This is a genomic window from Flavobacterium tegetincola DSM 22377, assembly GCF_000425485.1.
Classification (GTDB): Bacteria; Bacteroidota; Bacteroidia; order Flavobacteriales; family Flavobacteriaceae; genus Flavobacterium; species Flavobacterium tegetincola.
The window spans coordinates 1-57,671 of sequence record NZ_AUDN01000027.1; the positions used below are offsets into that span (position 1 = coordinate 1).

The 57,671-nt window shown below is 35.4% G+C and carries 55 protein-coding genes; 31 read left to right on the forward strand and 24 right to left on the reverse strand.

The genetic code is table 11. The features are described from left to right. Positions 1-792: 792 nt before the first annotated feature. Both H602_RS0107960 and H602_RS20205 read right to left on the reverse strand, forming a co-directional pair. Positions 793-1,494, reverse strand: a complete 702-nt coding sequence (locus H602_RS0107960) for a hypothetical protein (protein WP_026977538.1) — start codon at positions 1,492-1,494, stop codon at positions 793-795. 213 nt (positions 1,495-1,707) lie between these two features. Continuing rightward, positions 1,708-1,899, reverse strand: a complete 192-nt coding sequence (locus H602_RS20205) for a hypothetical protein (protein ID WP_026977539.1) — start codon at positions 1,897-1,899, stop codon at positions 1,708-1,710. Between the two features lie 290 nt (positions 1,900-2,189). Between H602_RS20205 and H602_RS0107970 the strand changes: the two genes are divergently transcribed. Continuing rightward, positions 2,190-2,864: a peroxiredoxin-like family protein gene (locus H602_RS0107970; protein ID WP_026977540.1), complete on the forward strand. Its 675-nt coding sequence runs from the start codon at positions 2,190-2,192 to the stop codon at positions 2,862-2,864. A 219-nt stretch (positions 2,865-3,083) separates the two neighbouring features. On the opposite strand, the gene H602_RS0107975 is transcribed toward H602_RS0107970, so the two are convergent. Next, a complete protein-coding gene (locus H602_RS0107975) occupies positions 3,084-5,060 on the reverse strand; it encodes an endonuclease (RefSeq protein ID WP_026977541.1) in 1,977 nt (658 codons plus the stop codon). Between the two features lie 213 nt (positions 5,061-5,273). On the opposite strand from H602_RS0107975, the gene udk reads away from it, so the two are divergent. From udk to scpA, 7 genes are all read left to right on the forward strand, one after another. Continuing rightward, positions 5,274-5,882, forward strand: coding sequence for a uridine kinase (udk, locus tag H602_RS0107980; protein WP_026977542.1), 609 nt, complete (start codon positions 5,274-5,276; stop codon positions 5,880-5,882). Between the two features lie 129 nt (positions 5,883-6,011). Further along, positions 6,012-6,341, forward strand: a complete 330-nt coding sequence (locus H602_RS0107985; protein WP_026977543.1) for an FtsB family cell division protein — start codon at positions 6,012-6,014, stop codon at positions 6,339-6,341. Positions 6,342-6,406: 65 nt separating this feature from the next. Continuing rightward, positions 6,407-7,768 (forward strand): methylmalonyl-CoA mutase subunit beta, encoded by a 1,362-nt coding sequence (locus H602_RS0107990; RefSeq protein WP_026977544.1) that lies wholly within the window; start codon positions 6,407-6,409, stop codon positions 7,766-7,768. A 25-nt stretch (positions 7,769-7,793) separates the two neighbouring features. Further along, positions 7,794-8,030 (forward strand): hypothetical protein, encoded by a 237-nt coding sequence (locus tag H602_RS0107995; protein WP_026977545.1) that lies wholly within the window; start codon positions 7,794-7,796, stop codon positions 8,028-8,030. Further along, complete coding sequence (locus H602_RS0108000; RefSeq protein WP_026977546.1) at positions 8,020-8,310, forward strand: type II toxin-antitoxin system RelE/ParE family toxin; 291 nt, start codon at positions 8,020-8,022, stop codon at positions 8,308-8,310. The genes H602_RS0107995 and H602_RS0108000 overlap by 11 nt, the downstream gene beginning before the upstream one ends. A 145-nt stretch (positions 8,311-8,455) precedes the next feature. Further along, positions 8,456-8,833: a DUF1016 N-terminal domain-containing protein gene (locus H602_RS0108005; protein ID WP_026977547.1), complete on the forward strand. Its 378-nt coding sequence runs from the start codon at positions 8,456-8,458 to the stop codon at positions 8,831-8,833. A gap of 10 nt (positions 8,834-8,843) precedes the next feature. Further along, positions 8,844-10,979: a methylmalonyl-CoA mutase gene (gene scpA / locus H602_RS0108010; RefSeq protein WP_026977548.1), complete on the forward strand. Its 2,136-nt coding sequence runs from the start codon at positions 8,844-8,846 to the stop codon at positions 10,977-10,979. Between the two features lie 281 nt (positions 10,980-11,260). Here the strand turns inward: scpA and H602_RS0108015 are convergent, their stop codons facing one another. From H602_RS0108015 to H602_RS18405, 3 genes are all read right to left on the reverse strand, one after another. After that, on the reverse strand, positions 11,261-11,758 hold the full coding sequence (locus H602_RS0108015; RefSeq protein WP_026977549.1) for a DUF6646 family protein: 498 nt from the start codon (positions 11,756-11,758) through the stop codon (positions 11,261-11,263). Positions 11,759-12,066: 308 nt separating this feature from the next. Continuing rightward, positions 12,067-14,163 carry a tetratricopeptide repeat-containing sensor histidine kinase gene (locus tag H602_RS0108020; protein WP_026977550.1) on the reverse strand — a complete coding sequence of 699 codons (2,097 nt, stop codon included), beginning with the start codon at positions 14,161-14,163 and terminating at the stop codon, positions 12,067-12,069. A 142-nt stretch (positions 14,164-14,305) separates the two neighbouring features. Beyond that, complete coding sequence (locus tag H602_RS18405; protein ID WP_157504978.1) at positions 14,306-14,785, reverse strand: hypothetical protein; 480 nt, start codon at positions 14,783-14,785, stop codon at positions 14,306-14,308. Between the two features lie 223 nt (positions 14,786-15,008). On the opposite strand from H602_RS18405, the gene H602_RS0108030 reads away from it, so the two are divergent. The 7 genes from H602_RS0108030 to H602_RS0108060 all read left to right on the forward strand — a co-directional run bounded on the left by H602_RS0108030 (position 15,009) and on the right by H602_RS0108060 (position 21,463). Further along, positions 15,009-15,890, forward strand: coding sequence for an SDR family oxidoreductase (locus tag H602_RS0108030; protein ID WP_026977551.1), 882 nt, complete (start codon positions 15,009-15,011; stop codon positions 15,888-15,890). Between the two features lie 144 nt (positions 15,891-16,034). Continuing rightward, complete coding sequence (locus H602_RS0108035; RefSeq protein WP_026977552.1) at positions 16,035-16,799, forward strand: ParA family protein; 765 nt, start codon at positions 16,035-16,037, stop codon at positions 16,797-16,799. Between the two features lie 8 nt (positions 16,800-16,807). After that, a complete protein-coding gene (locus tag H602_RS0108040; protein WP_026977553.1) occupies positions 16,808-17,707 on the forward strand; it encodes a ParB/RepB/Spo0J family partition protein in 900 nt (299 codons plus the stop codon). After that, entirely contained in the window at positions 17,707-18,267 is a 561-nt protein-coding gene (locus tag H602_RS0108045; protein ID WP_084404225.1) for a DUF5683 domain-containing protein, read from the forward strand. The genes H602_RS0108040 and H602_RS0108045 overlap by 1 nt, the downstream gene beginning before the upstream one ends. A 19-nt stretch (positions 18,268-18,286) precedes the next feature. Then, positions 18,287-18,991, forward strand: coding sequence for a 4-hydroxy-tetrahydrodipicolinate reductase (gene dapB, locus H602_RS0108050; protein ID WP_026977555.1), 705 nt, complete (start codon positions 18,287-18,289; stop codon positions 18,989-18,991). A gap of 82 nt (positions 18,992-19,073) precedes the next feature. Next, the gene (lepB, locus tag H602_RS0108055; RefSeq protein ID WP_026977556.1) at positions 19,074-20,774 is read left to right on the forward strand and encodes a signal peptidase I; all 1,701 of its coding nucleotides are present in this window, start codon (positions 19,074-19,076) and stop codon (positions 20,772-20,774) included. Positions 20,775-20,845: 71 nt separating this feature from the next. Further along, positions 20,846-21,463, forward strand: coding sequence for a WbqC family protein (locus H602_RS0108060; protein ID WP_026977557.1), 618 nt, complete (start codon positions 20,846-20,848; stop codon positions 21,461-21,463). On the opposite strand, the gene H602_RS0108065 is transcribed toward H602_RS0108060, so the two are convergent. The 6 genes from H602_RS0108065 to H602_RS0108090 form a co-directional block, all read right to left on the reverse strand. After that, positions 21,455-22,510, reverse strand: coding sequence for an endonuclease/exonuclease/phosphatase family protein (locus H602_RS0108065; protein ID WP_026977558.1), 1,056 nt, complete (start codon positions 22,508-22,510; stop codon positions 21,455-21,457). The genes H602_RS0108060 and H602_RS0108065 overlap by 9 nt on opposite strands. 18 nt (positions 22,511-22,528) lie before the next feature. Then, positions 22,529-23,413 carry a rhomboid family intramembrane serine protease gene (locus tag H602_RS0108070; RefSeq protein ID WP_026977559.1) on the reverse strand — a complete coding sequence of 295 codons (885 nt, stop codon included), beginning with the start codon at positions 23,411-23,413 and terminating at the stop codon, positions 22,529-22,531. A 12-nt stretch (positions 23,414-23,425) separates the two neighbouring features. Further along, a complete protein-coding gene (locus H602_RS0108075) occupies positions 23,426-24,181 on the reverse strand; it encodes a rhomboid family intramembrane serine protease (protein ID WP_026977560.1) in 756 nt (251 codons plus the stop codon). After that, entirely contained in the window at positions 24,181-26,040 is a 1,860-nt protein-coding gene (gene mutL / locus H602_RS0108080; protein WP_026977561.1) for a DNA mismatch repair endonuclease MutL, read from the reverse strand. Before mutL ends, H602_RS0108075 begins: the two co-directional genes overlap by 1 nt. Positions 26,041-26,192: 152 nt before the next feature. Then, the gene (ribH, locus tag H602_RS0108085; RefSeq protein WP_026977562.1) at positions 26,193-26,768 is read right to left on the reverse strand and encodes a 6,7-dimethyl-8-ribityllumazine synthase; all 576 of its coding nucleotides are present in this window, start codon (positions 26,766-26,768) and stop codon (positions 26,193-26,195) included. Between the two features lie 59 nt (positions 26,769-26,827). Continuing rightward, the gene (locus H602_RS0108090; protein ID WP_026977563.1) at positions 26,828-27,613 is read right to left on the reverse strand and encodes a tetratricopeptide repeat protein; all 786 of its coding nucleotides are present in this window, start codon (positions 27,611-27,613) and stop codon (positions 26,828-26,830) included. Positions 27,614-27,769: 156 nt separating this feature from the next. On the opposite strand from H602_RS0108090, the gene recF reads away from it, so the two are divergent. From recF to gap, 9 genes are all read left to right on the forward strand, one after another. Continuing rightward, the gene (gene recF, locus H602_RS0108095) at positions 27,770-28,849 is read left to right on the forward strand and encodes a DNA replication/repair protein RecF (protein WP_026977564.1); all 1,080 of its coding nucleotides are present in this window, start codon (positions 27,770-27,772) and stop codon (positions 28,847-28,849) included. 176 nt (positions 28,850-29,025) lie between these two features. Further along, a complete protein-coding gene (locus H602_RS0108100; protein ID WP_026977565.1) occupies positions 29,026-29,694 on the forward strand; it encodes a DUF2461 domain-containing protein in 669 nt (222 codons plus the stop codon). Between the two features lie 2 nt (positions 29,695-29,696). Further along, positions 29,697-30,770: a glycosyltransferase family 4 protein gene (locus tag H602_RS0108105; protein ID WP_026977566.1), complete on the forward strand. Its 1,074-nt coding sequence runs from the start codon at positions 29,697-29,699 to the stop codon at positions 30,768-30,770. Between the two features lie 67 nt (positions 30,771-30,837). Beyond that, on the forward strand, positions 30,838-31,851 hold the full coding sequence (murB, locus tag H602_RS0108110; RefSeq protein ID WP_026977567.1) for a UDP-N-acetylmuramate dehydrogenase: 1,014 nt from the start codon (positions 30,838-30,840) through the stop codon (positions 31,849-31,851). Positions 31,852-31,987: 136 nt separating this feature from the next. Beyond that, entirely contained in the window at positions 31,988-33,094 is a 1,107-nt protein-coding gene (locus H602_RS0108115) for a glycosyltransferase (protein ID WP_026977568.1), read from the forward strand. Then, a complete protein-coding gene (locus tag H602_RS0108120) occupies positions 33,085-33,636 on the forward strand; it encodes an RNA polymerase sigma factor (RefSeq protein WP_026977569.1) in 552 nt (183 codons plus the stop codon). Before H602_RS0108115 ends, H602_RS0108120 begins: the two co-directional genes overlap by 10 nt. Before the next feature lie 350 nt (positions 33,637-33,986). Then, on the forward strand, positions 33,987-34,823 hold the full coding sequence (locus H602_RS0108125; protein WP_026977570.1) for an energy transducer TonB: 837 nt from the start codon (positions 33,987-33,989) through the stop codon (positions 34,821-34,823). 137 nt (positions 34,824-34,960) lie between these two features. Further along, positions 34,961-35,833 carry a lipoyl synthase gene (gene lipA, locus H602_RS0108130; RefSeq protein ID WP_026977571.1) on the forward strand — a complete coding sequence of 291 codons (873 nt, stop codon included), beginning with the start codon at positions 34,961-34,963 and terminating at the stop codon, positions 35,831-35,833. A 26-nt stretch (positions 35,834-35,859) separates the two neighbouring features. Further along, positions 35,860-36,870: a type I glyceraldehyde-3-phosphate dehydrogenase gene (gene gap, locus H602_RS0108135; RefSeq protein WP_026977572.1), complete on the forward strand. Its 1,011-nt coding sequence runs from the start codon at positions 35,860-35,862 to the stop codon at positions 36,868-36,870. Between the two features lie 50 nt (positions 36,871-36,920). On the opposite strand, the gene H602_RS0108140 is transcribed toward gap, so the two are convergent. Beyond that, positions 36,921-37,733, reverse strand: coding sequence for a purine-nucleoside phosphorylase (locus tag H602_RS0108140; RefSeq protein WP_026977573.1), 813 nt, complete (start codon positions 37,731-37,733; stop codon positions 36,921-36,923). Positions 37,734-38,032: 299 nt separating this feature from the next. Between H602_RS0108140 and H602_RS0108145 the strand changes: the two genes are divergently transcribed. Both H602_RS0108145 and alr read left to right on the forward strand, forming a co-directional pair. Beyond that, the gene (locus H602_RS0108145) at positions 38,033-39,181 is read left to right on the forward strand and encodes an amidohydrolase (protein WP_026977574.1); all 1,149 of its coding nucleotides are present in this window, start codon (positions 38,033-38,035) and stop codon (positions 39,179-39,181) included. Beyond that, positions 39,171-40,319: an alanine racemase gene (alr, locus tag H602_RS0108150; protein WP_026977575.1), complete on the forward strand. Its 1,149-nt coding sequence runs from the start codon at positions 39,171-39,173 to the stop codon at positions 40,317-40,319. Before H602_RS0108145 ends, alr begins: the two co-directional genes overlap by 11 nt. Here the strand turns inward: alr and lpxK are convergent. Genes lpxK through H602_RS0108165 form a run of 3 tightly spaced genes read right to left on the reverse strand, consistent with a single transcriptional unit; the run spans position 40,312 to position 41,936 of the window. Next, positions 40,312-41,334 carry a tetraacyldisaccharide 4'-kinase gene (gene lpxK / locus H602_RS0108155; RefSeq protein ID WP_026977576.1) on the reverse strand — a complete coding sequence of 341 codons (1,023 nt, stop codon included), beginning with the start codon at positions 41,332-41,334 and terminating at the stop codon, positions 40,312-40,314. The two genes, alr and lpxK, sit on opposite strands and share 8 nt — an antisense overlap. A 3-nt stretch (positions 41,335-41,337) precedes the next feature. Further along, complete coding sequence (locus H602_RS0108160) at positions 41,338-41,619, reverse strand: Txe/YoeB family addiction module toxin (RefSeq protein WP_026977577.1); 282 nt, start codon at positions 41,617-41,619, stop codon at positions 41,338-41,340. After that, positions 41,595-41,936: a DUF2683 family protein gene (locus H602_RS0108165; protein WP_026977578.1), complete on the reverse strand. Its 342-nt coding sequence runs from the start codon at positions 41,934-41,936 to the stop codon at positions 41,595-41,597. The genes H602_RS0108160 and H602_RS0108165 overlap by 25 nt, the downstream gene beginning before the upstream one ends. Positions 41,937-42,056: 120 nt before the next feature. On the opposite strand from H602_RS0108165, the gene H602_RS0108170 reads away from it, so the two are divergent. The 4 genes from H602_RS0108170 to rluF all read left to right on the forward strand — a co-directional run bounded on the left by H602_RS0108170 (position 42,057) and on the right by rluF (position 45,711). Then, the gene (locus H602_RS0108170; RefSeq protein WP_026977579.1) at positions 42,057-43,151 is read left to right on the forward strand and encodes a Nif3-like dinuclear metal center hexameric protein; all 1,095 of its coding nucleotides are present in this window, start codon (positions 42,057-42,059) and stop codon (positions 43,149-43,151) included. A 3-nt stretch (positions 43,152-43,154) separates the two neighbouring features. Beyond that, a complete protein-coding gene (locus H602_RS0108175) occupies positions 43,155-43,934 on the forward strand; it encodes a zinc ribbon domain-containing protein (protein WP_026977580.1) in 780 nt (259 codons plus the stop codon). A gap of 35 nt (positions 43,935-43,969) precedes the next feature. Then, positions 43,970-44,812 carry an alpha/beta hydrolase gene (locus H602_RS0108180; protein ID WP_026977581.1) on the forward strand — a complete coding sequence of 281 codons (843 nt, stop codon included), beginning with the start codon at positions 43,970-43,972 and terminating at the stop codon, positions 44,810-44,812. Positions 44,813-44,877: 65 nt separating this feature from the next. Further along, complete coding sequence (gene rluF, locus H602_RS18410) at positions 44,878-45,711, forward strand: 23S rRNA pseudouridine(2604) synthase RluF (protein ID WP_051224283.1); 834 nt, start codon at positions 44,878-44,880, stop codon at positions 45,709-45,711. 63 nt (positions 45,712-45,774) lie between these two features. Here rluF and H602_RS0108190 read toward each other — a convergent pair whose 3' ends face one another. The 7 genes from H602_RS0108190 to argS form a co-directional block, all read right to left on the reverse strand. Next, on the reverse strand, positions 45,775-46,659 hold the full coding sequence (locus tag H602_RS0108190) for a bifunctional 5,10-methylenetetrahydrofolate dehydrogenase/5,10-methenyltetrahydrofolate cyclohydrolase (RefSeq protein ID WP_026977582.1): 885 nt from the start codon (positions 46,657-46,659) through the stop codon (positions 45,775-45,777). A 248-nt stretch (positions 46,660-46,907) separates the two neighbouring features. Continuing rightward, positions 46,908-48,257: a signal recognition particle protein gene (ffh, locus tag H602_RS0108195; RefSeq protein ID WP_026977583.1), complete on the reverse strand. Its 1,350-nt coding sequence runs from the start codon at positions 48,255-48,257 to the stop codon at positions 46,908-46,910. Positions 48,258-48,404: 147 nt separating this feature from the next. Then, the gene (locus H602_RS0108200; protein WP_026977584.1) at positions 48,405-48,863 is read right to left on the reverse strand and encodes a hypothetical protein; all 459 of its coding nucleotides are present in this window, start codon (positions 48,861-48,863) and stop codon (positions 48,405-48,407) included. Between the two features lie 51 nt (positions 48,864-48,914). After that, positions 48,915-50,423 (reverse strand): MBOAT family O-acyltransferase, encoded by a 1,509-nt coding sequence (locus H602_RS0108205; protein WP_026977585.1) that lies wholly within the window; start codon positions 50,421-50,423, stop codon positions 48,915-48,917. Continuing rightward, entirely contained in the window at positions 50,416-51,849 is a 1,434-nt protein-coding gene (locus H602_RS0108210) for a LysM peptidoglycan-binding domain-containing protein (RefSeq protein ID WP_026977586.1), read from the reverse strand. The genes H602_RS0108205 and H602_RS0108210 overlap by 8 nt, the downstream gene beginning before the upstream one ends. Continuing rightward, complete coding sequence (locus tag H602_RS0108215) at positions 51,842-53,326, reverse strand: SGNH/GDSL hydrolase family protein (RefSeq protein WP_157504984.1); 1,485 nt, start codon at positions 53,324-53,326, stop codon at positions 51,842-51,844. Before H602_RS0108215 ends, H602_RS0108210 begins: the two co-directional genes overlap by 8 nt. 25 nt (positions 53,327-53,351) lie before the next feature. Next, positions 53,352-55,139 carry an arginine--tRNA ligase gene (argS, locus tag H602_RS0108220; RefSeq protein WP_026977588.1) on the reverse strand — a complete coding sequence of 596 codons (1,788 nt, stop codon included), beginning with the start codon at positions 55,137-55,139 and terminating at the stop codon, positions 53,352-53,354. Positions 55,140-55,244: 105 nt separating this feature from the next. Here argS and H602_RS0108225 point away from each other — a divergent pair, with 105 nt between their 5' ends. Then, a complete protein-coding gene (locus H602_RS0108225) occupies positions 55,245-56,219 on the forward strand; it encodes a YeiH family protein (RefSeq protein ID WP_026977589.1) in 975 nt (324 codons plus the stop codon). Between the two features lie 347 nt (positions 56,220-56,566). Here the strand turns inward: H602_RS0108225 and H602_RS0108230 are convergent, their stop codons facing one another. After that, the gene (locus tag H602_RS0108230; RefSeq protein ID WP_026977590.1) at positions 56,567-57,577 is read right to left on the reverse strand and encodes a 3-oxoacyl-ACP synthase III family protein; all 1,011 of its coding nucleotides are present in this window, start codon (positions 57,575-57,577) and stop codon (positions 56,567-56,569) included. Between the last annotated feature and the right edge of the window lie 94 nt (positions 57,578-57,671).

Consider the following 57,671-nt stretch of genomic DNA (forward strand, 5'->3'; position numbering starts at 1 on the left):
TTTACCTTACTCTTTTTTTCTTTGTCTTATCTTGCGATAAGACGGCTGTCAATTCAATATGTCTATGAACGTGTCATTCTTGTTTCTCGTCTCGTGTCTCACTTTTAGTGTTTCTCGAAGCGGGTGCAAAAGTACATCCTTTGTTTTAATCTGGCAAGCTTTTTTTGAAGTTTTTTTAAAAACTTTCGTTCCTAATTTCTCTTCTCATAACCTACTCAATCTCTCAATGAACTTATTCTCTTGCGGAGTGCAAAGATAACTTCTTTTTTAACTCTGACAAGCTTTTTTGAAAATATTTTTTAAGCTTATTTTCTCCAAACCTTAATCCTCATTATTCTTATGAACTTAGCCTCTTAGCGGGTGCAAAACTAATACTTATTTTCTTATCCCGCAAATTTATTTTAGATTATTTCTAACCCTCTTCGCTTTGATAAAAACCAGTATTTCATATGAACTTCGCCGTTGTTGCGGGTGCAAAAGTAACACTTCTTTTCACTTAAACAAGCAGCTTTGTAAAGTAATTGTAAAGTATTTTTTAAGTCGCTTTATTTGTGCGGGTTGCATTTCGTTTTTTTTTCGTAATGCACGAACATTTGAAATGAATGTTTGGATTTAGTATCCCTTATCACAGCTAGACATGCAAATTACAGTCTGAAACTATTTAAAATTAACCTTAAAATGCCAGAAGAGCATCTGACCGCTCATCATCTCTACTACACCTTTACATGTACCGCCAATTGTCTTGTCGATATTCATTACCACCTTGTCACCTTTTGCCGCTGCAACAATAATTCAACAGATAAGTAACAAACGTTTTTCGCCGGACTTTTCTTTGGGTGCACGGTGGATGCAGGGCAGCACAGGACATTCTGGATAATCTATCGCTAATTTCCAAATTTGTCCTACATCAAACTGCATCACACAAGCATCATCAATCAATTTGTAATGCAAATCAAAAAAGTATTCACTCAGAAAGCCTTCAAATTCTTGGCCTTCCTCCTCCTGATAAAGACTTTTTAGCTCGGAACGAATCTCGGGAATTAAAATTTTTTGCTTTGCTTGTTCATTTGACACTATTTCGCTCGTTGCTCCATAATAAGTACATAGATACGTATCGGTGGGTACTGTTGCACGGTCTACATGAAAAGAATATACATCCGTTGTAAAAAAAGTATCTTCTTTATCACGCTCGTAATTTTGTATTATATTAAGGACTGGAGCTGCTCCATACTCTTCAAACATTTTCAAGTCGTTTAAAAGCACTTGTCGCGCCACTATACCTTTTTCACTTAGTTCCAGATCTAAAAGTTCTTCGACTTGAATGATTTTAATAGTATCATTACACTCAATCTTATTTACAATTTCAGCAAAATCACCCTCTAATATTCGATCCCAACACATCGCATTAATAGTACCAGCAAATTTATTGCTCACTAATTCTTCAAAACTAGCAACTTGTTGAATTTGCCTCTCCAAATGAACACTGTTTTTCATAGTATATATAATAGGTATGTATTTTACATTCAAAAGTAACTAATGCCATCAAATAAAAAAATAACAATGCATCTTAATTCATCACTCATTGAACGGCACTAAACAATTTCCCATTCAAATCTTAAAAGACTGAAACTTAAAACGGGATATATTCTTAATACCTTACAACCAACTACTTAAATCAACCTCTATTCCACAATTCCAAATCACAAGCTACAACAAGATGACATTAGCCAAATCACACCCGACTTCCAGCAAACTAATATCAACCTCTAAAAGATCTATTTTAAAGTATAAAACTTTAGTTGAACCTAAATAGGTATCGAAGCCATAAATTTTACTGTAGGATACTTTATCATTATTTCTTGTACAACCTTCAATAGAGACGACCTCATCAGCTTTCATATCTATCACGAAAAATTTAAGTTTCAGATAAAACTTCAAAAATCTATTTTAATAAGTAATTGATTCTTGACAAGCACCTCTATTTACGCTAAAGAAAGAAAGCATTTAAATACCTTCAATTCTTCCTAAAGTTAAATAAACCAAAAACATTCTACTAAGTATATTAACATCTTTAATTTTGCTGATCTCAACGTGATTAAACATCTGAGTTTGCTTGGCAAATCAACTTAAATTGCGCATTTCACGTTATAAAAATATAACTAATAGAAACCAATAAAACAGCAACCACTATGAAGACAGAACACACAGATCAGGCTCAACGGCCACTGCAGGAAGAATTAAACAATCGTAAAACGGATTTTGAAAAGAAAGCTCCTGAAGACAAGAAGAAAATTTATGCAGAAGGACTTCAAGCTTTAGCAGAAAGTGACCTCATTAAAAACGCATTGCAGGTAGGCGATATTGCCGTTAATTTTACGCTTAAAAATGCAGCCGGGAAAAACATCACATTATATGATGCATTAAAAAATGGTACCGTAATCCTAATGTGGTACCGCGGCGGATGGTGTCCTTATTGCAACATGACGCTCCATCATATGCAAAAGGCATTGCCCGATTTTAAAAAAAATGGTGCAAGTTTATTAGCACTAACGCCCGAAGTTCCGGATAATTCGATTTCAACAAAGGAAAAGAACGAACTTGAATTTGAAGTACTGAGCGATTTGGACAATACAGTTGCCAGAAAATACAATGTGGTTTTTAAATTAACAGACGATGTAGCGGCAAGCTATGAAGCTTCTTTTGGTTTGAGTTCATACAATGGCAATAAAAATGCAGAACTTCCTCTGGCTGCTACTTATATTATAGGTCAAGACAAAATTATTAAATATGCTTTTTTAGATATAGATTATCGCAATAGAGCGGAACCAAAAGATTTAATTCGTTTTCTTAAGGAAATGAAATAATAGTAGTTATACATAAATACTGATGATATAGCTTTTTAAAAAACTATCGACATAAAAAATGGGGCACTAAGCCCCATTTTCTTTACAATTAAGTTATCAATATTATAACCTTTGAATATCATCTGAATGTCCTTGCAAACACATTATATTATTTCATGGTAATTTTAGTTCAACTTTAAGTACTAAAGTATAAATTACGCACCTACTCTAGCGTCTGTACTACTTCACCATCAATTTCTTTACTACAACGCTTTCGCTACTACTGATTTTAGCAAAATAAATTCCCGTAGGCAAATCAATGTTGATTTTTTGATTCGTACCAAATTCCGTTTGCAAAACCACTTGGCCTGCCATATTAACCAATTCTAAGTTCCCGTTCATCTCTTTCCCAGAAATGATAAAATAGTTGGACGCTGGATTGGGATAAACCACAAGTTCTAAAGCTACATTACTTGCATTTGAAAGACTCGAAAACCAAGTCTGACCTGAATTTGCACCCCAAATATAACTGGCCAATTCCGGATAATCAATAAATGGGTTCCGATTGACTTGCCAAGTGTAAATATAATTATTGCGATTCATTTCAAAATCATCTGCTGGATCTTGCGTATTCCAAGTTAGTAAAGTCGCTAAATCTCCCAACTGTCCCACCGTGGAATCTGCCGGATTGCCATTGACTACGTCCAAACCATTATAACGAATACTCATATAGAAAACTGCTCGAGCTACATCACCTTTCCAACTTCCTGCATTTCCTGTAAAACCATTGTAATCATCCAATCCAAAATCCCTGTTGTTACGCGAACTATTTTCGGTAGCATCTTCAGCACGTAAATGATGTGCATCCGCATGACCGTGCACCAAAACGTCGGCACTTGTAGCTTCCCAAATATTAATTCCGTCCGGCACTTCCGAAGTTCCATTGGCATATCCGCCTCGAGATTGAGGATAAATATGTTCTCTGTTCCACTTCCCTACTCCATTACCTGTAGTTTGAATAAGCAATTTTGAACGAGGAATTTCTTTATACATCAACCATACTTCATTTCCGTTGAGTGGATTTTGATCTGCCGTTTGCAAAATCGTATTGATATCACCATAATTATGTGCATGAACTACCGCCGGATTTGCAATAATATCTTGGATAGCTTGTCTTAAAATCGTGCCTGACTTTCCCTCCAAAGAAGCATAATATCCAGATGGAGCCGTAGAGTTTACTATGCCAAACGTCGGATTTAATGGTGTTCCATAAGCTGCAACAAAATAATCATTGTCAATAATTTCAACCTTTAAATTGTCGTTCATACGAACAAAACCGCTTGGCAAGGTGCCAAATTTGATCTTCATTACCTCATCTCCTTCATCAATCGCATCGTCTAATATTGTGATAGCTGTAGTAAATGTAGTTTGTCCTTGCGCTATAAACACAGACAAATTCCCAGTAAAATCAGCTGTATTAAAACTCCCGTTATTTAAGGAAAAGGAAAAGTTTAAATCTGTAGCAACTGGATTCTGAGTTGTAAAAGTTATCGGAATTACTGCTCCTTCATCATACTGCGATGCTGGAACAGAAATGGTAATACCGTTAAATACAATTCCAGTTCCATCATTTGGCACACCTGGGGTTGGAAATTTGGTTTCATACGTTCCATCATTCTTTCTCTGAATCGATTCCGTTGTTTGCAGACCATTTTCATTTTCATTGTATTGCACCGTTAATCCTAGAAGCGCCATCAGTTCAACAGCATCTGCATCAGAAGTATCATACGCTAGTGCATGCACTAAATTTGTAGTTGTAGCCAGTGTTCCATCCGGAAAATCTTCAAATGTACCGGAATAAATAGCAACAGCATCAGCACCATTTTGTAGTAAATTATCGCCAAAAGTCCGTGCAGGATAAGGAGACACATCATTGGAACCAATTAACACTATTCCATTAGCATCCGTAATCAAACCATCTAAACTCATGGTGTAGTAACTCTTTAAAGATGTAGCAAAACCTGAATTGGGATTTCCATTAAAGCAAACCAAAACATAACCGTCTAACGAAACGTATGGTGCTTGCGTTTTTAACTCTACAAATTCTAAATTATCAATCGATGGCGTATCCGAGTCTATTTCATTAATTACAATAACTTGACTCCATCCTGCAAAACTGCATAAGATGCTCCATATCAATAAGTACTTTTTTATCATTTTATTTAATTTTGGACAAATTTACGTTTTAATTTTACTTTTCAATGTTAAAATAAAAGCACCAAATTGTATCATTAAAAATTTCAATGGAGTAAAATACAGCTTTAGATCATGATGCTATCAATCTGAATCTCCTGAAAACTTTTAATTAGAAACAAAAAATCGTCCCTATAAATTTTCTATTTTTGCACCGTAAAACTTAATGAAAAAATTATGCTGATTATCGGAATTGCTGGAGGAACAGGAAGCGGAAAAACAACCGTCGTACAACAAATCATGAACGAACTTCCACAAGCCGAGGTAGGAATTATTTCGCAAGACTCCTATTATAAGGAAAACAATAACCTATCCTTTGATGAACGTGCATTGATCAATTTTGATCATCCAAGAGCCATAGATTTTGATTTATTACGCGTACATTTAAAAGATTTAAAGGAGGGAAACACCATCAATCAACCCGTTTATTCTTTTGTAACACACAACAGAACCGAAGATACCATCAGCACACATCCGCGAAAAGTAATGATTGTGGAAGGTATTTTAATTCTTGCCAATCCCGAATTACGCGATATGTTTGACATAAAAATTTACGTGCACGCCGACTCAGACGAACGTTTGATCAGACGTTTAAAACGTGATATTGCTGAACGTGGACGCGATATGACTGAGGTTTTAAACCGTTATCAACATACGCTGAAACCCATGCACGAGCAATTTATTGAGCCTACAAAAGCATTTGCCGATATCATTATCCCAAATGACAAATACAATACAGTTGCAATTGATGTAGTTAGAGCGGTAATAAACCAACGTATTTTATAAAAAAATCCCTATTTTTATACTCAAATTTATTTGGAGCTATTTCCAGCTATCCGTTTCAATCTTTACGTCCCGAACACCGGGACATAAAGGATTTCCACTTTTATCTGGGCTATGCAATTCCGTTACACTATGAAAAATCCGCTTAAAAAACTGACCGATAAAAGCCCTGTTCTCAAGTTCTTGAGCAACAAGTATTTTTTAGTTTTAGTGTTTTTCATTATTTGGATGGTTTTCTTAGATACCTATTCCTATCTGGATCACCGCTTTTTAGATAAAGAAATTGACGAACTAGAAACCAATAAAGAATACTATCAAAACGAAATTGACAAGGATAAAAAAAATATTAAAACACTCAAAAATCCACACCAGATTGAGAAATATGCCCGAGAAAAGTACTACATGAAGAAGGACAATGAAGACATTTACATTATAGAATACGAAGGAGATACGCTGAAATAGGGTGGACAGATTAGAAGATTAAGAGATAGAAATTGATATTAATTCCGCATTAAAAGAAATATAAAATGGCAGAACAACTTTTTAACGATTTTGAACAAGTAAGTTCTAAACAGTGGAAACAACAAATTCAGTACGACCTTAAAGGTGCCGACTATAACGAAACTTTGGTGTGGGAAAGTCCAGAAGGAATTAAAATCAAACCTTTTTATCATGCCGACGAAACACCCACTCCTTTGTACTCAAGCAATAAGAACGAGTCGTTCAAGATTTGTCAAAACATCTTTGTCTTTGATGTAGAAAAATCAGTAAAACGGAGTTTAGAAACTTTACAACGTGGTGCCGAAAGTTTGCGTTTTACCATTCAAGACAAAACTATTAATATAAATAGTCTGTTAGATTCTTTACCTTTAGAAACTACCGTTGTTTATTTCAACCTTGAGTTTTTAGATTTAAAATTTGTGCAACAACTGAATGAAATTGCCCAAAAAAGAAATGCTACTTTTTATATTCAATTAGACCCAATCCATCAATTGGCAAAAGACGGAAATTGGTTCACCGATTTAAACACCGATTTTGAATTATTAAATGAAATCAAATCTACTTGTACGTCGGTGAGTTTCTTATCCATTGACGGAACTTTATATCAAAATGCTGGTGCTACAATGGTGCAGCAAATTGCTTATATCGCTTCACACGCCACGGAATATTTCAACCGTATTCCTGAATTATCAGGTACTGTTGTTTTAGAAGTAGCCGTAGGTTCGCATTACTTTTTTGAAATTGCAAAAATACGTGCGTTGAGATTGGTACTTGAATCTATTGCTGGAGAATTTAACCCAGACCTGAAATTCCATATCTTAACAACGCCTTCCAAGAGAAATAAAACACTTTACGATTATAATGTAAACATGCTTCGTACCACTACGGAATGCATGAGTGCTATTTTAGGAGAAAGCGATGCAGTGAGTAATTTGCCTTACGACGTTTTGTACCACAAGGAAAATGAATTTGGCGACCGTATTTCCCGCAACCAACTTTTGGTTTTGAAACATGAAAGTTATTTTGACAAAGTCAACAATCCTGCTGATGGAGCGTATTATATTGAAAACTTAACCCAGCAAATGGCAGAGAAAGCTTTACTGCTTTTCAAAGAAATTGAAGCTGCCGGTGGTTTTATCACACAATTAATCGAAGGAACAATTCAAAAGAAGATTCAAGAAAGTGCTGCAAAAGAGCAAGACTTATTTGATTCAGGTAAGGAAGTTTTACTAGGAACCAACAAATACCCCAATAAAGACGACCGAATGAGTCACGACTTGGAGTTGTTTCCTTTTGTGAAATCTAAACCACGAAAAACATTGATTACACCAATCATTGAAAAACGTTTGGCTGAAAAAATCGAGAAAGAACGTTTGGATAATGAATAAGTTATAACTTTAGCAAAAAATAACTATGGAAGCGATTAGACAAATAGTAAAAGTTAAAAACAATAAAATCAGCATCACTTTACCTGAAAATTTCAGCGATGAGGAAGTGGAAGTCATTATATTATCAAAAAAAGATGATGACTATACTATTCCGCAATGGCAGATGGACCAAGTTGCAGAGCGGAGTAAGCGATACCATAAAAACCCTGAAAATGTTACCGACATTGATGATTTTTTGAAGGAAATCGATAATGATTTATAAAATTGTAATCGTTGACGAAGCCAAAGCTGACTATAGAAAGTCATTGGAGTGGTACAAAGATATTAATCCTGAATTAGCGAAGAAATTTAATTTATCCTTCAAGAAAAGTTTAGCATTACTAAAAGAGAATCCACTACACTTTCAAATTCGGTATGCTGATGTTAGAACATTATTGATTGATACATTTCCTTATTTAATTCACTTTACTGTTTACGAAAAATTAGTAGTTATTACAGCCATTTACCACATATCAAGAGACAGCAAACTTAACCTCTTTTAATTCTATAATTTTAAAAAGGACATACAACATATCACATTAAGAAATTTCAAATGTCAAAATCCAAATCGAAAAGTTTTCTAAAATCGAAATGAAGAAAAAATGACTAGTTGAAAATTTTAAAAAAGAACGTTTAGATAATGAGCAAATGAATTTACATTTTTCAGAATATCAAGATTTCGTAATTGAGATAAAAAAGCAAATCGCTAGTTCTCAACAAAAAGCAGCTTTATCAGTCAATAAAGAACTGATCTTGCTTTACTGGAATATTGGTAAAATGATTTTTGAAAATCAATCTTTATTAGACGGTAGAAACAACTTTATCGATCAGTTGGCTAAAGATATCAAATCTGATTTTCCATTTTCTTCTGGTTTTTCTAGAACTAACTTATTCAACATAAGAAGATTCTATAATTTTTATGGTGATCTTTCAGTCCAACAGGCTGTTGGACTGAAAGAAACTTTTTTAATCCAACAGCCTTTTATAAAAGCATCCCTACTGTCGATGAATTCGAACAGATTTTAAATAAAAAAATATGAGAAAAGACATACAACATATCACATTAAAAAAACAGTCTGTAAAAGAATACAATTCAACTGAACCTACTTCTTTTCTTACCGCTGAAAACATAGAAGTAAAATCACATTACACTAAAGACGACGCTGAAAATTTAGAACACGTAGGTTTTGCAGCTGGAATTGCACCTAATTTACGTGGTCCTTACTCCACGATGTTTGTGCGTCGTCCTTGGACGATTAGGCAATACGCGGGATTTTCAACGGCTCAAGAAAGTAATGCTTTTTACCGTAGAAATTTAGCCGCAGGGCAAAAAGGATTGTCCATTGCTTTTGATTTACCAACACACAGAGGTTATGATTCCGACCACGAACGTGTGGTAGGTGATGTAGGAAAAGCAGGTGTTGCCATTGACTCTGTGGAAGATATGAAGGTTTTGTTTGACCAAATTCCGCTGGATGAAATGTCGGTTTCTATGACGATGAACGGTGCGGTTTTACCTATTATGGCGTTTTATATCGTAGCTGCTGAAGAACAAGGTGTGGCTCATAAATTACTTTCGGGAACGATTCAGAATGACATCTTGAAGGAGTTTATGGTTCGGAATACCTACATCTACCCGCCTGCTCCATCGATGAAAATCATTGCAGATATTTTTGAATATACGAGCAAGAACATGCCTAAATTCAATTCGATATCTATTTCAGGGTACCACATGCAAGAAGCAGGTGCTACTGCCGATATTGAATTGGCTTACACGTTAGCAGACGGTTTGGAATACATCCGAACAGGTCTAGCAACAGGAATGAAAATAGATGAATTTGCACCGCGACTTTCCTTTTTCTGGGCTATTGGAATGAATCATTTCATGGAAATTGCCAAGATGAGAGCCGGTAGAATGCTTTGGGCAAAAATTGTAAAGCAATTCAACCCGAAAGACGAGAAATCATTGGCTTTGCGAACGCATTGTCAAACTTCGGGGTGGAGTTTAACGGAACAAGACCCTTTTAATAATGTAGCGCGAACCACTATTGAAGCGGCAGCGGCAGCTTTTGGCGGAACGCAATCTTTGCATACCAATGCCTTGGACGAAGCGATTGCTTTACCTACCGATTTCTCTGCTCGAATTGCTAGAAATACCCAAATATATTTACAAGAAGAAACCAAAATAACCAAGACCGTAGACCCTTGGGCTGGCAGTTATTATGTGGAACAATTGACGCACGAAATTGCGCAAAGTGCTTGGAAACTCATCGAAGAAGTGGAAGAGTTGGGCGGAATGACCAAAGCCATCGAATCAGGGATTCCGAAGTTGCGTATTGAAGAAGCAGCGGCTAGAAAGCAAGCGCGAATAGACAGCAATCAAGATGTGATTGTTGGGATTAACCAATACCGACTAGCAAAGGAAGACCCGTTGCATATCCTAGATGTAGACAACCAAATGGTTCGCAAGCAACAACTGGAAAGTTTGGCTTCGATTAAAGCTTCTCGCGATAATGAGGCGGTGAAACAAAACCTCGAAGCACTTACGGCTTGTGCCAAAACGGGTGAAGGAAACTTATTAGAATTAGCCGTTATTGCAGCACGAAACCGAGCAACACTGGGCGAAATTAGTGATGCATTAGAAACTGTTTTCGGAAGATATAAAGCACAAATTAAATCGTTTAGTGGCGTGTATAGTAAAGAAATCAAGAACAACGAAAGTTTTGAATTGGCGAAACAAAAAGCAAATGAATTTGCCGAATTAGAAGGCAGACGCCCTCGAATTATGATTGCCAAAATGGGTCAAGACGGTCACGACCGTGGAGCAAAAGTAGTTGCCACAGGTTATGCCGATGTAGGTTTTGACGTAGATATAGGTCCGCTTTTTCAAACACCTGCCGAAGCTGCCAAACAAGCTGTGGAGAATGATGTGCATATTTTAGGCGTTTCTTCTTTAGCGGCTGGACACAAAACATTGGTGCCGCAAGTGATTGAGGAATTAAAGAAATACGGTCGCGAAGATATTATGGTTATCGTAGGTGGTGTGATTCCTGCTCAAGATTACCAGTATTTGTTTGATGCCGGTGCGGTTGCTGTTTTTGGTCCTGGTACTAAAATTAGTGAAGCAGCAATTAAAATATTGGATGTTTTGATTGATGGATTTAAGGAGTAGTTTCCAGTGTTCAGTTTTTAGTTATCCGTTTAAATTGTTGTGTTCCGATGAAGTTTATTGTACAAACGAAAAGTAGATAATTGAATATTTAGTTTTATATAAAAAGAAGTTTAGTTACCCATTTGGAAACTAAACTTCTTTTTTGTTTTGTATCTCGAAATAATAGACTCCTGCGGAGTGACAAATATTGGGGAAGATCTTTGGAACGATTAGTATCACTATGCAAAAAAAATCACCTTGTGGTGATTTTTTTATAAATAGCTGTCGAATCCAAATGTAATTTACAAATTAAACGATGCACCAAAATGAAACATAAATTGGTTGTTGAAATGCTCAAAACCCGTAACATTTTGATCATAGCGTGCTAGCGGTGCTGAAGCCTCTGCATATAAGCCAAAACCATCAGTAAAGAAATATCTAACACCCAAATGTCCACCAAAATTTCGTGTTCCTAAATCCAATCCAGGATATACATCTACTTTAGATGGCAATCCCAATACATTTCCAATGTTGGCATTAAATCGTACTTTTACATCTGCACGATCTTCAAAACTAGCAGCGTAACCAGGACGATCATTCACATTTAAAACGTAAGTTGCCAAAAATCCAAAAGACATGTTCTCGCCTAATCCAAAATCCAGCGTAGACGTGATTCCAGTACCACTGTCTTGTAAATTTAAACCCACTTGAAATTTTAAGTCGCCTTTACCTTCATAAGCTTGTGCTTGCGAAAATTGTACGGCTGCAAATAAAAGTGAGAATAGAATTATTTTTTTCATAATAATAGGAATTATTTTTATTTACAAAGATAAGATTTAGTTATTCTTTTTTATCGAAAATCTCATTGTTAAAACAAAACTTTAATTTTCAATAACGTTAGAAAAAAATAACCTTCATTCAAAATCTATTAGTGAAGCTTCAGAACATCGTTAAATAACTGATCTGCTATGTAGAAAAGTTTGCAGCGCCTTTTTAATTTACTAACTGCATTTTGCTACATCAATAGTTCATGCTTCAGTTTCTTTTTTAAAGTAATTCGATTTACATTTTAAACCAATAAAGATGCTTCAGATTAAAAACAATAAAATTAGAAATCAGCTTTTGGTATTTCAATATAGAACGTAGTACCAACACCTAGAGTACTTTCAAACCAAATTTTACCTTTATTTTGCTCCACCATATCCTTGCATAAAACAAGTCCGATGTGATGGCCTTGCTCACCCGATGTCCCTTGGCTCGTAGAATGGTCTAATTGAAAAATTTTAAGTTGATCTTCAGGTGTAATTCCAATTCCTGTATCTTCTATGGAAATTAAAACCGATTGTGCCGTTGTTTTGAAATTTACAGTTATGGTATCTCCAGCTGCACAAAACTTTATACTGTTGCACATTAAATTCCTCAATACCACATTAATCATATTTTTGTCCGCAAAAGCGTAAGCCGTATGGTCTAAATTATTGTATACCAACAACTGTTTTTCAAGGAGTTGCGGACTCAGGATTTCCAATGTCCTGCTTAACATGGGTTGAATCTGGAACGATTCAGCATTTACCATCATTCCTTCCAACTGACTTTTAGACCATTCTAATAAATTATCTAGAAAATCTGCGGTATCATATGTAGACTTCTGCAATTTTTTTAGTAAATCATCCATTTGATCTTTCGTTAATTGACCGCTAAAATAGGTGTTAAAAAGCATTTTAAGCGTTGCAATTGGGCTGCGCAAATCATGAGAAACTACGGAGAAAAATTTATTTTTTACGGAATTGATGCGTTCTAAATCCAGCTTTTGACTTGTAATCAATTCATTTTGAACCACTAGTTCTTCATTAAGGTTTTCCAACTCATTAATAATTGTACTTATCTCCTTTTTCTGCGATTCTAAAACCTGATTGACACGATTTTTTTGCTGAATTTTACGAAAGTAAAGCACCAATAATATTACCACTATTAAGAGTAGAAGTGAGATGATGTAAATGGCTTTTTTGTATTCTAGATTTTTATCAGTAATAACTTGATTGATGCTTTCTAAGGAGTTATTTTCGTTACGAAGTCGTTTAAAATCCGCATATATAAAATCCTTCTTAACTTTTTCACGATTTAGACTGTCATTAGTCACGCCTAATTCTGTTTGATAATCAAAAGCTTTTTTATAATTACCCAATTCCTTTTCAATAAACACCAGTCGCTCTAAGGATACAGCCGTAATACCCCAAGATTTTAATTCCATTGCTTTTTTATAGGCCGACTCTGCATTTTGCTTTGCAGCGGCAATATCATTTTGCTTCAATAACACGTTTGTAAGCGTGTTAAGTGAGATGGTCTCTTGGTACTTATTATTTAAGGCTTGATTATTGGCAATTGCAATTTCCAATACTTTTTTTGCCTCATCCAATTTGCCTTTTTTCAAATACAATTCACCCAAACCATAATTGGCCAATGCAATACCGTTAACATCGCCTAATTTTTCACGAATTGCTAAACTTTTACTGTAAAATTCATAAGCTTCCTCATCTTTATCCAATTCGCGGCTTGAATTGCCTAAGATAAAATATCCGTATGCAATTCCAGCTTGGTCATTCATTTTTTGATAACTTTTTAAGGCTTGCAAAAAATAGGATTCTGCAATTTTATACTCAAATAAATCAAAATATAAAGAACCTAAATTAATGTAAGTTTGATTTAGCCCTCTTTTATTATTGGTTTTCTTAAAAATTTTAAGTGCCAATTCATAGTTTTTAATTGCAGATTTCGGATCGTCAAGTCGGTCAAATGTATAGCCGATTCCTACGTAAGCACGCGCTTCTTCACTTTCCACGCCCAAATCTTTAGCCATGGTTAGCCCCTTGCTAAAATAATACATTGAACTATCATAATTGGTTTTAATACCGTGAACCATTGCCATATCTAAGTACGCCAGCGGAATAATGGAGTCAATATTATGTTTTACTGCAATATTGTACATTTGCTTAGCATACACATATTTTTTATCTGGATCAACGGCAGTCAACGATTGCGAAAGCAACCGTAAAGTAGGAATTTTAGCAACTTCTGATTTTTGCGCAGCCAAGACAATAAGTAAACTGTCTATTTTTTTAGTTTGCGCAAATGAAGGTGCAACAGCAATGAGAATCCAAATTGCTAGTAGAATTTTGTGAGGCAAAGAAGTAAAGTTACTCGGCATATATATGAAATTAATTATCGTACGCCCTAACTTTCTCAGCATTAACAATCAGTAAAAGATACCAATCATTTGTAGGACAATTTTAAACAGTACAAATATTGCAAAAAAAATCCCGATTGCTGACAATCGGGATGGTTTTTTATTACAATTTTCGTAATTTCTGCTCTGCTTTATCTAATTTTTCATTCAATTTTAACGCTTTACTCTGATGATCGAGCATCTTTTCGCTCCATTTTAGTTCGTCCTTATCAGTGAGTTTGCCTTTTCTTTTCAGCTTTTCGTACTTATCTTGACTTTTGATCAAATTCTTTTGCTCTTTGGCTACATTATCCTTAGCTTTTTTGACATCTTTTTCCAAACTAGCTTTCTTAGCCGCTGCTTTTTGAGCTTTTTTCAACTCTTTCTCTGCAGAACGTTGTGCTTTCTCTGCTTTTTTCTGCGCTTTTTCTGCAGATTTAACGGCTTTCTCCTGCTCTTTCTGCAGTTTCTGTTGTTCTTTTTCCAATTTTTGCTGAGCAGCCACATTTGTAGTTTTAATTGCTACCGAATCAACAGTAATTTCCTGTGCTAAAGCAATTTGCATGCTAAAAAAGCAACATGCGATATAAAACAATGTTTTCATGTTTTTAGGTTTTAAAATTATTGCAACAAAGGTAGTTGTACTTCTCTGGTAATTTACAATTTTTGAGAGAAAATTACGGTAGCATTAGCATTTCTTTTACGATAATTTGCTTAAATTTCCCAATCAAATACTTATACATGCAGATTTAAAGCATAGAGTACCTTTAAAATCTGAAAATAAAGTATTTTTAAACATTCTTAAGTACAAAACTCAAATCAACACTATGGATTTTACAAAAAAAATGCTTCGCGATGACGCGTTATCAGATAAAGTAATTGTAGTAACAGGCGGCGGTAGCGGCTTGGGCAAAGCAATGACGAGATATTTTATGGAATTAGGTGCTAAAGTAGCCATCACCTCTCGTGATTTAGAAAAATTACAAAAAACGGCTGCCGAACTAGAAGAGGAGACGGGCGGAGTCTGTTTGCCACTTCAATGCGACGTTCGTTTTTACGACCAAGTAGAATCCATGCTAGCGGAAACTCTAAAGAAATTTGGGAAAGTGGATGTTTTACTCAATAACGCAGCTGGAAATTTTATAGCGCCAACGGAACGCCTTTCGGCAAATGCATTTGACACTATTATAGACATCGTTTTAAAAGGCTCTAAAAATTGCACATTGGCATTTGGAAAACATTGGATTGACAGCAAACAAGAAAGCTCTACGATACTTAACATCGTTACTACCTATGCGTGGACGGGTTCTGCATATGTGGTTCCAAGTGCAACTGCAAAAGCGGGAGTTCTTGCCATGACCAGAAGTTTGGCTGTAGAATGGGCAAAATACGGCATTCGTTCCAACGCAATTGCTCCAGGTCCGTTTCCAACTAAGGGAGCTTGGGACCGATTGCTTCCTGGCGATTTAGCTGAGAAATTTGACATGGCCAAAAAGGTTCCGTTGAAAAGAGTAGGCGATCATCAAGAATTAGCCAATCTCGCCGCCTATTTAGTCTCTGATTTTTCAGCTTACATTAATGGTGAAGTGGTCACTATTGACGGTGGGGAATGGCTCAAAGGTGCTGGTCAATTCAATTTACTAGAAGCAATTCCAGAGGAAATGTGGGACCAACTCGAAGCGATGATCAAAGCAAAGAAAAACAAATAGAAGCGTTTTTTCTGTGAGATGTACTAAAAAAGAGCCATTGCTGTCAATATGAGTACTAAAATGGCGCTTGGCCTTTTGTTGATAAATAGATTTCTTAAAACCATAAATAATCGTATTTTTACGCTTCAAAATTCTATACTATAAATGGGTAAAATAATAGCGATTGCCAATCAAAAAGGCGGTGTTGGAAAAACAACAACATCAGTCAATTTAGCAGCGTCTTTGGGTGTTTTAGAGAAAAAAGTACTACTTATTGATGCTGATCCTCAAGCCAATGCGAGTTCGGGTTTGGGAATTGATATTGAAACCATTGAAATTGGAACGTATCAAATAATCGAACACAGTCATACACCAAGAGAAGCGATCATCACCTGTTCGGCACCCAATGTGGATATCATACCCGCCCATATTGATCTTGTTGCCATAGAAATTGAATTGGTAGACAAAGAAAATCGCGAGTACATGTTGAAGGAAGCTTTGGCGTCCATCAAAGAGGAATATGATTACATCATCATTGATTGTGCGCCATCATTAGGTTTGCTAACATTAAACGCATTGACAGCGGCAGATTCTGTTGTGATTCCAATTCAGTGTGAATATTTTGCTTTAGAAGGTTTAGGAAAATTATTGAATACTATTAAAAGTGTACAGAAAATCCATAATCCAGATTTAGACATTGAAGGTTTATTACTTACGATGTTTGATTCTCGTTTGCGACTATCAAATCAAGTGGTGGAAGAGGTTCAAAAACACTTTAATGATATGGTTTTTGACACCATCATTCAGCGAAATGTAAAGTTAAGTGAAGCACCAAGTTTTGGCGAAAGCATCATTAACTTTGATGCTACTAGTAAAGGAGCAGCCAATTATTTAAGTTTGGCAAACGAAATCATTAAGAAAAATACGTAGTTCATTTCATGGCAAAAGCGATAAAAAAACAAGCACTAGGACGCGGTTTATCCGCATTATTAAAAGATCCGGAGAACGATATTAAATCGGTTGAAGATAAAAATGCAGATAAAGTTGTAGGTAACATTATTGAGTTGGAATTGGATGCCATAGAAATCAATCCGTTTCAGCCAAGAAGTAATTTCAACGAAGAGTCGTTGCGCGAATTGGCAATTTCCATTAAAGAACTAGGTGTTATTCAACCTATTACCGTTCGTAAGATGGAATTCAATAAATTCCAACTGATTTCTGGAGAGCGTCGTTTGCGTGCTTCAAAATTAGCCGGTTTAAAAGTAGTTCCCGCCTATATTCGAATTGCAAACGATAACGAGTCGCTTATTATGGCCTTGGTGGAAAACATCCAGCGTCACGATTTAGATCCCATTGAAATTGCACTTTCCTACCAGAGATTGATTGACGAAATTCAGTTGACCCAAGAGCAAATGAGTGATCGCGTGGGAAAAAAGCGTTCAACCATCACCAATTACCTTCGATTATTAAAGTTAGATCCAATTATTCAAACTGGAATACGCGATGGTTTTATATCCATGGGACACGGACGTGCAATTATTAGTATTGAAGATTTAGACATTCAAACCGATATTTACCAAAAAATTCTAAGCGAAAACTTATCCGTTCGTGAAACCGAAACTTTAGTTAAAAATCACCAAGAAAGCTTAAAGCCTAAGGCGGCTACAAAAGCTAAAACGACCGGTTTTGAATTAGAAGAAACTGACAAGAAAGCGATTACTTCTTATTTTGGAACTAAAGTAGACGTTAAAGTAGCTGGTAATGGAAAAGGTAAAATAACCATTCCGTTTCATTCAGAAGAGGATTTTAAACGCATCCTTAAATTAATTGAAAATTAGTGAAAGCGATATCATTCATATTATTTTTCATCTTAAGTTTCGGTATTTCCGCAACTTATGCACAAGTACAATCAAATGATTTACAAATTGTTGCGGATTCAATAGTTAAAACTTCCATCAATCCACTTGCTCCTGCACGAGCGGCGTTTTATTCTGCCATCGTTCCTGGTTTGGGTCAAGCCTATAACAAACGCTATTGGAAAATTCCAATAGTTTATGGTGCTATTGGAACAGGAATTTACTTTTACTCGACCAATAACTCAGAATACCACCGGTACCGCGATGCCTATAAGCAACGATTAAAGGGACTGGATGATGAGTTTAAAGGACAATATAATGATGCTACTCTAATTAGTGCACAACGTACTTTTCAACGAAATCGTGATTTATCGCTGATCGTAACCATCGGATTGTATGTTTTAAATATTGTGGATGCTAATGTTGACGCCCATCTAAAACAATTTAATGTTAGTGATGATTTATCTTTTCGTCCTGAAATTTACCCTAGTGATTTCAGTCAACAGCAAAATTTAGGTTTAACAATGACGTATCGTTTTTAACGATTTACAATAAATTTCTATGAAAATAGCACTTTTAGGTTATGGGAAAATGGGACAAGTTATTGAGCGCATCGCTATTGAACGCGGACATGAAATTGTCTTAAAAAAATCCAGAACTGCTTCCTTTGAGGGTCTAGAAAAAGCTGATGTCGCCATTGATTTCAGTATTCCCGATGCTGCAGTCGGTAATATTTCTGCCTGTTTTAACCATGGAATTCCTGTAATTTCGGGAACAACAGGTTGGCTGGAACAGTATCCACAAATGACCAAGCTTTGCGACGAAAGGAAAGGTGCTTTTATCTACGCATCTAATTTTAGTTTAGGAGTAAACATCTTCTTTGAATTGAATGATTATTTGGCAAGAATGATGTCTCAATTCACGCAGTACACCACTTCTATAGAGGAAATTCATCACACTCAGAAATTAGATGCTCCAAGTGGCACAGCAATAACTCTGGCAGACCAAATTATACATAATTCTGATTATTCGAGTTGGGCTTTGGACGAAGCTAAAAATGTGGACGAACTAGTAATTAAGGCCGAACGCATTCCAAATGTATCTGGAACGCATATTATTTCGTACCAATCTGAAATTGATACTATACAAATTAAGCACGAAGCACACAGCCGAGAGGGTTTTGCTTTAGGAGCTGTAGTTGCTGCCGAATGGATTTTCGGCAAAAAAGGTGTCTTCAGTATGAAAGATGTTTTGAATTTAAAATAAATTAGCACCAAATTAACGGCTGCTTTTGTAACAAAAATTTTACTTTTTCTACCAATTAGAAAACGCAATAAAAAAATATATTATGACAATACTTCAATGGTTCATTTTCTTTTTAGCTCTACAAGTTATTCACTACTTAGCTACTTGGAAATTATATCAAAAAGCGGGTAGAAAACCTTGGGAAGCTGCTGTGCCAATTTACAATGCGATTGTTTTGATGAAGATCATCAACCGACCGACTTGGTGGACTATTTTACTTTTTATCCCCGTAATCAATTTGATTATGATTCCTGTGGTTTGGGTAGAAACGATTCGGAGTTTTGGAAAAAACACAACTTTGGATACCATTTTAGTTTTGGTAACCTTAGGGTTTTACATTTTTTACGTTAATTATACGCAAGATGTAACGTACATTCAAAATCGAAGTTTACACTCTACAAGTCAAGCAGGAGATACAGTTAGTTCATTATTGTTTGCAATAGTTGTAGCTACTTTGGTTCATACTTATGTAATGCAACCGTTTACAATTCCCACTTCCTCTTTAGAAAAATCTTTGTTAGTAGGTGACTTTCTTTTTGTAAGTAAATTTCATTATGGAGCTAGAACACCAATGACTACAGTTGCTGCTCCAATGGTCCATGATACCTTACCCTTTGTAGGCGTAAAATCCTATACCAAATGGCCTCAACTTCCGTATTTTAGATTCCCAGGATTGCAAGATATTAAAAGAAATGACATTGTAGTCTTCAACTGGCCAGTAGATACGGTATACCAATTTTTTGACCGCTCAGATCGAAAAGGAGTTTTAAAACCTATTGATAAAAAATCAAACTACGTAAAACGTTGTGTTGGAATTCCTGGAGATAATTTGTCCATAAAAGACGGAGCAATCTACATTGATGGAAAATTATTGGTTCTACCAGAACGGGCAAGACCACAATTTCATTACCGAGTAATTTTTAAAGAGCCAGTGTATGGAGCCGTTTTAGAGGAAAATAAATTAAATGAATATTTGCCTTATTACGCCATTTCGCGAACAATTTGGGACAAACCTGAAGTTAAAGAGTATTTGACTAACGGAAAAAGCACTACTTATTTATCTGAAGTAACGCGTGACAGCAGCATGGTAGTCGTTCACGGTACCATTACACAAGAGGATTTCACAAAACTCGGAATGAATTATTCTCAGTTGGCAGGAGAAATCAACATGACTGAGGAAATGAAAAATAAAATTGCAGCGGATCCTCGTGTTATCTCCGTTTCAAAAGTTATAAATTCAAAAGAAAAAAGCGTTTTCCCTCAAACAAGTGAATGGTCTATCGATAATTTTGGTCCAATTTATATTCCTGAAGAAGGAAAGCAAGTGACATTAACGGCTGAAAATATACCTTTATATAAAAGAATTATAGAAGTATACGAAGGCAATGATTTGCAGGTAAATGGCAACCAAATTTTAATAAACGGTCAAGCAGCTACCACATACACCTTTAAGCAAAATTATTACTGGATGATGGGAGACAATCGCCACCGCTCAGAAGATTCGCGTTATTGGGGTTTTGTTCCAGCTGATCACATCGTGGGAAAACCAGTACTTATATGGTTGAGTTTAGACCAAAATATACCTTGGAGTAAAGCTATAGATAAGATTCGTTGGGAACGTTTGTTTACAACTGTTGGAGGCGAAGGACAACCGTATTCATACTTTAAGTTTTTCTTAATTGCATTAGCCGCTTACTTTGGAATCACATTTTTTCTAAAGAAAAAGAGACAAAAATCTGCTTAAGACTATTTTACAACTAACAGAAACACAAAGCGGAATCAGTTCTGTTTTGTGTTTTTTTTTATCCTTTAAATATGGAAGTTTTATTACACCCTACCTACTTTCCTTCTATGAGTCATTTTGTGGCAATGGCAAATGCAGACAAAATCATTTTTGAAATGGAAGATAATTTTCAGAAACAGACCAACCGCAATCGAATGTACATTTACAGCCCAAACGGGTTGCAAATGCTTAATATTCCGGTAAAACATACAAATGCAGCTCATCAAAAAACGAGAGACATTCAGTTGGAAACTTCATTTGACTGGCAAAAACAACATTTTAAATCACTGGAAGCTGCTTATAGAAATTCACCATTCTTTGAGTTTTTTGAAGATGATATCCGACCTATCTTTGAAAAGAAACACACCTTTTTAATGGATCTTAATTTGCAAACTATTGAAATTATCTCTAAATGTTTGGGCTTGCAATTGGAAACACAACATACTTCCGAATTTATGAAAGAAACAAATTATACGGATTTTCGACATTTAGTGAACGGGAAAAAAGATACATCTATATTTGAATCCTATCCCCAAGTTTTTGAAGAAAAATATGAATTCATCACTAATTTAAGTGTCTTGGACGTATTATTTAATGAGGGAAGGCATGCGAAAAGCTACCTAAAAGCACAACAATTAGCACTACTCTAAATCTGCTGGACCTAAAACGGTCAAAATTGGAAAGTGATCCGAATCTACAATTTCAGGAAAATTATCAAAATATTTAACCTCGAAACGCTTGTCGACAAAGATATAGTCAATTCGAGCGGGGTAATATTTAAAGTCGTAACTCTTTCCAAATCCATTTCCTGCGGCTGCAAAACTGTCTTGTAAATCGCCGCGAATGACCCGATATACGTATGAAAACGCACTGTTATTCATATCACCACATATAATTATCGGATAGTGGGATTTACTTTTATGTTCGTGTAGAATTTCTGCTTGTTGTTGTTGTACTTTGAAAGCGGTACTCATTCGCTTTAACATTCGCTCCGATTTCTTTTGACTTATACCTTGAATGTCATCGTTAAGCTCATTTACATCGGGTGTGATTTTTATGGATTGCAAATGCATGTTGTATACTCGAACCGTATCTTTTTCGCGCTTGAGATCAGCAAAAATAACGTTGTTATTAGAGTTTGGAAAAATAATCTCTCCTGAATTTACGATCTTAAACTTAGAAAAAATAGCTTGACCCGTTTTAATTTTATTCCCTTTTGAAAGAATGTATTGGTACGGAAATTTGGAGTAATCAAAATCGGGTGCATTGGAGAATTCTTGGATGCAAAGAATGTCGGGATCTTTCGATTTTACAAAGTCCGATATCTCTATCGGAACCGTTCTTTTATCCGACCATTCAAACTTATTGAATAACCGCACATTGTAACTCATCACTTTTAGATCCGTTTTATCTTCCTCAAATGCACTACTTGAAAATCTGTAAAACTTGTTGATAAACGTAATTCCCAACAAAAGAACCAGACCAGATAGTAGTATTTGTCTTTTAAACTGAATGCCCCAATAGATAAAAAACAGAACATTTATAATCAACATCATGGGCAAAAACAAAGTCAAAACCGAAAGTAATGGGAAGGTCTTTGGCGCTAAAAATGGCAAAACATAACCTGCTATCGTCAATACAGTCAAGACTATATTAAGGAAAAACATTGTTTTATTAAACCACGATAATTTACGCATAGCTTTCTGATTTCTGTTTTATTTTCCGGCTCGAAATAAGAAGTCTTTCTCCTCTTTACTCAAACTGTCGTATCCGGAAGCACTGATCTTATCCAGTATTTCGTCTATTTGCTGTTGTGTCTTATCCTTTTTTACAATTCTACTTTCTGTAAAAGTTGGAGTAGGATTATAATTTTTATGCACTTTCTTGAATGGCGTACTTTGCTTTTTAGATTGAACTTTATTAGCGAAGAAATTAATAATTTTTGTAACTCCATCTGTTAAATCAGTTCCTTTACGAAGTAATGAGACAAAAAGATAACCAAAAAAAGCACCACCTAAATGTGCCAAATGTCCACCTGCGTTTGTACTTGGTAATTGAATTAAATCCAGTGCAATGACCACTACAGCGATGTGCCATAACTTAACTCTACCCACTAACATCAACCTAATTTCCATGTGTGGATTATACGTTACAGCAGCAAATAAAATAGCCATTATGGAACCTGACGCACCTACCAATGTAGAACTTGTATTTTGAAAAATCGGTAACACCAAGTAGCTTAATAGGTACACAAATCCAGCGAATATTCCACCTAAAATATACAAACCCAACAATTGCTTTTGATTAAAGTAGGTGATAAATAAACGAGTAGAAAAGTGCAACACAATCATGTTAAAGAACAAATGAAAAATTCCCGAATGAAAAACAGCGTACGTAATGATGGACCATGGTTTCCAAGCCAAGGAAGACGGCAAAGAATCCAAAGTAACATAGTAAAGATAATCTATATTTATACCGAACAAAGTCAATAATCCAAAGAAAATAGCAGGGATAGCAAATAACCCCACATTCCAAAAAATGAGTTGCTGTGCAATGCCACCGGTTCGGTATTGTAATTTTAAATCGTCAATAATACTCATACTCTACCTTTTTTAATTCCAACGATTGTTATTAAACTGCGTTTTTTTCCAATACCACATCATCAAAAACCCTGTCAATGCACCACCCAAATGCGCAAAATGTGCTATACCAGAACCACCGCTAAAGATTGCATCACCTTTAAAACCTAAGATTAAATCAATCAACAATATTCCAGGTACAAAATATTTTGCTTTAATTGGAATTGGAATAAACATTATACCCAATTCGGCATTTGGAAACATGTACGCAAAAGCAACCAGCAATCCATAAATAGCACCCGAAGCTCCAACAGCTGGTACTACAAAAGAACTTGCTAAGCTATTTACGCCGGCGTTTCCAATTACATCTTGCCAACGGCTATCAATATTACCCGCGTTTAGCAAACTATAAATATTAGTTTTTGAAAATCCTGCATCCGTCAGAAGATCTAATCCAGAATGGAACTCATAGTAATTTACACCTAAATGCAATAAGGCCGCTCCCAAACCACAAGAGATGTAAAAAAATAAAAACTTTTTCGGTCCCCAAAATGTTTCCAGAGCACTTCCAAAAGAATAAAGTGCAAACATATTGAACAAAATATGTGTGATATTTGGCATTTTTGCATGCATAAACATGTGTGTCAACGGCTGCCATACCTGAAACTTTGCGTTTTCAAAAAAGTAAAGTGAGAATAACTCATACACCTGATCCCCTAAAACTTGGGAACCAATGTAAAAAATAATATTTATAATCAATAACTGCTTAACAGTTGGTGTGATGTTCATCATATAGCAAATTTTTTATCTAAATCTTCAACACGTATCGTGATAAAAGTTGGTTTTTGGAACGGAGAAACATTGGGGTCTTTACAGGCAAAAAGTCCGTTGACCAAGTTTTCTTGTTCTTTTTCGGTTAAATAACTGCCGGTTTTTACGGCTAAACTTTTAGCCATTGATTTTGCAATAGAATCGTTTTGGCTGAAACTATTTTCTGGAATACCATCTTGTAAATCACTTAAAAGCTGTTCCAATAATATAGACACTTCACTTTCAATTACATTGACCGGAATTCCTGAAATTAAAATATAATCGTCTTGCGTTTCCTCAAAGACAAATCCAGTATTTGCTAAAGCTTCTTTCAACTCCGCAAACAAATGCATTTCATTTGACGAAAAATACAATCGCAGTGGAAATAATAACTGCTGACTGGAAGCATGATGAATGGTCATGTTGGATAAAAACTGTTCGTACAGAACACGTTGATGTGCCCGTTGCTGATCCACAATTACCATTCCCGATTTAATCGGATTGACAATATACTTTTTATGAATTTGATAGGTTTTATTTACCACTTTTTGCACATCCACATCATCAAAAAGTGAAGAAGTAACAGTTTCGCTTTCCATTTCCATCTCATCGGATTCTGGAAAAACGTCAACTGCCGAATTCAGACCAACATATAAACTTTCCCAACTTGGGCTGTTTCGTGTTGGCGTTCTGAAATTAGTTGCCGTAACTGAGCGTTCTGTCTGTTGATTCGAAAAAGGATTATAATTCCCATCCACCTGAATTGTTGGAAACGCACTTTCTCTATTCTTATATTCGTACGGGGTATCTAAATTGGCATCGCGGTCAAAATCCAAAACAGGTGCAACATTAAATTGTCCCAAACTGTGCTTGATAGAAGATCGCAAAATAGCGTACAATGCGTGTTCATCGTCAAATTTAATCTCCGTTTTTGTAGGATGAATATTAATATCAATAGAATGTGGCGGCACTTCGAGGTACAAAAAGTAACTCGGTTGACAACCGTCTTTCAACAAACCATCATACGCGGCAGTAACTGCGTGATGTAAATATCCACTTTTTATGTAGCGGTTATTTACAAAGAAAAACTGTTCCCCACGACTTTTTTTAGCAAATTCAGGTTTACTCACAAAACCTTTTATGGTTACAATTTCCGTGGTTTCTTCTACTGGAACCAACTTTTCATTGGTTTTTCCAGAAAAAATATTCACAATCCGTTGCCGTGAATTACTTGGAGGCAAATTAAACAATTCACTTCCGTTGTGGTAAAAGGTAAAATAAATATTGGGATGTGCCAAAGCTACACGCTGAAATTCATCCACAATATGGCGGTGTTCCACAAGATCCGATTTTAAAAAATTGCGTCGTGCAGGAATATTAAAAAATAAATTTTTGATGGCAAAAGAAGTACCTTTCGGCAAAACAGATAATTCTTGCGAAACCAATTTACTGCCTTCAATCACAATGTGATGTCCCAACTCTTCTTGATCTTGCTTTGTTTTCATTTCCACATGAGCAATTGCCGCAATGGATGCCAAAGCTTCGCCTCGGAAACCTTTGGTATGCAAGGAAAACAAATCTTCTGCCAGCCTTATTTTTGAAGTCGCATGACGCTCAAAACACAATCGCGCGTCTGTAACACTCATTCCTACGCCATTATCAATGACCTGAACCAGTGATTTACCAGCGTCTTTTATGATCAATTTAATGTCGGTTGCTTTAGCATCTACCGCATTTTCCAACAACTCTTTCACCACGGAAGCCGGCCTTTGCACTACTTCTCCAGCAGCAATTTGGTTGGCAACATGATCAGGAAGTAATTGGATAACGCTCGACATTAATGAAATTTTTAAGTTGATTTTTTTTAAACAAAGTGGTACAAATTTAACGATTTTATATCGGTTTGTTTCCCTTATGAAATCATAATTAAATTAAAAAACCTGTCACTTTGCAGCCACAGGTTTTAGAAATTCTGGAATAGATTTAAAACTTATAATTTTTCAATCTTTTTGACACTTTCTTCCAATAGGAGTTGATGATCCTCTATCATTTTACTACTGTGAAATTGGTAGCTAAAACTGGATTGATAACGCAGAAATGCCATTTTTATAGCAGCAATTGCCGCTTCGGTTCCTTTGTTTCCATGAATTCCTCCACTTCGATCAATAGATTGCTGTTCTGTATTATCCGTCAGAACACAGAAAATAACAGGAACATCAGACAAAACGTTTAAGTCTTTAATCCCTTGCGTCACGCCGTCACACACAAAATCAAAATGTTGGGTTTCGCCTTTAATCACACTCCCTATCACAATAACCACGTCAGGCTTTTGTGTCTCAATCATTTTTTTTGCACCATATACAAGTTCAAAACTTCCGGGAACATTCCAACGGATGATTTTTTCCTGAGAAGCACCACAATCTAAAAGTGCCGTAATTGCACCAGAGAAAAGGCCTTCAGTAATGTGGTGGTTCCATTCAGAAACAAGAATCCCAAACCGAAAATCTTTCGCGCTTGGGATTTTATTTTTATCGTAATTGGATAAATCTTTATTTGCAGTAGCCATTTTTGTTCGTTTTAAATTTCAGTCTAAAAGTAGTTAGAATATCTGAAAAGTAAAAGAATTTATTGTGCTAATCCGATCAAAGCATCAATTCCTTGTGCTTCAGTCGTTGCTTCATATTTTTCTTTGATATCTGTAAACAATTTCAATGCTTCTTCTTTATTTCCTAAAGTCAAAGCCGCTTTTCCTGCTTTTAAAGTAAAACGTGGTGTTGTAAATTCATTTTCATCTGATGAAGCTGCTTTTTTATAAAAATCTAAAGCTTCTTTCATTTGATTTTTTTGCGAATGCGCATCTCCAATTGCTCCAAATGCCAATGCTTTTAACATTACATCATCCGAACTAAATTTATCTAAATACGTAATTGCTTGATCAAATTTCCCCGTATTCAAATATGCCATTCCCGCATAATAATTAGCAAGATTTCCTGCTGCAGTTCCAGAGTATTCATCAGCAATTTTGATAAACCCTAATTTACCTTCGGCACCGTTTAAAGCTAAATTGTATAGCGAATCAGATGCAGTACCTTGCGTAGCTGCGTCAAAATTCTTTTGTGCTACATACATTTCATTCGTTGCATCTACCTCATTTGGCTCTACTACAAATTTTGCATAAAGCATGTAAACAATAGCAGCAACTGCTAAAACACCTACAATACCTAAAATTAATTTTTGATTTCTAGCAACAAAATCTTCAGTACGGGAAGCAGACTCGTCCAAAGAATTAAAGACTTCAGCTGTTGTACTGTCGTTTGCATCAATAGCAACATCATTATCAGCAAATTGATCCTCAATTTTATCTTCCTTTGGTTTAGGTGCTTTGTATCCTCTTTTATTATACGTTGCCATTTAGTTTTAATTTAGTGAGGTGCAAAAATAAAATTTTTATTGATATTTGAAAGGAGTTTCCATTGATATTTTTTAATATTTTAAAACCGCTCTAAAAATACCATCATTTTTTTGTTACTTTACAGCAAATTTCTTCCTAAAAGTAGGCTTTTTACAATGTATTTAAAAAAATTATCCCTCTTCAATTATAAAAATTTTTCTGAAATTGATTTCGATTTTGACCCAAAAATCAACTGTTTTGTGGGCAAAAATGGAATTGGCAAGACCAATGTACTTGATGCCATCTACCATCTTGCCTTCGGAAAAAGTTATTTTAATCCTTTAGCAGTTCAAAATATCCGTCATGGCGAAGAATTCTTTGTCGTAGACGCCGAATTTTCTAAACAAGATCGTACGGAACAAATTTTGTGCAGTTTAAAAAAAGGCCAGAAGAAAATTTTAAAGCGAAATGGAAAGTTATACGAGAAGTTTTCAGATCATATCGGCTTTATACCTTTAGTTATTATTTCGCCAGCCGATCAAGATCTAATAATTGAAGGTAGCGAAACACGTCGAAAATTTATTGACAGCGTCATTTCTCAATTGGACGCACCATATTTGCAACAACTGATTCAATACCAGAAAATTATCAGCCAAAGAAATGCTTTACTGAAATATTTTGCTCTAAATCATGTTTTCGAGCAAGATACTTTAAGTATATATAATGAGCAATTGACTCATTTGGGGCAAATTATTTTTGAAAAAAGAAAAAGTTTCATCGAAGCCTTTATTCCTATTTTCAAAAAACACCATCATGCCATTACAGGTTCGGCAGAACAAGTGCGATTGGTGTACGAAAGTAGTTTGCACCATGCTGATTTGCTGCAACTTTTACAAGAAAATCTCGGCAAAGACCGTGCATTGCAATACACTAGTGTTGGAATTCATAAAGACGATTTACTTTTTGAAATTGACGAGTTTCCAATTAAAAAATTCGGGTCGCAAGGACAACAAAAGTCGTTTCTAATTGCGTTGAAATTAGCGCAATTTGAATTTGTAAAAAAAGAAAGTGGCGAAAATCCCATTTTACTTTTTGACGACATTTTTGACAAATTGGACGAAAGTCGTGTTGAAAAAATCATTAAAATGATTGACGATGAGCAGTTTGGACAATTGTTTATTTCCGACACACATCCAGAACGCACCGAAAACATCATTAAATCTGCCAATCAGACTTATCGAATATTTAACCTTTAAATCAGAAGAAATCACTAATTTTACTTTTTAATGGTTGCAAATTTTAGACAGTATCAAATATTACAAATGCATTCTTGACTCATATTTTACACAAGTATCTTTGAGTAAGCATAAATTAAAGTAAGGTTTGTAAGTCAAAATAAAGTGAACGCAATAGCTTTGATAAAAAATATAACATGCTTTCAAAAGAATCTTTACAATTTATAGACGACTTAACGCTGAATAATAACCGCGATTGGTTTTTGGACAATAAGAAACGGTACGATACATTTAAAGCCGATTATCAAAATCTTGTGGCCGACTTTTTAGAAGCCATGAAACCTTTAGATCCTTCCTTAGAATTGTTGGAAGTAAAAAATTGCACGTTTAGAATCAACCGTGACATTCGATTTTCTAAAGACAAAACTCCGTATAAAAATCACTTGGGCGTTTGGATGTCGTCTGGTGCAAAAGGTTCCAATCGGGCGGGATATTACATTCATATTGGTAAAACAGAAAGTTTTTTAGCTGCAGGTTGTTATTCGCCAGAAGCAGATGACTTGAAAAAAATCAGGAAGGAAATTGCATTTTTCTACGAAGATTTGGAAGAAATTGTAAATGAAAAATCATTCAAGACTATTTTTGGGGCTTTAGACACGACCAACAGTTTAAAAAACGCGCCAAAAGATTACGAAAAAGACCATGTAGCTATTGAATTTCTAAAATTAAAAAGCTTTGTGGCTACACAAAAATTTGATTATAAAGAAGCAACGAAACCAAATTTTGTAAAAGACACCGTTGCAAAACTCATCGTTTTAAAACCGCTTAATGATTTCATCAATCGAGCGTTGACTACCGAAGAATAGTCATGCAGAAGCGAAAAATCCTTTTTCTAGGCGAAACTTACCGAGCCGACGCCATAACATGGATGAATGGATTGAAGGAATATGGCAATTTTGAAATCATTACTTGGGAATTGCAAAATTCGAGTAAAAGCAAAATCAAACGGATTTTCAGGTTTGCTGAGTTTTATCTTTCGCTATTTAAAATCAGACAACTTATAAAAAAAGAGCTTCCCGATATGGTCATTGCAGAAAGAACCACAAGTTACGGTTTTCTGGCAGCCATTTCAGGAATGCACCCGATTGCCATTGCTCAACAAGGAAAAACCGATTTGTGGCCCGAAAATTCCATTTCAATTCATCTCAAAAGATGGTTGCAAAATTACGCATTCAAAAACGCCGATCTGATTCACGCTTGGGGTCCGATTATGGCTGCACACATGAAACGAGTAAATGTGGACATGCGTAAAGTTTTGGTTTTACCAAAGGGAATTAATTTGAAACACTTTGAATTTCAAGCAAACCTCAAGAATTCCGATAAAATAACTGCTATTGTCACTCGTTCCCTACTTCCAGAATACCGCCACGAAATTATTTTAAAGGCTTTCGCCAAAATGAATCAGCAGAAAATAAATTTTGAATTGATAATTGTGGGCGATGGCACTCAAAAAAGCAATTTAGAACAATTGGCTGCAGCATTACAGATTTCAGATAAAGTTTCTTTTGTAGGAAGAGTTGAAAACACCTTGCTACCAAAACTGTTACAAGAATCCGATTTTTATATCAGCATGCCAAATACGGAAGGCGTATCGGCCTCTTTATTTGAAGCCATGGCTTGTGGCTGCTATCCAATTGTGACTAATATTGAAGGAAACCAAAGCTGGATTGAGCATCGCAAAAACGGACAGTTAATTGCCATAGATGATGCAAATCATTTGGCAGAAGAACTTATTTGGGCTTTTCACAATCCAGAATTTAGAATAAAAGCGGTGCATGAAAATCGACAATTTATTGAAGAAAAAGCAAATTACAGCTCAAATATGAAAGTAATTTCAGAGCAGTACCATCAACTTATTACCGATTTTCAAGCTAAAAAATAAAAGGATTTTTGATTTGAAAGTAGTTTAATTGCATTAAATTTGACCTTTAAAATTCACGTCTGCAATTATGGATATCCTTCAACATTTTTCACTAAAAAATCACAATACATTTGGCATTGAAGCAAAGGCAAAAGAATTTGTTGCCGTTCATTCGGTGGATCAATTGCGCAGCGTTTTGCAGGAAAATAAGACAAAAAAGAAATTTATTTTAGGAGGCGGAAGTAACATGTTGTTAACTAAAGACATTGATGCGTTGGTTATTCACGTGGATTTAAAAGGCAAAAAAGTCATTAAAGAAACCGAGGACCATGTATGGGTGGAAAGTCAAGCCGGTGAAAATTGGCATGAATTTGTGCTCTTTACATTGAATCTTGATTTTGGAGGATTGGAAAACATGTCGCTAATTCCAGGCAATGTAGGTACGACACCTGTCCAAAATATTGGTGCTTATGGAACCGAAATTAAAGATACGTTTGCATCTTGCGAAGCCATGAACATGGACACGCAGGAAATGAAAACCTTTACACTTTCCGAATGTAATTTTGGCTACCGCGAAAGTATTTTTAAACAAGAATTGAAAGATCAATACATTATTACCTCTGTAGTTTTTAAATTAACTAAGAGAAATCACGCTATCAAAACCTCTTACGGCGACATTATTGCCGAATTAGCCAATCAAAATGTGACTGAACCCACTTTAAAAGACGTCAGTAATGCGGTAATTGCGATTCGAAAAAGTAAACTTCCCGACCCGAAAGAATTGGGAAACAGTGGTAGTTTTTTCAAAAATCCGATTGTGTTGAAAACTGAATTTGAACCCATTCACGCTAAATTTCCAGAAATGAAATTTTACGAAGTTTCAGAAACAGAGGTAAAAGTTCCTGCAGGTTGGCTTATTGAACAATCCGGATTTAAAGGAAAGCGATTTGGCGATGCGGGAATTCATAAAAATCAAGCACTTGTTTTGGTAAATTATGGAAATGCAACGGGACAAGAAATTCTAGCCGTTTCAAGAGACATTCAGCAAACGGTTTTTAAGAAATTTGGCATTCGGATTGAGGCGGAAGTGAATGTGATTTAAAAATATTTAAAATTAGCACCTTAAATCGAGTTTCAAAAAGCATTTTGAATACTCCACAAAATGTTTTTAAAAAGCCGTATTTTACATTAAACTTTTACCTACTTTTGCACCCGATTTTAACCAGTGGAAAAACATGATATTAACTGTACTTTTTTGGATTTTTGTAGCTGTTGTTGCAATTCAATTTTTGTATTACATCGTGATTTTTGGTAAGTTTTCTTTTGTCAAAGCAAAGCAAAACAACCTGAAAAAAATTCCGATTTCTGTAATCGTATGTGCTAAAAACGAGGCAGAAAATGTAGTTAAATTCATTCCTTTACTCGCACAACAAAACTACCCGGATTTTGAAATTATCTTAATTGATGATGCTTCAAGCGATAACACACTAGATATTTTTGAAGAATTTGAAAAGCAATATGCCAACGTCAAGTTGGTCAAAGTAGAAAACAACGAAGCTTTTTGGGGAAATAAAAAATTCGCATTAACACTTGGAATTAAAGCGGCAACAAAAGAGTATTTACTTTTCACTGATGCCGATTGCTATCCCAATTCCACCAATTGGATTGCAGAAATGAGTTCACATTTTACCATGCAAAAAACCATTGTTTTAGGGTATGGCGCTTACGAGAAAATTCCAAAATCATTTCTCAATAAAATCATTCGATTTGAGACATTTTTAACTGCGGTTCAATACTTATCGTGGGCTCGCGCTGGACAACCGTATATGGGAATTGGTAGAAACATGGCGTACAAGCGAGAAGAATTTTTCAATGTGAACGGCTTTATTGACCACATGAAAATTCGGTCAGGAGACGATGATTTATTTATCAATCAAGCAGCCAACCGAAAAAACACTACCGTATGTTATACGCCAGAAAGTTTTACTTACTCTGAACCAAAAACAACTTTTGGCGAATGGTTTACGCAAAAAAGAAGACACGTTTCAACCGCTTCGTATTATAAAACGTTCGATAAAATGCAATTGGGACTTTTCTTCTTGACGCAATTGTTGACATTTATTTTACCTATTGTTTTACTGATTTTTCAATTTCAATGGATTGCAGTGGTAAGCTTGGTGGCATTCCGTTATTTATTTTCTTGGATTTCACTTGGTTTTGGCGCGGGAAAATTAAATGAAAAAGATGTCATGTTTTGGTATCCCATTATCGAAATTGTGCTTATCTTCACACAACTAAATATCTTCATTACCAATCTCTTTTCGAAACCCGTAAATTGGAAATAAAAACTAGAATAGAAAAAGCAAAAAATGGCGATCAAATTGCCTTCACTTTTTTGTTGGATCATTATTGGAATGAGGTCTATGGTTTTATGCTCAAACGTACTGAGAATGAAACCGATGCAGAGGATATTACCATTGAAACGTTTGCAAAAGCCTTTGACAAAATCAGCAATTACAATCCTGAATTTCAGTTCAATACATGGCTTATTGCTATAGCAAAAAACGTGCATATTGATTTATTACGCAAAAAAAAATCATCTTTATTTGTAGAAATGACCGAAGCGGAAGATTACCAAGCCTACAATATTGCCGACTCCACTCCTTCTGCAGAAGACGAATTGATTACCGAACAAAATTTATCGCAATTACTACTTTACATCAAGGAATTAAAACCGCACTACCAAGAAGTCATTCAGTTGCGGTATTTTCAAGAACTTACATATCAAGAAATTTCCGATAAAATCCAAGAACCTTTAAGCAACGTTAAGATTAAATTACTACGTGCAAAAAAGCTATTAGCAGAAATTATCAAAGACCACCGCTAAGATTATTTGGAACGAATGGCTTAGGCTGTTCATTGCGAGTTTTGAAGCAATCTTTTCCATATTCCTTACTTCCAAATCCTCAAATGATTGATTCGTACTTCGCAAGGACATCGGGAATATTATCCTTCCTGTCAGGGCTATAATTATTTTGTAGGTGCTCCGAAATACTTACAATTTTAGCGCAAAAAGGCTAACAACTATCTCCAAAAAATACTACTTATATCCTAAATTTACCCGATATTCAAGTTATTTGATGTTCGTACGCAATAAACACAACAGCAATTGCGTTAAAACTATAAATAATCCATTTGTCATGAAACACTTCTACTTTAACCCTAATTTATTTTACCATGACAAATCAAAGCATTTTCAGCAATCAATGGATTGACCTTGTTTTTGAAAACCGTAACAAGGACTATGGAGCGTACCAGCTGCGTCAAGAAAATCCAAAAACTACTTTAATAGCATTAGGAATTGGCTGTTTGCTACTCACATTTGCAGCATCACTTCCTATGATAATGAACCTATTTGGAACACCTACTGCAGCAGCTGTAGTACATGGTCCAATTATTACTCCTATAGAAATGTCTTCTCTTGTGTACCCGCCAGAAAAACAACCAGAAACTAAAGCGGTAGCTCCTCTAATTCAAAAGAAAAACAACAAAACTAAGCCGGAAGTCAATAAGTCCAATTTAATCGATCCAAAAATTACCAATGCACAAAACGCTACAACTGAAATTGCTACTAATGACGAAGCACATGAACCTTATGCAGAACCAATTGATGGAGCAATACAAGGTGCTGAAGACAGTGGTGTAAAAGGTGGAACAAAAACTACTCCTGATTCAGGTAGAGCAGAAAATGATGGCGGTGTGGTTATTACCGCTGTTTTAGATAAACAGCCTGCCTTTCCTGGAGGCATGAATAATTTCTACACCTATGTAGCCAAAAATTTCAGAGCACCTGAGTCAGAATTATCCAAAACTATTAAGGTCTACGTTTCTTTTGTAATCGAAAAAGATGGCACAATGACCGACATTCAAGTCATCAGAAATCCTGGCTTTGGTTTAGACAAAGAAGCCATCCGCGTATTGAAAAACCTAAAAACCAAGTGGTATCCAGGAATTTTAAATGGAAAACCAGTTCGTACATCATATAATTTACCCATTGTAGTAGAACGAAATTAGTGAAACTCCAAATTAAATAGAAACCGCAGTAATTATAATTGATGCGGTTTTGCTTTTGGAATCATTTAGTATTTTGTTTTGTTTAAGGAAGTTTTAAAATCTATATATGTATCTTTGTACCTTCAAAAAATGTACCCATGGAAACCGTTTTAGAATCAAATATACTTCCAACAGGAAAACCAAAATGGCTGAAGGTAAAATTACCTATCGGCAAAAAATATACTGAACTTAGAGGATTAGTGGACAAATATTCTTTAAACACCATTTGTACTTCGGGAAGTTGCCCGAATATGGGTGAGTGTTGGGGAGAAGGAACTGCAACTTTCATGATTTTGGGTAATACGTGTACCCGTTCATGTGGATTTTGTGGCGTAAAAACCGGTAGACCGGAAACCGTAGATTGGGATGAACCTGAAAAAGTGGCTCGATCTATTAAAATCATGAACATCAAACACGCGGTAGTAACGAGCGTGGATCGAGATGATTTAAAAGATGGTGGATCCATCATTTGGATTGAAACTGTAAAAGCCATTCGACGTATGAATCCAACTACAACGTTAGAAACACTAATCCCTGACTTTCAAGGAATAGAAAGAAACATAGACCGGATAGTTGAAGCCAACCCAGAAGTGGTTTCTCATAATATGGAAACCGTTAGACGTTTGACGCGCGAAGTACGCATTCAAGCCAAATACGATAGAAGTTTAGAAGTATTGCGTTATTTGAAAGAAAAAGGCATTAGAAGAACTAAGTCTGGAATTATGCTAGGTTTAGGCGAATTAGAAGAAGAAGTCATTCAAACTTTACATGATTTACGTGCTGCAAATGTGGATGTGGTTACGATCGGGCAATATTTGCAACCGAGTAAAAAACACCTTCCCGTAAAAGAATACATAACGCCAGACCAATTTGCCAAGTACGAAAAAATTGGTTTAGAATTGGGCTTTCGCCATGTGGAAAGTGGTGCATTAGTGCGTTCTTCTTACAAAGCACAAAAACATATTCTATAAATTTTAGTTTTGAATTCTATACTTAAATGAGTACAAAAACAAAAATTGCCATCAATGGTTTTGGAAGAATTGGTCGGAATTTATTTCGCCTTTTACTAAATCATCCAACTATTGAGGTAGTAGCCATTAATGATATTGCCGATAAAAGAACAATGTCGCATTTAATTAAATACGACAGTATTCACGGCGTTTTGCCTTACAAATGTAGTTTTGATGAAGAGGCTATTATTGTAGACGGAATCTCTTATTACTTTTCTCACGAGAAAAAAATTCAAAATTTACCCTGGAAAAAACATGCGGTTGATATTGTGATTGAATGTACAGGCAAATTCAAAACTTTTGAAGAGCTTAACGTGCATATTTCGGCTGGAGCCAAAAAAGTAATACTTTCCGCTCCTTCCGAGGATGATGCTATAAAGACAGTTGTTTTAGGCGTTAATGATTCCATTTTGGACGGAACTGAAACCATTATTTCCAATGCAAGTTGCACGACAAACAACGCCGCTCCAATGCTGAAAGTTATTAATGAACTGTGTGGAATTGAGCAAGCATATATCACTACGGTACATTCGTATACCACAGATCAGAGTTTACATGACAAGCCTCACAAAGATTTACGACGTGCTCGTGGCGCAAGTCAATCTATTGTACCTACTACAACTGGAGCTGCAAAGGCATTGACTAAAATATTTCCTGAATTTGAGGGGAAAATTGGTGGAAGTGGCATCCGCGTTCCTGTTCCAGATGGTTCCCTGACAGATATTACGTGTTACGTAAAAAAAGAGGTTTCTATTGAAGAAATCAACCAACGCTTTAAAGAAGTTTCAGAAAATGAATTGAAAGGTATTTTAGCCTACACAGAAGACCCAATCGTCTCTGTCGATATTATTGGCAATCAAAATTCCTGTGTTTTTGATGCACAATTGACTTCCGTTTTAGCAAAAATGGTTAAGATTGTAGGTTGGTATGATAATGAAATCGGATATTCATCCCGAATAATCGACTTAATTGAAAAAATTTCTGTTGATAAAAATTAAATCATCTCCATTTTTATAAAAGAAAGGACTTCTAATTGAAGTCCTTTTTTTTAGTATTTTTTTATCAGCTCGCCAATCAACTTTCGTACATGCGGTTCCGCGTTTTTAGCTGCTTCTAAAACTTCAGCATGCGTTATGGTTTCAATACTTTCTGCATTTCCCATATCAGTAATAACAGAAACACCAAAAGTTTCTAAATCCATGTGTCTTGCAACAATAACTTCTGGAACGGTTGACATTCCAACGCAATCTGCACCTAATTTCTTTACCATACCGTATTCGGCAAGCGTTTCAAAAGTAGGTCCTTGCAAGCCCAAATAAATACCATCCTCCACTTGGATTCCAGAATTACTAGCAATTTCTTTAGCTTTTGCAATCATTTTCCTTGAAAAAGGTTCGCTCATATTTACAAATCTCGGCCCTAAACGATCGTCGTTTTTTCCTCTTAAAGGATGTTCCGGCATCATATTAATTTGATCATGTAAAATTACTATTGAACCCACTTTATATTTTGGATTCACACCTCCTGAAGCGTTGGAAACAATCAATTTCTCAACACCCAAATATTTCATAACTCGAACAGGAAAAGTCACTTGCTTCATATCATATCCTTCGTAGAAATGAAAACGACCTTGCATGGCTACAACATTCTTCGTCCCAATCTTTCCAAAAACCAAAGCACCTTGATGACCTTCTACGGTTGAAACGGGGAAATTTGGAATTTCAGTGTACGGAAGCGTAAACTCAATTTTCATATCATCCGTAAAGCTCCCCAATCCTGAACCTAATATTACCCCATATTCTGGTGCAAAACCAGTTTTATCTTTAATATATTTTACTGTTTCTTGAATTTTCTCCCACATAATTTTAAATTTTTATTGAACATCATCACATTAAAATGACCAACCAAAGTTAACGATAATTGCGATTAAAACAGCCTATTTTCCAAAGAAGTCCTTAAATGCAGGGGAAAATTATACTTCTTTTTCTATATTTGTGAATAACGACTTTTTTTACAATTGCTTTAGCAAAGTAAAAGTGCATAATGCGAGTCTTCCCCAAGAATTATTCTGTTTTTAAAAAGTGGACGTCGAATCGTTTTCTTAAAAACAAACTTAAGTTTCCGAATCACACTTAAAATAGAATCTCTATCTAATAAAATATGCAAAAAGAAACCATACAGAAACTCACACAATTACGACATACCTTACATCAAAATCCTGAACTTTCAGGTTTAGAATTTAAAACCTCGGAACGAATAATTTCCTTTTTAAAAAATTACAATTCTACAGAAATACTACATCCGATTGGCGACACAGGCATAATTGCTGTTTTCAAGGGAACAAATGCAGGTCCGTCGACTTTAATTCGTTGTGAATTGGACGCTTTGCCTATTCAAGAAATCAACGAATTCAATCATAAATCAGCTATCGATGGTGTTTCCCATAAATGTGGACACGACGGACACATGGCGATTTTATGTGGTCTTGCGACTTTAGTATCAAATGCAAATGCTTTTGATGGAACTGTTTATTTATTATTTCAACCTGCCGAAGAAGATGGCGAAGGAGCGAAAAAAGTACTAAATGACCCGATTTTTAAAAATATTAAGCCTGATTTTGTTTTTGCATTACACAATTTACCAGGCTTTCCTTTAGGTAAAGTTGTGATTAAAAATCAAACTTTTTCTTGTGCTGTAAACAGTATGATTATCGAACTTTCCGGAAAAACGGCACATGCTGCAGAACCAGAAAACGGGACAAATCCTGCATTGGCGATTTCGGAAATTATTACAGAATTCAATTCCAAAATTCAATCTGATATTTCACTGGAAAGTTTTTGCTTAATTACTCCTATTTATATCAATATGGGTAAGAAAGCGTACGGCGTTTCGGCTGGATTTGGTGAAATTCACTTTACGGTTCGTAGCAATAGTAATAAAAATATGGATCGAATTGAAGGTGAATTAATCAAGGCGGTTAATAAAATTGCTCAATCACATCAATTAATTACTAAAATTAGTTGGACACAACAGTTTCGAGCCAATGAAAACAACACCGAAGCGGTTTCTTACATTCGAAAAGCTGCGAAAATAAACGGTTTTGATTTATTTGAAAAAGAATCACCGTTCAGTTGGGGTGAAGATTTCGGTTTGTTTACCGAGCATTTTCCGGGTGCAATGTTTGGCTTAGGTGCGGGAGAACATGTGCCTTCTTTACACAATCCCGACTATGATTTTCCCGACGAATTAATCGCAACGGGTGCCAAAATGTTTTATCAAATAATTAAAGAAATCCACAATGCACACTAATTCTCATATAGAAATCAGTCAGAAAGCGCTGCAAAACAACATCAATTTTCTAAGAAAAACTTTTGGTAAAAAAATCATTCTTTCATCTGTCATTAAAGGAAATGCATATGGACACGGCATTCCACAATTTGCTCGAGCGGCCTACAATTGTGGCGTGAACCACTTTTCTGTTTTTGATGCAGATGAAGCGCGAGCCGTTAGAAATGAACTACAAAATAATGTGGAAGTTATGATTATGGGTTTTGTCTCTGAAACGGATGTGGCTTGGGCAATTGAAAATAATGTCTCGTTCTATGTTTTTGATAAAATCAGGTTGCAAAAAACCATCAAAGTTGCGAAGAAATTACAAATAAAAGCACGGATTCATATAGAAGTTGAAACAGGAATGAACCGAACCGGCTTTGAAAAGAGGGAACTCACTTGGGTTGCAAAAATGCTAAAAGAAAATGCAGCAGATTTATTTTTTGAAGGACTCTGTACCCATTATGCTGGAGCCGAAAGTGTGGCAAATCTTTCTCGAATTAAAAGTCAAATTGCTAATTTTTCGGATATTGAAGAAATTTTCAAAAAGGAAAATTTGCAACCAAAGATTAGACATACCGCATGTTCAGCCGCTTCAATGATGTTTCCAGATACGAGAATGGATCTGGTTCGTATCGGGATTATGCAATACGGACTGTGGTCGAGTCCGGAAGTTTTTGTGAATTATTTGAATGAAAATAACCTTACGAAAGACCCATTGCAACGCATCATTTCATGGAAAAGCGAAGTGATGAGTGTCAAAAAAATCAAACCTGGTGATTATGTAGGGTATGGAACTAGCTTTATGGCTTCTGAGAAAATGAAAATCGCAGTGGTTCCTGTGGGTTATTCACATGGATATAGTCGGTCATTGAGTAATCTCGGTCGCGTTTTGATTAACGGAAGACGGTGTATGGTTATTGGTACAGTGAATATGAATATGTTAACTGTAAATGTCACTGAATTAGAGGATGTAAAGAAAGGCGACGAAGTAGTTTTAATTGGAAATCAAGAAGATATTTCGATTTCAATTGCGTCATTTAGCGACTTTAGTAATACCTTAAATTACGAGTTATTGACACGATTGGATAAAGGAATTCCGAGAAAAATTATTTAGTTGGAAATTCTTCAATAAAATTTAAAATCGATTTATCAAATACATTTGCATCTCCCATAAACTCGCTTTTTATGGGCAAATAAAACAATTGTTCTTTGGAAAATTTATCTGCAATTCGCACATAATCCTTCTCCGTTGTAACAATTATTTTGTTGTTTGCCTTGGCTTTAATTTCCAAAATCTCAGCTTCTGAAAAATCATGATGGTCTGGAAATTTTAAAACTGCATCGCCTTCTTTTTTCAAATAATTGAAAAACGGTTCAGGTTTTGCAATTCCTGCAAGATGTACTTTATCCTTTTTTTGAATTTCATCAACAGAGATTTTTGCACTTTCTGAAAAAACAAAATTGTCATAATTTATTGAGGTAAAAAATAACTTTTGATTGGAATTCAAATTTAATTTCGACTTTATTTTACTTTTTTCGTCAAGCGAAATTGTGTCAGGACATTTGGTTACGATAACTATTTTGGCACGATGGGCTCCACTTCTACTTTCGCGCAAATTTCCCGTTGGCAACATAAAATCGTCACAATATAAATCACTATAAGCTGTCAATAAAATATAGAAATCTGCTTTTACTTTTCGATGTTGAAAAGCGTCGTCGAGTAAAACAATTTCAGGTGGATTTTTTTGTGCTAGTAATTGCTGAATTCCATTCGTTCGGTTGGCGTCAACAGCCACTTGAACTTGCGGGAATTTTTTATAATATTGAAACGGTTCATCACCTAAAACTTCTGCATTTGAATCTGCATCTGCTAATACAAAACCTTCCGACTTTCTTTTATAACCACGACTTAAAGTGGCGACCTTATAATTTTCAGAAAGTAATCGGATTAAATATTCAATTTGAGGTGTTTTTCCGGTTCCACCAACGCTTAAATTTCCAACAGCAATAACTGGAATAGCAAAGGATGTTGATTTCAAAATACCTTTGTCAAAACAGAAATTTCTGAATGAAGTAATGAAATCATACAAAATAGCGAAAGGAAAAAGGAGTATGCGGAGGAATTTCATAAATTATTTATCGGTGTAATGACCCATGGCGGAAATAACTTCTACTAAAACCAAATTTTCATTAACAGAATAGATTATTCTATCCTTTGAATTAATTCTGCGGGACCAAAAATCTGTTAGATTGTGTTTTAATTTTTCTGGATTGCCAACTCCTTCAAATGGATGAATTGTGAGCTCCACGAGAATTTTACTTAATTTAGTTAACGTTTCTTTATCTCCTGCCTTATAATGCAAAGCCATTTGCTTTTTTGCAGAATCGGTTACTTCAAGCCTAAACTTCCCCATATGTCATTTGGATCAATTACAGTCCTGCTTTTACTTTTTGCCGAATCCAAAACCATTTTTACAAATTCAGGATTATATGGACTTTCTTCAGAATCCAATTTTTCTTTGATTTCCTTTTTAGTCTTTCGAATCGATTTATATTTTGCAGCGTTTTCAGCCACGGAATTTATATCAGTTATAAAACGATTTTTTATTGGCTCGCCATCGATTGCAGTGAGTTGCACATCACCTTCTTCTGAATACATAGCTTCTATAAACTCAAAAAAAGCTATACCTTTCTTGGAGTGTTCATCGACTTTTATTGTGAGCGTTTTCATAACCATCTTCTTTGATTTACAAATATACAAAAATCGTTCAACTTAATTTTCCATTGAAATCCAATTTCAAAAGTTATCTTTTTTATCTTTGAAAACTAATACTATTTTCAAAAGCGAAAGATGAAAATTAAAGAAATACTCACAGTTTTAGAAGAAATGGCGCCATTAGCTTATGCCGAAAGTTTTGATAATGTTGGCTTATTAGTTGGAAACAAAGAAGAAAATTGTTCTGGTGTTTTAGTTTGTCATGATGCTTTAGAAGCTGTAATTGATGAAGCTATTGCCAAAAAATGCAATCTCGTGGTTTGTTTTCACCCTATTTTATTTTCAGGTTTGAAAAAAATAACCGGTAAAAATTATGTGGAACGTTCCATCATAAAAGCCATCAAAAATGACATCGCCATTTATGCGGTGCATACGGCTTTAGACAATCATAAAAATGGAGTAAACAAAATATTCTGTGATGCTTTAGGATTGATTGATATTAAAATTTTGATTCCAAAGTTGAATTTTATTCAAAAATTAGTCACATTTTCAACTCCTGAAAATGCAGAAAAGGTCAGAACTGCTCTATTTCAAGCTGGTGCGGGAACTATTGGGAATTATGAAAATTGTAGTTTTAATTCAATGGGAACTGGTACCTATCAAGGAACGGAACATAGCAATCCTGTAATTGGAGCTAGAAACGAATTTGTTCAGGCTGAGGAAATAAAAATTGAAGTCACCTTTGAAAAGCATTTGCAACGTCAAATTCTCAATGCCTTATTTGAAAATCATATTTATGAAGAAGTGGCTTATGAAATTTATGATTTACAAAATTCACATCAAAATATCGGCTTGGGAATGATAGGTGAGCTTCCCGAGGAAATGGATGAAACTTCATTTCTGCAATTGGTAAAGACTAAAATGAAAGCGGACGGAATTCGACACAGTGCTTTTTTAAATAAAAAAATCAAGAAGGTTGCCGTTTTGGGAGGATCTGGAAGTGAAGCTATTGGCAAAGCTATTCATGCAGGTGCAGATGCATTTTTAACCGCCGATTTAAAATACCATCAGTTTTATGAAGCTGAAAATCAACTACTTTTAGCCGATATTGGACATTTTGAAAGCGAACGCTATACAAAAAATTATATTGTTGATTATCTTAAGAAAAAAATGCCTAATTTTGCAATCATTTTATCAGAAGAAAATACAAATCCTGTTAAGTACTTATAATATATGGCGACTACAAAAGAATTGAGTGTTGAAGACAAATTAAGAGCAATTTACGATTTACAGTTAATTGACTCTCGAATTGACGAAATTAGAAACGTTAGAGGAGAACTTCCTTTAGAAGTGGAAGATTTAGAAGATGAAGTGGCGGGTCTTAATTCACGTTCTGAAAAATTAAAAGCAGATTTGGAATCGATGGAAGAGCAAATCAAAAGCAAGAAAAATGCGATTGATGCACATCAAGAATCGATTAAAAAATACACTAAGCAACAAGACACGGTTCGTAACAATCGTGAATTCAACTCTTTAACAAAAGAAGTTGAATACCAAGAATTAGAAATCCAATTATCAGAGAAGCACATTAAAGAAATGAAAGCTTCAATGGAATACAAAAAGCAAATAATTGAAACTTCTACAGAGCGTTTGGAGCAGAAATCTTCTCACTTAATGCACAAAAAATCTGAGTTAGATGCTATTATGGCTGAAACTTCAAAAGAAGAAGAATTTTTAAATCAAAAATCTGCTGAATACGAAGCGTTAATCGAACCAAGATTATTAGCAGCTTACAAAAGAATCAGAAGTAGTGTTAGAAATGGTCTTGCAGTAGTTTCTATTGAAAGAGGTGCTTCGGCAGGTTCTTTCTTTACAATTCCACCACAAACACAAGTTGAAATTGCAGCTCGTAAAAAAATTATTACAGATGAACATTCTGGACGAATTTTAGTAGATAGCGTTCTTGCAGAAGAAGAAAGAGAAAAAATGGAAAGCTTGTTTTCAAGCATCTAAATAATTTAAGCCTCGAAATTCGAGGCTTTTTTTTTATGAAAAAATTAAAATATTTTCTTTTAACAAAATCCATCGGATTAGGATTGAATAGCTTGAGTTACCTGCAACCCAAGACTGCTACAAAAATCGCGTACCGTTTATTTAGCGAACCGCGAAAAGGGAAATTGACTAAAGAAAATTTACCCGAAGTTTTAAAAAATATTCCAATGCAACGATTTTCTGCAGACGAAAATCACTTGGAAACGTATATTTGGCAAGGGAATGAAAATGTTATTTTACTCGTACACGGTTGGGAAAGCAATACATCTCGCTGGGAAAAGATGCTTCCTTATTTGCAAAAGAAAGGAAGTACAATTATAGCACTTGACGCTCCAGGCCACGGTCTTTCTGGCGGAACCGAGTTTAATGTCATCAAATATGCAGCATACATTGATGTTGCTGTTAAGCATTTTAAACCTTCCGTTTTAATCGGTCATTCTATTGGAGGTGCAGCGTGTATTTACTACCAATCCCATTATCAAAATACGAACTTAAAAAAAATGGTGATTCTTGGAGCTCCTTCGGATTATCACTTGATTGTTTCTAATTATGTTGCTCTATTGAGTTTAAATAAAAAAATGCGCGTTTTACTTGAAACTGCTTTTTCTAAAAAGTTTAATCGAGATATCAACGCATTTTCAATGGCAACCTTTGCCAAAGAAATTCAAATTCCTGGCCTTATCTTCCACGATATAAATGACGACATAGTTGCATTTGGCGAAGGCCAAAAAATAGCAAATTCTTGGAAACATTCTAGTTTCATAGAAACAAATGGTCTTGGACATAGCTTGCATTCTGATGCAGTTTACGCAAAAATTATCGAATTCTTGCATTCATAAAATACCCAATCCACATAATAAGTTATTAATCTATCCTTCACACATTTATTTAGTACTTTTGCAGTATGGAAGAAAATTTGAAACGTCTTAATAAATTTATTAGTGAAACTGGCTACTGCTCCCGAAGAGAAGCTGACAAACTAATTGAGCAAGGTTTAGTAATGCTAAACGGAGCTGTTGCTGATTTGGGAACAAAAGTTTCTAACGCAGATGAAATTCGTATTGACGGCAAGTTGATTCGTGAAAACAACAAGAAACACCTTTACTTAGCTTTCAATAAACCAGTTGGAATTGAATGTACTACAAATCTGGATGTACACAACAATATCGTAGATTACATCAATTACCCAGAACGTATTTTTCCAGTTGGAAGATTGGATAAAGCCAGTGAAGGCTTGATCTTCATGACGAATGACGGTGATATTGTGAATAAAATTCTTCGTGCCAGAAATAACCACGAAAAAGAGTACATCGTAACTGTAAACCGACCAATCACCGACCGATTTATCGAGAAAATGGGTAATGGAATTCCAATTTTGGACACAATTACCAAAGAATGTAAGGTAGAACAAATCAGTAAATATGTGTTCCGAATTATATTAACGCAAGGTTTGAACCGTCAAATTCGTAGAATGTGTGAATATTTGGATTTCGAAGTTGTCGCTTTAAAAAGAACACGTATTATTAATATTTCACTTGATATTCCTGTCGGTCGTTACCGTGATTTAACTGACGAAGAGTTTACCCAGTTGAACGAACTGATTGCTCCATCAATCATGACGGAAGAGGGAAGTTTACCAAAAATAGTTTCCGAAACCACACGAAATAAAACACCTTGGCGAAAAAATCCGCCATCAAACGCTACAAAAAGTTTTGGACGGCCTTCACCGAGAAAATAGATAAAGCAAAAAAGCCTTCAAAATTTGAAGGCTTTTTTATTATATAAAATTCTTAAGTAGCATTTAATTTCTTGCTTTTCTTTGTTCGCGAGCTAAAAGCGTGTTTTTTAACAACATTGCAATGGTCATTGGTCCAACTCCACCGGGAACTGGCGTAATAAATGAGGCTTTTTTCGACACGAATTCAAAATCGACATCTCCTGTTATTCTATAACCTTTTTCAGTAGAATCGTCTGCAACACGTGTAATTCCAACATCAATAACTACCGCTCCATCTTTTACCATTTCCGCTTTTAAATAATTAGGAACACCTAAAGCAGTGATAATAATGTCAGCTTGTGTCGTGATTTGAGCAATATTTTTAGTATAACTATGTGTTAATGTTACAGTTGAGTTACCTGGAAATCCTTTTCGCCCCATTAATATACTCATCGGTCGACCCACAATATGACTTCTTCCAATTACAACCGTATGTTTTCCTTGCGTTTCCACATTATATCGTTCTAATAATTCAAGAATTCCAAAAGGAGTTGCAGGAATAAAAGTTGTCATGTCTAATGCCATTTTTCCAAAATTCTCCGGGTGAAAACCGTCAACATCTTTCGTTGGGTCAACAGCCATCAACACCTTTTGAGTATCAATTTGGATGGGCAAAGGCAACTGAATGATAAAACCGTCAATGTCATCATTTTGGTTTAACTCTTTGATTTTGTTAAGTAATTCGGTTTCAGAAGTCGTACTTGGCAATTTTACCATCGTAGATTCAAAACCGACACGTTCACATGCTTTTACTTTACTACCAACATAGGTTAAACTGGCGCCATCATTTCCTACAATAATTGCAGCAAGATGCGGTACTTTTTCGCCATTTGATTTCATGATAGTTACTTGAGCAGTAATCTCATTTTTAATATCATCAGCCGTTTTCTTTCCGTCTAAAATCGTCATTTTTCTATTGTGTTTCAGGTTTAAAGTTTTAGATTCAAAGTTGTCTTAAATCTAAAACTAATTGTAGTTAGTTATTATATATTTGGGCATGACCCCGAAAAGGGGTCGGGCTGTTTGCTCCCGCTTTTATTGCTTTAAAGAAAAGCAATAAAGAACTCCACTTCTCCCGATTACTATCGGGACTCATGCAAAAAATTAAGGTTTAAAACTTCTTTTTATCGAAACTTTAAACCTTAACTATTTAATTTTTATTTCATTCCGGGCATTCCGCCTTTCATGCCACCCATCATTTTCATTAAGTTTTTACCTCCTGGACCTTGCATCATTTTCATCATTTTGCTCATTTGGTCAAACTGTTTCATCAATTGGTTGACTTGCTCGATTTTCGTTCCAGAACCTTTCGCAATTCTCGTTTTACGTTTTACATCGATAACTGCAGGTTTTTTACGTTCAATAGGAGTCATCGAATGAATAATTGCTTCAATATGCTTGAATGCATCATCTTCAATTTCTACATCCTTCATCGCTTTAGAAGCACCAGGAATCATTCCCACCAAGTCCTTCATATTACCCATTTTCTTCACTTGTTGAATTTGGGTTAAGAAATCGTCAAAACCGAATTCGTTTTTGGCAATTTTTTTCTGTAATTTTCTTGCTTCGTCTTCGTCAAATTGCTCTTGAGCACGTTCTACCAAAGAGATAACGTCACCCATTCCCAAAATACGTTCGGCCATACGAGAAGGATAGAACACGTCAATCGCTTCCATTTTCTCACCCGTTCCGATAAATTTGATTGGTTTATTCACCACCGATTTAATCGAAATCGCAGCTCCACCACGTGTATCACCGTCTAATTTTGTCAAGATAACTCCGTCAAAATTCAAACGGTCGTTAAATGCTTTTGCCGTATTAACCGCATCTTGACCCGTCATTGCATCCACAACAAATAACGTTTCTTGTGGTTGAATCGCTGCGTGAACGTTTGCAATCTCGTTCATCATTTGCTCATCAACAGCAAGACGTCCCGCCGTATCAATAATCACAACGTCAAATCCATTTGCTTTCGCGTAAGCAATTGCTTTTTGCGAAATATCAACAGGATTTTTATTTTCAGGTTCAGAATATACTTCCACACCTACTTGGTCTCCCACAACGTGCAATTGATTAATTGCAGCTGGACGGTAAATATCACAAGCTACCAATAACGGTTTCTTGTTCTTTTTTGTTTTTAAATAATTGGCTAATTTTCCAGAAAAAGTCGTCTTTCCAGAACCTTGTAAACCTGACATCAAAATAATGGAAGGTTTCCCTGAAAGATTAATTCCGGCAGCATCGCCACCCATTAATTCGGTCAATTCGTCCTTAACTAATTTTACTAATAATTGTCCTGGTTGTAAAGTCGTCAATACATCCTGACCAATTGCTTTTTCCTTTACTCTTGTAGTAAATTCTTTGGCAATTTTAAAGTTGACATCGGCATCTAATAAAGCACGACGCACTTCTTTCAAAGTGTCGGCAACGTTGACTTCAGTAATTTTACCGTGTCCTTTTAATATATGAAATGCTTTGTCGAGCTTGTCGCTTAAATTATCAAACATAAGAATGTATCTTTTAGAGGTGCAAATATAAGAGAAACGCCTTAAGTTTCAAAGCGTATGAAGTTCAAAGTTTTGGATAAAAATGATAAATCAAATACCTTTTTTAGCCTAAAAAAAAAACAACTCGTAAAGTTGGCTTGTTTTATTTTAGTTTTTCTCGAAAGTAAGATAATCGGTAGCACCATCCCCTCCACTACCATCCACTAATTCTAATTTATTAGCAGTTGATAAGCGAATGTCCCAATCGTCCGTTAAATCTAGAAATTTAGCTGGACCTGAAAATGAAATGATAAAATCAAGATAGGTATTTGAACTTCTACCATTTGAATCGTCTGTAACCACTAACCAAGAACCCATTATTTCATCATCTTTGCTAGCCATTAAAATATTATTTTCAGTAAAAGTGAAATTGTAACCTGAAAAATCAGCAGTCTCATTATTTTCACCGTCAATGTATTTGGTAACCCTCCAAGTACCTGAATTCATAGCGGTTACCACTGCTGAAATTGAATCGTTGTCCAATGTATTTCTATCATCGTCCGAACTGCAGGAGCAATTCAAAGCTATTGTAAAAACAATGATTGCTGCTAGAATTATTTTTTTCATCTTGTACTTGTAATTGGTTAAGTCAACAACGCGAAACCTGTTTTTATATTGTTAAAACTGAAAGTAAATAAACGGTTGTGGTCCACTTGAAGCCGTTGCATATACAATCCAAAACACAAATGCCAAGACTAAAGATTTCAATACGATTGGCAATTTACCAAAAGTATCTTGCAGGAATTGAATGAAATTTTGCGGTAGAAAATGCCAAACAAAGCCAATCAACATAACGATAAAAACGTTTTGATAGCCTTGAATAATCGTCCACCATTGATTGAAATTCACCTGCACTTTACCAATATTTTCAATCACCTGAAAAGCCGTTGAGAAATCTCTAGCTCTAAAGAAAATCCAACAAAAAACCACAAAGTGAAATGTAATAACAACACTTACAAATCGAATAACATTATTTTTTGGAATGTTGAAATATTCTTTAAAAAGTCGTTCTACAACTAAAGCACTTCCGTGTAAAGTTCCCCAAACCACAAATTTCCACGAAGCTCCATGCCACAATCCACCCAACAACATCGTTACAAATAGATTGATATACGTTCGGAATTTCCCTTTTCGGTTTCCTCCTAATGAGATGTATAAGTAATCGCGCAACCAAGACGATAACGAAATATGCCAACGACGCCAAAACTCGGTAATCGAACCTGATTTATAAGGTGTTCTAAAATTCAGCGAAAGCTTGAAACCCATCAATAATGCAATACCAATGGCCATATCTGAATATCCAGAAAAGTCGCAATAGATTTGAATTGCATAACCGTACGAAGCCATCCAGTTTTCGAAAGCCGTATAACTATTTGGTGCATCAAAAACACGGTCGACGAAATTGAGCGAAATATAATCAGAAATTACAGCCTTTTTTAAAACGCCACCAATGATTAAAAACAGTGCTTTATTGACATCATCTCGGGTTAAATTCAGCTTTTGATAAATCTGCGGTATAAACTCTGAAGCTCTAACAATCGGCCCAGCCACAAGTTGCGGAAAGAACGACAAATAGAACATGTAATCAATATAACTTTTCGTAGGCTTAAGTTCACGACGGTAAATATCAATCACATAACTCATGGATTGGAATGTATAGAATGAAATTCCAACAGGCAAAATAATATCGTAAAAAGACAAATTACTGTCGAAAATTCCGTTGTAATTATCAATCAGGAAGTTGGTGTATTTAAAATAAGCCAACAATGACAAATTAATAACCACACTGATATACAAGTAAAATTTTCGATAAAACTTTAAGGTTTCTTGCTGTAAAAGTCGTGCTAAATTGTAATCTAAAACTCCCGTAAAAACCAGTAATCCAACGTAAATCCCACTTGATTTATAATAGAAAAACAGCGAAAATGCAACTACATATAAATTACGCCAAAAATGCGTAGTTGATTTTGCAATTAAAATGTACAGTGGATAAAACACCAAAAACATTCCTAGAAATAAGGCAGAATTGAACAGAATTGGTTCTTTTGCACTATACACAAACCAATGTTCTACTGTATTCCAAGTTACATTTTCAAAAAATGAAGTAAACCATTCAAAATTATTCATGGATTATCGCTTTTGATTTTTCATAATTTTCGAATCCTTCAATGATGGCTTTTGCTAACAAATTTCCTTGTTTCACATATCCTGCTTTTGTGTAATGGACTCTATCCGGACCTATCAATCCCGCTTTCGCATTGTGAGTAATGCCGTACAATCCACCCATATCTGTATATAAATCCCAAATAGCCACACGTCTACTAAACGCCAAATCGATTATTTTCTTGCTATAATCTGCTACAAACGTATTTGGATATTTTCGTTTAAATAAAGACGGCGGTGGAGTTGAAATAATAATTTCGACAAATGGATTTTGCTTCCTTGCATTCGAAATAAACAAATCCAATTGTATAATAAAATCTTCAGCATTCATTTTATCAAAAGACTCATTCGTCCCAAAAGACAATACCAAAACATCAGGATGCAAAGCTTTTAACTGCTCAAAAAACAAAGGATATTTATTGTAATCAGAAAATTTAGCTCCATTAACGCCAGAATTATGGTACAAAATTCCGCTGTCATTATTTTCTAACACGATTCCGTTTAATTCAAATACATTCTCGTCTTTGTTCGGAATTAAGTAAATTTTATCCAGCAAGTTTTCACTATTGTAAAAATGCGAAAAGGCATCCTTCTGAATTTCCAATGGAATAAATTCTGAACGTGAAATACTTCTATTCTGCTTTTCGTTCGTAGGAATTTTCAAGGTTTTTCCTGCACGAATGTTATTTGATTTCAAGCCATTTGCTCTTTTCAATGCCGTAAGTGAAATGTTGTATTTATCAGCAATCGAACCTAAAACATCGCCACTTTTAATTTTATGAGTAATGGTTTTTGGTACTTGCGATTCAAAAACAATAGTCTTTTTGGCTGTAGCCAAATCAAAACTCGGAACATTATTTGGCGTCAAAATTTTAATTGTCGTAAAATAATTGTCGCTTTCTTTTGCATTCAATTCGATGGCAAATTCCTCTTTTCTCGCTTGAAGTAAAATGCCCGTCAAACCAATATTTGCCGAAGAAACAGTAGAAACATTTCTAAAACTTGAAAAGCTACCATTCGAAGAAAACCTGACATCCCAAGGTCCATTTGTTTTAGCTAAATTGTACGGAAAAACCAATCCGCGACCTGCATTTCCATATTCCGCTTGCAAACGTTCCCGAACTACATTGGTCATCAAATCAGCTTGAATATGAGAATCACCAACGTGAACAATATTGATTTTCTGTCTGGAATTCGGTAATTTTATTTGCGCTAACTTTTCATAAAAACAAAGCAAAGCATCGGGATTTATCAATGCGATTTCAGTTTCCATTACTGCAATGGAATCCACGGAAACAGAGTCAATTTCAACATACGAAGAATCCGTTTCTTGACCTTGACAATGCGTTAAGAACAGCAGAAAACTTAAAATAAAAAGCACTTTATTCATGTGGTTCTGGTGTTTCAGTTTTTGAGAAAATGGTATCAATCAGCGATTTCTTTTTTGGAGGCACAACTTTTTTATTTTTTCGCAATACTTTATACTGCTGATAACCTTCGTCTATTTGTTCGTAAATCATTTTTGCAACTTTCTTCGCTCCTCGGAAGTTAAAATGCGTGTAATCCTTATTGGCTAAAGTTGGTTCTTCCTCGGTCCACTTGACCATTGAGCCATCTCCACCCATCAATGTATACAAGTTTATATAACCTGATTGGGTTTTTAAGGCATAGCGCTTTTGCGACAAAGTCAACGGAACAACTGCCGAATCGGTTTTCATTTCCAAATCATATTTACTTGATTTATCAGCTGTAGAAACCACTAAAATGGAAACTCCAGGAAAACATTCTTTCAATCGATTGATGGTTTTAGTCATGCTTCGGTCGTACCACGTGTAATCTTTTGTTCCGTAATTCAAAACGTTCGTTCCGTAATGCAACACAATCAAATTGTAATGCAATTGTTCTTGAAACGCTTTCATCGTAGCTACATCAAATTTGGAAATCGGAATCCCAGAATTTCCCCTTTGTGAAAAATTATCCACGTGAACTCCTACTCCATCGTCAAAATTGAATCCGTAAATTGGAATAGAATCTGCTTTGGAAAAGTTAGCTTTGAATTGTTTTAAAGGTGTATTTGAAAGTGATAACGTATTCAAAATTTTATTTGGCGCCAATGTTTTTCGAATCGTATCTTTTCCTACAACATAACTCATTCGTCCCGTTTTATTCTTGGCACTTCCGTAAAAAAGAGTTGGATTATCAAGTTGTGTATTGAATCTTGAACGTCCCGCTTTGTATTTTACCCAAGCAGAATGTGCGGTATCATTTGCAAAGAAAACGTGTCCGTTTATTCCGAAAGAACGTATTGGATATTTGACATTCAAGTAGGATTGCATTTTCCAATTTTTAGAAAACTCATGAACAACAGAACTTCTTGAACCCGCCGATTCTGATGTTATAGCTACAAAACCAACACCTTGACCTCCAAACTTCTCTTGGTAATACGTTCGGAAATCTTGGACAATCATATCACCATCCGTCATCGAATCACCAAAATAAGCAATTCTAACTTTTCCTTTTTGATTTGTTTCTAACTGATACAACTGTTCAAAAAACGGGATTAAGAACTGATTTCCTTTGTAATTTTCAAACTTCTCTTCTGGAAATTTTATACCGTCTTTCTCTTCAAAAACGACAGGCACTTTAGCCAAAGAATCCTCTTTGGTCTGGACGTTTTCAACTTCCTCTAAATCAGGTTCCGCTTCAAATGCATCGAGTAGCATGCTATCGATAAGTACGTTTTTGGTGTTTCCCGCTTTCTCCGAAAATATCTTTTTAGGTAAAAATTGTTTCAAGCCTAAAAATAGCCCCGTTGCTAAAAGCAAAATCAGAAAGGACTGAAAGAAATAATTGGAATTTGTTTTCAAGAAAAAATTATGAGTTATGAATTACCTACATTCGGTTCGGAACCGAAATTCCCAATAATTTAAAAGCTGATGCGATAGTTTTACCCACCTTTTTAGAAAGTTGAACACGGAACATTTTTGCATTTTCATCATCAGAACCCAATATCGGCACGGTTTGATAAAATGAATTGTATTCCTTAACCAAGTCATACGTATAATTGGCAATCAAAGCTGGACTGTGATTTAGTGCTGCACTTTGAATTACTTCAGGATACGAAGCCAATACTTTAATCAATTCTTTCTCCTTTTCATGCAACGTGATTTCGTTTGCTGAAAAAGTTTTCGAAGCAAAATCAAAATCTGCTTTTCTAATTATCGACTGAATTCGAGCATAAGTATATTGAATAAACGGACCTGTATTTCCTGCAAAATCAACTGATTCTTCTGGATTGAACAAAATTCGTTTTTTAGGGTCGACTTTTAAGATGTAATATTTCAACGCACCAAGTCCAATCGTTCGGTACAATTCGGTTTTTTCTTCTTCGCTGTATCCGTCTAATTTTCCTAAATCTTCAGAAATTGTTTGAGCCGTTTGCATCATTTCGTTCATCAAATCATCTGCATCCACAACCGTTCCTTCACGACTTTTCATTTTTCCGGAAGGCAAATCTACCATTCCGTATGACAAGTGGAATAAGTTTTTAGACCAATCGAAACCTAATTTTTTCAGAATCAAAAACAACACTTTAAAGTGGTAATCTTGTTCGTTTCCAACGGTGTAAACCATTCCGCCAACATCGGAAAAATCCTTCACACGTTGAATGGCAGTTCCAATATCTTGCGTCATGTAAACCGCAGTTCCATCCGAACGCAATACGATTTTTCGGTCCAAACCGTCTTCCGTTAAATCAATCCAAACCGAACCGTCAGGGTCTTTTTCAAAAATCCCTTTTTCCAATCCCATCTGAACGACTTCTTTTCCTAATAAATAGGTATTGCTTTCGTAATAATACGAATCGAAATCGACACCCATATTTTGATACGTCGCTGCAAAACCATCATAAACCCATTGGTTCATAGTTTTCCAAAGTTCAATAACTTCTGGTTTTCCAGCTTCCCAATCTAAAAGCATTTGTTGTGCTTCTAAAATTAAAGGTGCTTGTTTTTTAGCATTGTCTTCAGAAAGTCCCGTTGCCATCAATTCGCTAATTTGACCTTTATATGCTTGGTCAAATTTTACATAATAATTACCTACAATTTTATCTCCTTTTAAACCTGTAGATGCTGGAGTTTCTCCGTTTCCAAATTTTTGCCAAGCCAACATCGACTTGCAAATATGGATTCCACGGTCGTTGATGATTTGTGTTTTATATACTTTTTTACCTGAAGCTTTGATGATTTCAGCGACAGAATATCCTAATAAGTTGTTTCTTACGTGACCTAAATGCAACGGTTTGTTGGTGTTTGGCGAAGAATATTCCACCATAACCGCTTTGTCAGCTGGATTGGGTTCAACCGTTCCAAACTTCTCATTTCCTTTTACAGCATTGAAGAAGTCCAAATAATAATTGGCAGAAATAACGATGTTCAAAAATCCTGAAACTACATTGTACGCTTCAACTTCGGCAACATTTTCAACCAAGTACGTCCCGATTTTGTTTCCTAATTCAACAGGATTCCCTTTAATTACTTTCAATAAAGGAAAAACAACCATCGTAATATCACCATCAAACTCCCTGCGTGTTGCTTGAAACTCAATTGTATCGATGTTGACTTCGAATAAAAGGGAAACCGCTTTTTTAATTTCGGGTGTTAAAATGGAAATAAGTGACATAATTGTTATTTTTTTAGGGTGCAAAGATAATCGGAATTACGGACTTTTGTATAGTATTAAAAGAATAATAAATAAGTGTATTTTTACATCTGAAAATCGAAAACCATGAAGTTTTTTAATCAAGATATTATTACCGACCACAACAACTTTTGGCAGCATTCAAAAATCAAAGTTATTCTGTATTGGTCAATTGTGGTCTTATGTTTGGCAGGAATCTTATCACCACCATTGGCATTATTCATCGGAATTGTGATTGCTCAAGTAGGTCATCCTTACGCGAAGTTAAACAGCAAATTAACCTCTAAATTATTACAAATCTCAGTAGTAGGTTTAGGTTTCGGAATGAACTTAACAAGTGCCATTAAAGCAGGCAAAGAAGGAATTCTGTTTACCGTAATTTCAATTTTCGGAACTTTAGTACTCGGTTATGGTCTGGGGAAAATCATGAAAATTGAAAAGAAAACATCGTTCTTAGTTTCTGCAGGAACAGCCATTTGTGGTGGAAGTGCTATTGCAGCTGTTTCACCAGTGATTAAAGCAAATGAAGAGCAAATATCCGCATCTCTGGGAACTATATTTATTTTGAATGCCATTGCACTGTTCATTTTCCCGATTATTGGACATTATTTTGAACTGTCGCAACATCAATTTGGACTTTGGAGTGCCATTGCCATTCACGACACAAGTTCCGTTGTTGGTGCAGCAAGCAGTTATGGAGCCGAAGCTTTGCAAGTGGCTACAACCGTAAAGCTAGCGCGTGCTTTATGGATAATTCCTGTTGTTTATTTGGCAATGCAATTATTCAAAAACAAAGAAAGCAAAGCAAAGATACCTTATTTCATCGGATACTTTATTTTGGCGATCATTGCCAATACCTATGTACCTTTTGTACAAAAAATCAGTCCTTACGTTGTTGATGCTTCTAAAATTGGCTTGACCCTAACCCTCTTTTTAATTGGAACCAGTTTGTCAAGAAAAGTGATACAAGCCGTTGGTGTAAAACCCTTAATTCAGGGCGTTATTTTGTGGATTACAATTTCGGTTGCCGCCTTATATGTGGTGATTCATCTTTCCAATTAAAATAAATTTGAAAAAATATGTAACATTTAAAATGGTTCAGCGTCTATATAAGTATCGATCCTCAATCAATTAATTTAACAGAGTGATTCTGAAAAAAATTTGAGCCATTCAAATAGTTCTCAGAATAAATAGATTGCCGATTTAGTTAAATAAAAACCCCGAAAAGTGATGCTTTCGGGGTTTTGCATTTTATTTCATAAGTACATTTTTACAGTGAATTCGAAAACTCAAAACTTCCCGAATAAGTATTAATATTTAAATCTAAATGCTGAAATCTGAATACTCAAATCTTAATACTTAATACTCACATCTTAATACTTGATACTTAATACTTAATACACTAAAAACTACCACTTCATAATCACACTTCCCCAAGTAAACCCACTACCAAAAGCAGCAAGAACCACAGTGTCACCGGATTTAATTTTACCTTGTTCCCAAGCTTCTGTCAATGCAATTGGAATAGAAGCCGCCGTTGTATTTCCGTATTTTTGAATATTATTAAATACTTGGTCGTCAGTCAACTTAAATTTAGACTGAATGAACTGTGAAATTCTCAAATTCGCTTGGTGCGGAATCAACATATCAATGTCTGAAACCTCCAAATTATTCGCTTCCAAACCTTCTTGAATTACCTCAGCAAACCGAACTACGGCATTTTTAAACACAAATTGTCCATTCATATACGGAAGATAACTTTCGTCATTTTCCTTGTCTTCTTCTTTTAAAATATCCGTAACCCATCTGCCGCCCATTCCCGGTGCTTTTACAATCAATTCTTCGGCATGTTGTCCTTCAGAATGCAAATGGGTCGACAAAATTCCAGTTGAATTATCCTCAGCACGACTCAAAACTGCCGCTCCTGCTCCATCACCAAAAATTACCGAAACACCACGTCCACGCGTCGTCATGTCCAATCCAATCGATTGCACTTCCGAACCAATTACAAGAATATTTTTATACATTCCCGTCTTAATATATTGATCGGCTACGGATATCGCATACACAAAACCCGAACATTGATTTCGCACGTCTAAAGCGCCAACGGTTCGTAAACCCAGTTCTTTTTGAACTGCAACTCCAGGTCCTGGAAAATAATAATCAGGACTCAACGTTGCAAAAACCACAAAGTCAATATCTTGATTTGCCACTCCCGAACGTTCAATTGCTATTCTCGCAGCCTTCACGCCCATTGAAGTTGTAGTATCTTCCCCACGAATAATGTGTCGGCGTTCCTGAATTCCCGTGCGTTCTTGAATCCATGCATCCGTAGTCTCGATAATTTTAGACAAATCATCGTTTGTAACTATATTTTCTGGAACATAATACCCAAGTCCCGTTATTTTTGAATTATACATACACTAAAACTTATTACATTTTGCCTACCAAAAATACTAACTTCTTAATTAAGAAGTCAAAATTTTTAAATATTTTTAAAATTTGAAGCATTTG

What these genes read in the sequence shown, in the direction of transcription:
- H602_RS0108000 (WP_026977546.1), top strand. Translation starts at nt 8,020, where the DNA reads ATGATTTATAAAATTGTAATCGTTGACGAAGCCAAAGCTGACTATAGA.
- udk (WP_026977542.1), top strand. Translation starts at nt 5,274, where the DNA reads ATGCTGATTATCGGAATTGCTGGAGGAACAGGAAGCGGAAAAACAACC.
- H602_RS0107990 (WP_026977544.1), top strand. Translation starts at nt 6,407, where the DNA reads ATGGCAGAACAACTTTTTAACGATTTTGAACAAGTAAGTTCTAAACAG.
- scpA (WP_026977548.1), top strand. Translation starts at nt 8,844, where the DNA reads ATGAGAAAAGACATACAACATATCACATTAAAAAAACAGTCTGTAAAA.
- lepB (WP_026977556.1), top strand. Translation starts at nt 19,074, where the DNA reads ATGACAATACTTCAATGGTTCATTTTCTTTTTAGCTCTACAAGTTATT.
- lpxK (WP_026977576.1), bottom strand. Translation starts at nt 41,334, where the DNA reads ATGAAATTCCTCCGCATACTCCTTTTTCCTTTCGCTATTTTGTATGAT.
- H602_RS0108170 (WP_026977579.1), top strand. Translation starts at nt 42,057, where the DNA reads ATGAAAATTAAAGAAATACTCACAGTTTTAGAAGAAATGGCGCCATTA.
- H602_RS0108035 (WP_026977552.1), top strand. Translation starts at nt 16,035, where the DNA reads ATGGGTAAAATAATAGCGATTGCCAATCAAAAAGGCGGTGTTGGAAAA.
- H602_RS0108075 (WP_026977560.1), bottom strand. Translation starts at nt 24,181, where the DNA reads ATGAACATCACACCAACTGTTAAGCAGTTATTGATTATAAATATTATT.
- H602_RS0107975 (WP_026977541.1), bottom strand. Translation starts at nt 5,060, where the DNA reads ATGATAAAAAAGTACTTATTGATATGGAGCATCTTATGCAGTTTTGCA.
- H602_RS0108090 (WP_026977563.1), bottom strand. Translation starts at nt 27,613, where the DNA reads ATGGCAACGTATAATAAAAGAGGATACAAAGCACCTAAACCAAAGGAA.
- H602_RS0108180 (WP_026977581.1), top strand. Translation starts at nt 43,970, where the DNA reads ATGAAAAAATTAAAATATTTTCTTTTAACAAAATCCATCGGATTAGGA.
- H602_RS0108160 (WP_026977577.1), bottom strand. Translation starts at nt 41,619, where the DNA reads ATGGGGAAGTTTAGGCTTGAAGTAACCGATTCTGCAAAAAAGCAAATG.
- H602_RS0107970 (WP_026977540.1), top strand. Translation starts at nt 2,190, where the DNA reads ATGAAGACAGAACACACAGATCAGGCTCAACGGCCACTGCAGGAAGAA.
- H602_RS0107960 (WP_026977538.1), bottom strand. Translation starts at nt 1,494, where the DNA reads ATGAAAAACAGTGTTCATTTGGAGAGGCAAATTCAACAAGTTGCTAGT.
- H602_RS0108175 (WP_026977580.1), top strand. Translation starts at nt 43,155, where the DNA reads ATGGCGACTACAAAAGAATTGAGTGTTGAAGACAAATTAAGAGCAATT.
- argS (WP_026977588.1), bottom strand. Translation starts at nt 55,139, where the DNA reads ATGTCACTTATTTCCATTTTAACACCCGAAATTAAAAAAGCGGTTTCC.
- H602_RS0108015 (WP_026977549.1), bottom strand. Translation starts at nt 11,758, where the DNA reads ATGAAAAAAATAATTCTATTCTCACTTTTATTTGCAGCCGTACAATTT.
- H602_RS0108205 (WP_026977585.1), bottom strand. Translation starts at nt 50,423, where the DNA reads ATGAATAATTTTGAATGGTTTACTTCATTTTTTGAAAATGTAACTTGG.
- H602_RS0108225 (WP_026977589.1), top strand. Translation starts at nt 55,245, where the DNA reads ATGAAGTTTTTTAATCAAGATATTATTACCGACCACAACAACTTTTGG.
- H602_RS0108200 (WP_026977584.1), bottom strand. Translation starts at nt 48,863, where the DNA reads ATGAAAAAAATAATTCTAGCAGCAATCATTGTTTTTACAATAGCTTTG.
- H602_RS0108060 (WP_026977557.1), top strand. Translation starts at nt 20,846, where the DNA reads ATGGAAGTTTTATTACACCCTACCTACTTTCCTTCTATGAGTCATTTT.
- H602_RS0108145 (WP_026977574.1), top strand. Translation starts at nt 38,033, where the DNA reads ATGCAAAAAGAAACCATACAGAAACTCACACAATTACGACATACCTTA.
- H602_RS0107995 (WP_026977545.1), top strand. Translation starts at nt 7,794, where the DNA reads ATGGAAGCGATTAGACAAATAGTAAAAGTTAAAAACAATAAAATCAGC.
- dapB (WP_026977555.1), top strand. Translation starts at nt 18,287, where the DNA reads ATGAAAATAGCACTTTTAGGTTATGGGAAAATGGGACAAGTTATTGAG.
- H602_RS0108030 (WP_026977551.1), top strand. Translation starts at nt 15,009, where the DNA reads ATGGATTTTACAAAAAAAATGCTTCGCGATGACGCGTTATCAGATAAA.
- H602_RS0108165 (WP_026977578.1), bottom strand. Translation starts at nt 41,936, where the DNA reads ATGAAAACGCTCACAATAAAAGTCGATGAACACTCCAAGAAAGGTATA.
- H602_RS0108040 (WP_026977553.1), top strand. Translation starts at nt 16,808, where the DNA reads ATGGCAAAAGCGATAAAAAAACAAGCACTAGGACGCGGTTTATCCGCA.
- mutL (WP_026977561.1), bottom strand. Translation starts at nt 26,040, where the DNA reads ATGTCGAGCGTTATCCAATTACTTCCTGATCATGTTGCCAACCAAATT.
- H602_RS18405 (WP_157504978.1), bottom strand. Translation starts at nt 14,785, where the DNA reads ATGAAAACATTGTTTTATATCGCATGTTGCTTTTTTAGCATGCAAATT.
- H602_RS0108105 (WP_026977566.1), top strand. Translation starts at nt 29,697, where the DNA reads ATGCAGAAGCGAAAAATCCTTTTTCTAGGCGAAACTTACCGAGCCGAC.
- H602_RS0108020 (WP_026977550.1), bottom strand. Translation starts at nt 14,163, where the DNA reads ATGCCGAGTAACTTTACTTCTTTGCCTCACAAAATTCTACTAGCAATT.
- H602_RS0108230 (WP_026977590.1), bottom strand. Translation starts at nt 57,577, where the DNA reads ATGTATAATTCAAAAATAACGGGACTTGGGTATTATGTTCCAGAAAAT.
- H602_RS0108190 (WP_026977582.1), bottom strand. Translation starts at nt 46,659, where the DNA reads ATGACGATTTTAGACGGAAAGAAAACGGCTGATGATATTAAAAATGAG.
- lipA (WP_026977571.1), top strand. Translation starts at nt 34,961, where the DNA reads ATGGAAACCGTTTTAGAATCAAATATACTTCCAACAGGAAAACCAAAA.
- H602_RS0108065 (WP_026977558.1), bottom strand. Translation starts at nt 22,510, where the DNA reads ATGCGTAAATTATCGTGGTTTAATAAAACAATGTTTTTCCTTAATATA.
- H602_RS0108100 (WP_026977565.1), top strand. Translation starts at nt 29,026, where the DNA reads ATGCTTTCAAAAGAATCTTTACAATTTATAGACGACTTAACGCTGAAT.
- murB (WP_026977567.1), top strand. Translation starts at nt 30,838, where the DNA reads ATGGATATCCTTCAACATTTTTCACTAAAAAATCACAATACATTTGGC.
- gap (WP_026977572.1), top strand. Translation starts at nt 35,860, where the DNA reads ATGAGTACAAAAACAAAAATTGCCATCAATGGTTTTGGAAGAATTGGT.
- H602_RS0108070 (WP_026977559.1), bottom strand. Translation starts at nt 23,413, where the DNA reads ATGAGTATTATTGACGATTTAAAATTACAATACCGAACCGGTGGCATT.
- H602_RS0108005 (WP_026977547.1), top strand. Translation starts at nt 8,456, where the DNA reads ATGAATTTACATTTTTCAGAATATCAAGATTTCGTAATTGAGATAAAA.
- H602_RS0107985 (WP_026977543.1), top strand. Translation starts at nt 6,012, where the DNA reads ATGAAAAATCCGCTTAAAAAACTGACCGATAAAAGCCCTGTTCTCAAG.
- rluF (WP_051224283.1), top strand. Translation starts at nt 44,878, where the DNA reads ATGGAAGAAAATTTGAAACGTCTTAATAAATTTATTAGTGAAACTGGC.
- H602_RS0108140 (WP_026977573.1), bottom strand. Translation starts at nt 37,733, where the DNA reads ATGTGGGAGAAAATTCAAGAAACAGTAAAATATATTAAAGATAAAACT.
- H602_RS0108125 (WP_026977570.1), top strand. Translation starts at nt 33,987, where the DNA reads ATGACAAATCAAAGCATTTTCAGCAATCAATGGATTGACCTTGTTTTT.
- H602_RS0108210 (WP_026977586.1), bottom strand. Translation starts at nt 51,849, where the DNA reads ATGAATAAAGTGCTTTTTATTTTAAGTTTTCTGCTGTTCTTAACGCAT.
- alr (WP_026977575.1), top strand. Translation starts at nt 39,171, where the DNA reads ATGCACACTAATTCTCATATAGAAATCAGTCAGAAAGCGCTGCAAAAC.
- H602_RS20205 (WP_026977539.1), bottom strand. Translation starts at nt 1,899, where the DNA reads ATGAAAGCTGATGAGGTCGTCTCTATTGAAGGTTGTACAAGAAATAAT.
- ribH (WP_026977562.1), bottom strand. Translation starts at nt 26,768, where the DNA reads ATGGCTACTGCAAATAAAGATTTATCCAATTACGATAAAAATAAAATC.
- recF (WP_026977564.1), top strand. Translation starts at nt 27,770, where the DNA reads ATGTATTTAAAAAAATTATCCCTCTTCAATTATAAAAATTTTTCTGAA.
- ffh (WP_026977583.1), bottom strand. Translation starts at nt 48,257, where the DNA reads ATGTTTGATAATTTAAGCGACAAGCTCGACAAAGCATTTCATATATTA.